The 57,671-nt window shown below is 40.0% G+C and carries 54 protein-coding genes, 1 pseudogene, 1 riboswitch and 1 other annotated feature (1 of these 57 running past the window's edge); of the genes and pseudogenes, 31 read left to right on the forward strand and 24 right to left on the reverse strand.

All coding sequences use genetic code 11. From position 1 onward, the window contains the following. Positions 1–250, reverse strand: a pseudogene (locus Q0V26_RS09795) (hypothetical protein); the annotation flags it as partial. Between the two features lie 126 nt (positions 251–376). On the opposite strand from Q0V26_RS09795, the gene Q0V26_RS09800 reads away from it, so the two are divergent. Continuing rightward, positions 377–580: a DUF2517 family protein gene (locus Q0V26_RS09800; protein WP_297481300.1), complete on the forward strand. Its 204-nt coding sequence runs from the start codon at positions 377–379 to the stop codon at positions 578–580. Positions 581–765: 185 nt separating this feature from the next. After that, on the forward strand, positions 766–1,524 hold the full coding sequence (locus tag Q0V26_RS09805) for a Nif3-like dinuclear metal center hexameric protein (protein ID WP_297481303.1): 759 nt from the start codon (positions 766–768) through the stop codon (positions 1,522–1,524). A gap of 101 nt (positions 1,525–1,625) precedes the next feature. On the opposite strand, the gene Q0V26_RS09810 is transcribed toward Q0V26_RS09805, so the two are convergent. Further along, positions 1,626–2,915, reverse strand: coding sequence for a citrate synthase (locus tag Q0V26_RS09810; RefSeq protein WP_297481306.1), 1,290 nt, complete (start codon positions 2,913–2,915; stop codon positions 1,626–1,628). Between the two features lie 380 nt (positions 2,916–3,295). Here Q0V26_RS09810 and sdhC point away from each other — a divergent pair, with 380 nt between their 5' ends. From sdhC to sucD, 8 genes are all read left to right on the forward strand, one after another. Then, positions 3,296–3,706, forward strand: a complete 411-nt coding sequence (gene sdhC, locus Q0V26_RS09815; RefSeq protein ID WP_297481309.1) for a succinate dehydrogenase cytochrome b556 subunit — start codon at positions 3,296–3,298, stop codon at positions 3,704–3,706. Then, complete coding sequence (sdhD, locus tag Q0V26_RS09820; RefSeq protein WP_297481312.1) at positions 3,700–4,047, forward strand: succinate dehydrogenase, hydrophobic membrane anchor protein; 348 nt, start codon at positions 3,700–3,702, stop codon at positions 4,045–4,047. The genes sdhC and sdhD overlap by 7 nt, the downstream gene beginning before the upstream one ends. Then, positions 4,047–5,813, forward strand: a complete 1,767-nt coding sequence (sdhA, locus tag Q0V26_RS09825) for a succinate dehydrogenase flavoprotein subunit (RefSeq protein WP_297481315.1) — start codon at positions 4,047–4,049, stop codon at positions 5,811–5,813. The genes sdhD and sdhA overlap by 1 nt, the downstream gene beginning before the upstream one ends. Before the next feature lie 15 nt (positions 5,814–5,828). Beyond that, positions 5,829–6,542 carry a succinate dehydrogenase iron-sulfur subunit gene (locus tag Q0V26_RS09830; RefSeq protein WP_297481318.1) on the forward strand — a complete coding sequence of 238 codons (714 nt, stop codon included), beginning with the start codon at positions 5,829–5,831 and terminating at the stop codon, positions 6,540–6,542. Positions 6,543–6,652: 110 nt separating this feature from the next. Next, positions 6,653–9,484 (forward strand): 2-oxoglutarate dehydrogenase E1 component, encoded by a 2,832-nt coding sequence (gene sucA / locus Q0V26_RS09835; RefSeq protein WP_297481321.1) that lies wholly within the window; start codon positions 6,653–6,655, stop codon positions 9,482–9,484. 26 nt (positions 9,485–9,510) lie between these two features. Next, on the forward strand, positions 9,511–10,731 hold the full coding sequence (odhB, locus tag Q0V26_RS09840; protein ID WP_297481324.1) for a 2-oxoglutarate dehydrogenase complex dihydrolipoyllysine-residue succinyltransferase: 1,221 nt from the start codon (positions 9,511–9,513) through the stop codon (positions 10,729–10,731). 153 nt (positions 10,732–10,884) lie between these two features. Beyond that, positions 10,885–12,051, forward strand: coding sequence for an ADP-forming succinate--CoA ligase subunit beta (sucC, locus tag Q0V26_RS09845; RefSeq protein ID WP_297481327.1), 1,167 nt, complete (start codon positions 10,885–10,887; stop codon positions 12,049–12,051). Next, on the forward strand, positions 12,051–12,923 hold the full coding sequence (gene sucD, locus Q0V26_RS09850) for a succinate--CoA ligase subunit alpha (protein ID WP_297481330.1): 873 nt from the start codon (positions 12,051–12,053) through the stop codon (positions 12,921–12,923). The genes sucC and sucD overlap by 1 nt, the downstream gene beginning before the upstream one ends. A 100-nt stretch (positions 12,924–13,023) precedes the next feature. Here sucD and znuB read toward each other — a convergent pair whose 3' ends face one another. Both znuB and znuC read right to left on the reverse strand, forming a co-directional pair. Next, the gene (gene znuB, locus Q0V26_RS09855) at positions 13,024–13,809 is read right to left on the reverse strand and encodes a zinc ABC transporter permease subunit ZnuB (protein WP_297481333.1); all 786 of its coding nucleotides are present in this window, start codon (positions 13,807–13,809) and stop codon (positions 13,024–13,026) included. Next, complete coding sequence (gene znuC, locus Q0V26_RS09860) at positions 13,809–14,573, reverse strand: zinc ABC transporter ATP-binding protein ZnuC (protein ID WP_297481335.1); 765 nt, start codon at positions 14,571–14,573, stop codon at positions 13,809–13,811. Before znuC ends, znuB begins: the two co-directional genes overlap by 1 nt. Before the next feature lie 162 nt (positions 14,574–14,735). Here znuC and znuA point away from each other — a divergent pair, with 162 nt between their 5' ends. From znuA to Q0V26_RS09885, 5 genes are all read left to right on the forward strand, one after another. Beyond that, the gene (znuA, locus tag Q0V26_RS09865) at positions 14,736–15,728 is read left to right on the forward strand and encodes a zinc ABC transporter substrate-binding protein ZnuA (RefSeq protein WP_297481338.1); all 993 of its coding nucleotides are present in this window, start codon (positions 14,736–14,738) and stop codon (positions 15,726–15,728) included. 2 nt (positions 15,729–15,730) lie between these two features. Then, positions 15,731–17,092 carry a murein DD-endopeptidase MepM gene (gene mepM / locus Q0V26_RS09870; protein WP_297481342.1) on the forward strand — a complete coding sequence of 454 codons (1,362 nt, stop codon included), beginning with the start codon at positions 15,731–15,733 and terminating at the stop codon, positions 17,090–17,092. A 253-nt stretch (positions 17,093–17,345) separates the two neighbouring features. Further along, positions 17,346–17,573 (forward strand): FeoA family protein, encoded by a 228-nt coding sequence (locus Q0V26_RS09875; RefSeq protein ID WP_065192682.1) that lies wholly within the window; start codon positions 17,346–17,348, stop codon positions 17,571–17,573. Next, entirely contained in the window at positions 17,573–19,858 is a 2,286-nt protein-coding gene (feoB, locus tag Q0V26_RS09880; protein ID WP_297481355.1) for a Fe(2+) transporter permease subunit FeoB, read from the forward strand. The genes Q0V26_RS09875 and feoB overlap by 1 nt, the downstream gene beginning before the upstream one ends. Then, the gene (locus Q0V26_RS09885) at positions 19,855–20,097 is read left to right on the forward strand and encodes a FeoC-like transcriptional regulator (RefSeq protein ID WP_297481357.1); all 243 of its coding nucleotides are present in this window, start codon (positions 19,855–19,857) and stop codon (positions 20,095–20,097) included. Before feoB ends, Q0V26_RS09885 begins: the two co-directional genes overlap by 4 nt. 100 nt (positions 20,098–20,197) lie before the next feature. Here Q0V26_RS09885 and Q0V26_RS09890 read toward each other — a convergent pair whose 3' ends face one another. After that, entirely contained in the window at positions 20,198–20,632 is a 435-nt protein-coding gene (locus Q0V26_RS09890) for an HIT family protein (RefSeq protein WP_297481358.1), read from the reverse strand. Positions 20,633–20,803: 171 nt separating this feature from the next. On the opposite strand from Q0V26_RS09890, the gene Q0V26_RS09895 reads away from it, so the two are divergent. Beyond that, on the forward strand, positions 20,804–21,409 hold the full coding sequence (locus Q0V26_RS09895) for a DUF924 family protein (protein WP_297481359.1): 606 nt from the start codon (positions 20,804–20,806) through the stop codon (positions 21,407–21,409). A 123-nt stretch (positions 21,410–21,532) separates the two neighbouring features. Here Q0V26_RS09895 and argS read toward each other — a convergent pair whose 3' ends face one another. Next, complete coding sequence (gene argS / locus Q0V26_RS09900; protein WP_297481362.1) at positions 21,533–23,263, reverse strand: arginine--tRNA ligase; 1,731 nt, start codon at positions 23,261–23,263, stop codon at positions 21,533–21,535. 412 nt (positions 23,264–23,675) lie between these two features. Here argS and Q0V26_RS09905 point away from each other — a divergent pair, with 412 nt between their 5' ends. Next, positions 23,676–24,260 (forward strand): VOC family protein, encoded by a 585-nt coding sequence (locus Q0V26_RS09905; RefSeq protein ID WP_297481364.1) that lies wholly within the window; start codon positions 23,676–23,678, stop codon positions 24,258–24,260. An 83-nt stretch (positions 24,261–24,343) separates the two neighbouring features. Here the strand turns inward: Q0V26_RS09905 and purU are convergent, their stop codons facing one another. Beyond that, complete coding sequence (gene purU, locus Q0V26_RS09910) at positions 24,344–25,177, reverse strand: formyltetrahydrofolate deformylase (RefSeq protein ID WP_297481367.1); 834 nt, start codon at positions 25,175–25,177, stop codon at positions 24,344–24,346. A 205-nt stretch (positions 25,178–25,382) separates the two neighbouring features. On the opposite strand from purU, the gene Q0V26_RS09915 reads away from it, so the two are divergent. The 6 genes from Q0V26_RS09915 to rnd all read left to right on the forward strand — a co-directional run bounded on the left by Q0V26_RS09915 (position 25,383) and on the right by rnd (position 32,963). After that, on the forward strand, positions 25,383–27,341 hold the full coding sequence (locus Q0V26_RS09915) for an ATP-dependent DNA helicase (RefSeq protein ID WP_297481369.1): 1,959 nt from the start codon (positions 25,383–25,385) through the stop codon (positions 27,339–27,341). Beyond that, positions 27,342–28,043, forward strand: coding sequence for a tRNA (adenosine(37)-N6)-threonylcarbamoyltransferase complex dimerization subunit type 1 TsaB (gene tsaB, locus Q0V26_RS09920; protein WP_297481372.1), 702 nt, complete (start codon positions 27,342–27,344; stop codon positions 28,041–28,043). It abuts the gene before it with no gap. A gap of 350 nt (positions 28,044–28,393) precedes the next feature. Beyond that, positions 28,394–28,954 (forward strand): Slp family lipoprotein, encoded by a 561-nt coding sequence (locus tag Q0V26_RS09925; RefSeq protein WP_297481374.1) that lies wholly within the window; start codon positions 28,394–28,396, stop codon positions 28,952–28,954. 5 nt (positions 28,955–28,959) lie between these two features. Continuing rightward, on the forward strand, positions 28,960–29,838 hold the full coding sequence (locus Q0V26_RS09930; RefSeq protein WP_297481377.1) for an alpha/beta hydrolase: 879 nt from the start codon (positions 28,960–28,962) through the stop codon (positions 29,836–29,838). Between the two features lie 155 nt (positions 29,839–29,993). Further along, positions 29,994–31,685 carry a long-chain-fatty-acid--CoA ligase FadD gene (gene fadD, locus Q0V26_RS09935; RefSeq protein ID WP_297481379.1) on the forward strand — a complete coding sequence of 564 codons (1,692 nt, stop codon included), beginning with the start codon at positions 29,994–29,996 and terminating at the stop codon, positions 31,683–31,685. A gap of 153 nt (positions 31,686–31,838) precedes the next feature. Beyond that, positions 31,839–32,963, forward strand: coding sequence for a ribonuclease D (gene rnd, locus Q0V26_RS09940; protein WP_297481382.1), 1,125 nt, complete (start codon positions 31,839–31,841; stop codon positions 32,961–32,963). Between the two features lie 56 nt (positions 32,964–33,019). Here the strand turns inward: rnd and minE are convergent, their stop codons facing one another. The 3 genes from minE to minC are packed head-to-tail and all read right to left on the reverse strand — an operon-like array spanning position 33,020 to position 34,828. Further along, complete coding sequence (minE, locus tag Q0V26_RS09945) at positions 33,020–33,283, reverse strand: cell division topological specificity factor MinE (RefSeq protein ID WP_045026762.1); 264 nt, start codon at positions 33,281–33,283, stop codon at positions 33,020–33,022. A 6-nt stretch (positions 33,284–33,289) separates the two neighbouring features. Next, a complete protein-coding gene (minD, locus tag Q0V26_RS09950; RefSeq protein ID WP_060996955.1) occupies positions 33,290–34,102 on the reverse strand; it encodes a septum site-determining protein MinD in 813 nt (270 codons plus the stop codon). 24 nt (positions 34,103–34,126) lie between these two features. Beyond that, on the reverse strand, positions 34,127–34,828 hold the full coding sequence (gene minC / locus Q0V26_RS09955; RefSeq protein WP_297481398.1) for a septum site-determining protein MinC: 702 nt from the start codon (positions 34,826–34,828) through the stop codon (positions 34,127–34,129). A gap of 223 nt (positions 34,829–35,051) precedes the next feature. On the opposite strand from minC, the gene Q0V26_RS09960 reads away from it, so the two are divergent. Both Q0V26_RS09960 and Q0V26_RS09965 read left to right on the forward strand, forming a co-directional pair. Further along, positions 35,052–35,324, forward strand: a complete 273-nt coding sequence (locus tag Q0V26_RS09960) for a YcgL domain-containing protein (RefSeq protein WP_297481400.1) — start codon at positions 35,052–35,054, stop codon at positions 35,322–35,324. Between the two features lie 15 nt (positions 35,325–35,339). Further along, the gene (locus Q0V26_RS09965; protein WP_297481403.1) at positions 35,340–36,311 is read left to right on the forward strand and encodes a lytic murein transglycosylase; all 972 of its coding nucleotides are present in this window, start codon (positions 35,340–35,342) and stop codon (positions 36,309–36,311) included. Positions 36,312–36,518: 207 nt separating this feature from the next. Here the strand turns inward: Q0V26_RS09965 and Q0V26_RS09970 are convergent, their stop codons facing one another. Beyond that, positions 36,519–36,914, reverse strand: a complete 396-nt coding sequence (locus Q0V26_RS09970; protein ID WP_297481405.1) for an H-NS family nucleoid-associated regulatory protein — start codon at positions 36,912–36,914, stop codon at positions 36,519–36,521. Between the two features lie 380 nt (positions 36,915–37,294). Beyond that, positions 37,295–37,476: riboswitch (Lysine riboswitch) on the forward strand. Between the two features lie 108 nt (positions 37,477–37,584). Here Q0V26_RS09970 and Q0V26_RS09975 point away from each other — a divergent pair. Beyond that, positions 37,585–39,177, forward strand: a complete 1,593-nt coding sequence (locus Q0V26_RS09975) for a Na+/H+ antiporter NhaC family protein (protein ID WP_297481407.1) — start codon at positions 37,585–37,587, stop codon at positions 39,175–39,177. Between the two features lie 173 nt (positions 39,178–39,350). Then, positions 39,351–39,929, forward strand: coding sequence for a thymidine kinase (locus tag Q0V26_RS09980; RefSeq protein WP_045037280.1), 579 nt, complete (start codon positions 39,351–39,353; stop codon positions 39,927–39,929). Positions 39,930–40,017: 88 nt separating this feature from the next. Here Q0V26_RS09980 and hisIE read toward each other — a convergent pair whose 3' ends face one another. From hisIE to Q0V26_RS10025, 9 genes are all read right to left on the reverse strand, one after another. Then, entirely contained in the window at positions 40,018–40,638 is a 621-nt protein-coding gene (gene hisIE / locus Q0V26_RS09985) for a bifunctional phosphoribosyl-AMP cyclohydrolase/phosphoribosyl-ATP diphosphatase HisIE (RefSeq protein WP_297481410.1), read from the reverse strand. Further along, positions 40,635–41,408 (reverse strand): imidazole glycerol phosphate synthase subunit HisF, encoded by a 774-nt coding sequence (hisF, locus tag Q0V26_RS09990; protein WP_297481412.1) that lies wholly within the window; start codon positions 41,406–41,408, stop codon positions 40,635–40,637. Before hisF ends, hisIE begins: the two co-directional genes overlap by 4 nt. 9 nt (positions 41,409–41,417) lie before the next feature. Next, on the reverse strand, positions 41,418–42,152 hold the full coding sequence (hisA, locus tag Q0V26_RS09995) for a 1-(5-phosphoribosyl)-5-[(5-phosphoribosylamino)methylideneamino]imidazole-4-carboxamide isomerase (protein WP_297481414.1): 735 nt from the start codon (positions 42,150–42,152) through the stop codon (positions 41,418–41,420). A 32-nt stretch (positions 42,153–42,184) separates the two neighbouring features. Next, on the reverse strand, positions 42,185–42,853 hold the full coding sequence (hisH, locus tag Q0V26_RS10000) for an imidazole glycerol phosphate synthase subunit HisH (RefSeq protein ID WP_297481416.1): 669 nt from the start codon (positions 42,851–42,853) through the stop codon (positions 42,185–42,187). After that, positions 42,853–43,926 carry a bifunctional histidinol-phosphatase/imidazoleglycerol-phosphate dehydratase HisB gene (gene hisB / locus Q0V26_RS10005; RefSeq protein WP_297481448.1) on the reverse strand — a complete coding sequence of 358 codons (1,074 nt, stop codon included), beginning with the start codon at positions 43,924–43,926 and terminating at the stop codon, positions 42,853–42,855. Before hisB ends, hisH begins: the two co-directional genes overlap by 1 nt. A gap of 15 nt (positions 43,927–43,941) precedes the next feature. Then, a complete protein-coding gene (hisC, locus tag Q0V26_RS10010) occupies positions 43,942–44,985 on the reverse strand; it encodes a histidinol-phosphate transaminase (protein ID WP_297481450.1) in 1,044 nt (347 codons plus the stop codon). A gap of 2 nt (positions 44,986–44,987) precedes the next feature. Then, entirely contained in the window at positions 44,988–46,295 is a 1,308-nt protein-coding gene (gene hisD / locus Q0V26_RS10015; RefSeq protein WP_297481418.1) for a histidinol dehydrogenase, read from the reverse strand. A gap of 3 nt (positions 46,296–46,298) precedes the next feature. Beyond that, entirely contained in the window at positions 46,299–47,195 is an 897-nt protein-coding gene (hisG, locus tag Q0V26_RS10020) for an ATP phosphoribosyltransferase (RefSeq protein ID WP_297481420.1), read from the reverse strand. A gap of 59 nt (positions 47,196–47,254) precedes the next feature. Further along, positions 47,255–47,390, reverse strand: a sequence feature (His leader region). A gap of 352 nt (positions 47,391–47,742) precedes the next feature. Further along, positions 47,743–48,267, reverse strand: a complete 525-nt coding sequence (locus Q0V26_RS10025) for a YchJ family metal-binding protein (protein ID WP_297481422.1) — start codon at positions 48,265–48,267, stop codon at positions 47,743–47,745. A 222-nt stretch (positions 48,268–48,489) separates the two neighbouring features. On the opposite strand from Q0V26_RS10025, the gene Q0V26_RS10030 reads away from it, so the two are divergent. Next, positions 48,490–49,386, forward strand: a complete 897-nt coding sequence (locus tag Q0V26_RS10030; RefSeq protein WP_080156814.1) for a sulfite exporter TauE/SafE family protein — start codon at positions 48,490–48,492, stop codon at positions 49,384–49,386. Positions 49,387–49,465: 79 nt separating this feature from the next. Here the strand turns inward: Q0V26_RS10030 and lpxH are convergent, their stop codons facing one another. Both lpxH and Q0V26_RS10040 read right to left on the reverse strand, forming a co-directional pair. After that, positions 49,466–50,206 carry a UDP-2,3-diacylglucosamine diphosphatase gene (lpxH, locus tag Q0V26_RS10035; RefSeq protein WP_297481425.1) on the reverse strand — a complete coding sequence of 247 codons (741 nt, stop codon included), beginning with the start codon at positions 50,204–50,206 and terminating at the stop codon, positions 49,466–49,468. A gap of 44 nt (positions 50,207–50,250) precedes the next feature. Further along, a complete protein-coding gene (locus tag Q0V26_RS10040) occupies positions 50,251–50,745 on the reverse strand; it encodes a peptidylprolyl isomerase (protein ID WP_036795443.1) in 495 nt (164 codons plus the stop codon). Between the two features lie 190 nt (positions 50,746–50,935). Between Q0V26_RS10040 and cysS the strand changes: the two genes are divergently transcribed. Next, on the forward strand, positions 50,936–52,318 hold the full coding sequence (cysS, locus tag Q0V26_RS10045) for a cysteine--tRNA ligase (RefSeq protein WP_297481429.1): 1,383 nt from the start codon (positions 50,936–50,938) through the stop codon (positions 52,316–52,318). A gap of 364 nt (positions 52,319–52,682) precedes the next feature. Then, a complete protein-coding gene (gene glpQ / locus Q0V26_RS10050; RefSeq protein WP_297481431.1) occupies positions 52,683–53,765 on the forward strand; it encodes a glycerophosphodiester phosphodiesterase in 1,083 nt (360 codons plus the stop codon). A gap of 78 nt (positions 53,766–53,843) precedes the next feature. On the opposite strand, the gene Q0V26_RS10055 is transcribed toward glpQ, so the two are convergent. Together Q0V26_RS10055 and Q0V26_RS10060 are read right to left on the reverse strand one after the other, a co-directional pair. Next, on the reverse strand, positions 53,844–54,668 hold the full coding sequence (locus Q0V26_RS10055; protein ID WP_297481434.1) for an ion transporter: 825 nt from the start codon (positions 54,666–54,668) through the stop codon (positions 53,844–53,846). A gap of 181 nt (positions 54,669–54,849) precedes the next feature. Next, complete coding sequence (locus Q0V26_RS10060) at positions 54,850–55,488, reverse strand: YchE family NAAT transporter (RefSeq protein WP_297481435.1); 639 nt, start codon at positions 55,486–55,488, stop codon at positions 54,850–54,852. 736 nt (positions 55,489–56,224) lie between these two features. Between Q0V26_RS10060 and adhE the strand changes: the two genes are divergently transcribed. Further along, positions 56,225–57,671, forward strand: the 5' portion of a protein-coding gene (gene adhE, locus Q0V26_RS10065; RefSeq protein WP_297481438.1) for a bifunctional acetaldehyde-CoA/alcohol dehydrogenase. It continues 1,232 nt past the right edge of the window; only the first 1,447 of its 2,679 coding nucleotides appear in the window; its start codon is at positions 56,225–56,227; its stop codon lies beyond the right edge, outside the window.

A 57,671-nucleotide genomic window follows, 5' to 3' on the forward strand; every position in this document is an offset into this window, starting at 1 on the left:
GAATTTCTTCGCCAATTAGGCTGTAATCGGGATGATGAATGATTAATTGTTGCCATAACCATTGATAATAGAACCCCAAACGGGTGTTGCCATGGTAGCTAACATTGGTTGGAATAATAGCATTTTTTGAAAACTGGTGTAGCCATTGGTTACTCATCGCGTAATCACATGCGGTCACAAGATTAGGCATCGTCAATAACATATAAAAGTCAGCCGTTGTTTGATGATAAAAATCGTGATTCTGTAACATATTGACACATTTCCTAAGATAAACGTTTTCTTTGTTGTTGGTGGCTAATTATTAACCTAATTTCTGTAGTATTCTTTCATTTATTGGATTAAAGTACCAATAGGTTTATAAGATCAGGAGCTAGTAATGTATACCCAGTTTTCAATGACGAATATTATCTCTCGTCGTATTTATACGATTTTATTAGGGTTCGTCTGTTTCCCGGTACTGCTTTTTATTCCTATTAATAAACGTACACGGTTTACCAGTTATATGTACCGCTGCTGGTCACAGACGAGCACGAAACCATTATGGTTGTCACGACTTGAACATGGTACTTCACGTCGTTAGTTGATCTATTTAGTATGACAATTTGTTGTTAAAAAAGCTGCCAACGGCGGCTTTTTTTGTATTTATAATAAGATAAGCATTGTGAGTGATTGATGTTGTTGATTGAGATTGTCACTAAAGGCTGATATTTTTTGAATAAGATGTTGTAGAGTCAATAGCATAACGTTATTAAAAAAGGTTGGGCAATGAATAATCTTAAATTAGAAGCTTTGTTAAATGATTTTTTATCACCACAATTGATGAAAGATTATTGTCCTAATGGATTACAAGTAGAAGGTAAGACTGAAGTCACTAAGGTCATCACAGGTGTTACTGCTTGTCAGGCGTTGATTGATCGTGCCATTGCTGAACATGCCGATGCTATTTTAGTTCATCATGGTTTCTTCTGGAAAGGAGAGGCAGCTGAAATTCGAGGTATGAAGTATCGTCGTATTAAGGCATTGATTGAAAATGGAATTAATCTGTACGCCTATCATCTGCCCCTCGATGTACATCAGCAGGTGGGTAATAACGTTCAATTAGCGCAGCGTCTCGGGTTAGATATTGATGGTGGATTAGAAATTAATAACCCTCGTTCAATTGCTATTTATGGTGAACTTGATACGCCATTAACAGGGGAAGAGTTTGCAGCGCGTATTGCAATGGCACTGCAACGTGAACCACTACATATTGGTGATAATGCACCAGCATTGATTAAAAAAGTCGGTTGGTGTACTGGCGGCGGTCAAGACTATATTGAACTTGCTGTTCAACAAGGTTGTGATGCGTTTATTTCTGGCGAAGTGTCTGAACGAACAACGCATATTGCGCGTGAATTAGGTATTCATTACTTTGCGGCAGGGCATCATGCGACAGAACGTTATGGTGTTAAAGCATTGGGTGAGTGGTTAGCACAACAACATGGTATTGCGGTTGAATTTATTGATATTGATAATCCGGTATAGCAAGCCTTCTCGATTAGAGTCTGTCCTCAAATCTGTGTAATTGCTTATCATAAAAAAGGTTGAGCTTTAGTCTCAACCTTTTTATTTTACTCGAATTTCAATTATTCACGTTCATGGAGTGGTTTAAACTCTCGTTGTGAATAACCCGTATAAAGTTGACGTGGACGACCAATACGATTCGTCGGATCACTGTGCATTTCATTCCAATGCGCAATCCAGCCGATCACACGTGATATTGCAAAAATAACGGTAAACATTGATACTGGAATACCAATCGCTTTGAGAATAATACCTGAATAGAAATCAACATTCGGATATAGCTTCTTACTGATAAAGTATTCATCTGACAATGCTATGCGCTCAAGCTCCATTGCTACATCGAGTAGTGGATCGTCAATCTTCAATTCTTCAAGTACTTCATGACAGGCTTCACGCATGACTGTTGCACGTGGGTCATAGTTTTTATATACCCGATGTCCAAAGCCCATTAAACGGAATGGATCGTCTTTATCTTTGGCGCGCTCAATAAACTCTGGAATATTTTCTACGCTACCAATCTCTTCAAGCATTTTTAGACAAGCTTCATTAGCGCCACCGTGGGCTGGACCCCAAAGAGATGCAATACCCGCGGCAATACAAGCAAATGGATTCGCACCCGAAGAACCGGCTAAACGGACAGTTGATGTTGATGCATTTTGTTCGTGATCAGCATGGAGGGTGAAAATTTTATCCATTGCCCGTGAAACAACAGGGCTAACTTCGTACTCTTCACATGGAGTAGCAAACATCATATGCAGGAAATTTTCTGCATAATTAAGGTCATTGCGCGGATAAATAAATGGCTGACCTGTGGTGTATTTATGACACATTGATGCCAGCGTTGGCATTTTTGATAGTAGTCTAAAAGCTGTTATTTCACGGTGAAGATCATTATTAATATCTAATGAATCATGGTAGAACGCTGATAATGCACCGACAACACCACACATAATTGCCATTGGGTGGGCATCACGGCGGAAACCATGAAAGAAACTTGCAATTTGTTCATGAACCATGGTGTGTCGTGTAACTGTGGTACGGAATTGTTCATATTCAGCACGTGTAGGGACTTCACCATAAAGCAGAACGTAACAAACTTCTAAGTAATCAGCATTATTCGCTAATTGATCGATAGGAAAGCCACGGTGTAACAGAATTCCTTTATCACCATCAATATACGTGATTTGAGATTCACATGAGGCTGTCGCTAGAAAACCCGGATCAAATGTAAAAAAACCGCTTGCGCCTAGTTTTCGCACATCGATTACATCTTGGCCCTCTGAGCCCTCGATAATCGGCAGTTCGATAGGTGCTTTCCCTTCTATATGAAGAGTAGCTTTCTTATCTGCCATAACAATCTCCTTTGTTATTTGTAGAATCCTGAATCCGAAACGGATGTATATTTGTTGTACCGCTCGGTGAGGCAATTGTCAATTTTTGTATTCATCAATGTGCGCTTGTTAATAACTTTTCTATGTTTGTGTTTTTTTTGTGAACCTAGTGTGTAATATCTTGTAACGGAGTTTGTTTTTGAATGTTACGCTAGGTATAGTTACGTTGATCTTTGGTTGTGATGTAGATGAAAAGTTGTTAATAAACTGCGTAAGGAATGCGGTTGAAAGACAAAGCGATTATATTGCTCAACACTTTGCTTTTAATGGTAACGTAGCATTTTTTAACTGTTTCTTGATAGCTCACTATAGAAACAATCAGAAAGTTTAATAAAAATAAAATGCTTTTAATAAAGCTGAGTGAGCAAAATGTGAAAGTAAAAAAGTCTAGACCAGTCAATCTCAACCTACAAACTATACACTTTCCTTTAACGGCGATTGCTTCAATTCTGCACCGAATATCGGGCGTGATTATGTTCGTTGCTGTCGCTATTTTATTATGGCTCTTAAACTTGTCATTGTCTTCTCCCGAAGGATTTACTACCGCTGCCAATATTATTGATAGTTGGTTGGTGACATTTATATTATGGGGAATATTAACGGCATTGTTTTACCATATCGTTCTTGGTATCCGCCATCTGCTGATGGATTTGGGGTATTTTGAAGACATGGAGATGGGGCTTGCTAGTACTAAAGTGAGCTTTGTTATTGTAGCGATATTATCCGTGTTTGCAGGAGTATTAGTATGGTAACCAGTGTCTCTTCTGTTGGGCGTAACGGGGTACATGATTTTATTTTAATTCGTGCAACGGCGCTTATTCTAACGTTGTATACCTTTTATTTAGTCGGTTTTTTTGCATTTGGTCCCGACATAACCTTCGTTTCGTGGCAAGCATTTTTTGGGCAACTGACCACTAAAGTTTTTACTCTGTTAGCTTTGGTCTCCATTTTAATTCATGCGTGGATCGGTTTATGGCAAGTACTGACTGATTATATCAAACCCGCAGTATTAAGAGCTTGTTTTCAGTTCGTTATTGTCGCAATTCTATTTATTTACCTATTTTCAGGTTTCTTTATTGTGTGGGGTGTGTAGTGAGCATTGCTGTTCGTGAGTTTGATGCCGTAGTTATCGGCGCTGGTGGTGCAGGAATGCGTGCTGCACTACAAATATCAGAGCAAGGCTTAAAATGTGCCTTGTTATCAAAAGTGTTCCCAACCCGTTCTCATACGGTGTCTGCACAAGGAGGGATCACGGTTGCCTTAGGAAATTCTCATCCTGATAATTGGCAATGGCATATGTATGATACGGTGAAAGGTTCTGATTATATTGGTGATCAGAATGCGATTGAATATATGTGTGAAAATGGACCTAAGTCAGTTATTGAGTTAGAAAAAATGGGCTTACCTTTTTCTCGATTTGATGATGGTAGTATTTATCAGCGTCCATTTGGTGGTCAGTCAAAAGAATTTGGTGGAGAGCAAGCGGCGCGTACAGCGGCGGCCGCAGACCGTACAGGTCATGCATTGTTACATACGCTTTATCAGCAAAATATTAAGCATAAAACGACCATCTTTTCTGAGTGGTATGCACTTGATTTAGTTAAAAATGAAGATGGCGTTATTCTTGGCTGCACGGCTTTGTGTATGGAAACTGGTGAAGTGTGTTATTTCAAAGCTAAAGCGACGATTTTAGCAACGGGTGGTGCGGGGCGTATTTATGCATCAACCACTAATGCCCACATTAATACGGGTGATGGTGTTGGTATGGCGTTACGCGCAGGTGTACCCATGCAAGATATGGAAATGTGGCAATTCCATCCGACCGGTATTGCTGGTGCTGGGGTATTAGTGACTGAAGGTTGTCGTGGTGAAGGGGGCTATTTACTTAACAAAGACGGCGAGCGCTTTATGGAACGTTATGCTCCAAATGCCAAAGATCTTGCTGGTCGTGATGTTGTGGCTCGTTCGATGATGGTTGAAATTCGTGAAGGACGCGGATGCGATGGTCCGTGGGGTCCTCACTTGAAGCTAAAACTTGATCATTTAGGTAAAGACGTACTTGAATCGCGTTTACCGGGTATTTGTGAGTTATCACGCACGTTTGCCCATATTGATCCGGTTAAAGAGCCGATTCCAGTTATTCCAACCTGCCATTACATGATGGGTGGCGTACCGACACAAGTCTCTGGTCAAGCATTGAAACAAAATGCGAATGGGGCGGATGAAGAAATTCAAGGTTTGTTTGCCTGTGGTGAAATTGCATCAGTATCCGTGCATGGGGCTAACCGTTTAGGTGGCAATTCATTACTTGATTTAGTCGTGTTTGGACGCGCAACTGGATTGCATCTAGGTAATACATTATTAGCTCAAGCCGAAGCTAAACCTGCGACAGAAGCTGATATTGAAGCCTCTCTTGCTCGCCTTAATCGTTGGAATAATACTCAAGAAGGCGAAGATCCTGTTCAAATTCGTAAAGACCTGCAAGCGTGTATGCAAAATAACTTCTCGGTATTTAGAGAGGGTGAGGCTATGGCGACAGGTTTGGAAGAGCTTAAAGCTATTCGTGAGCGCCTACAGCATGCACGATTAGATGACACTTCAACGGAGTTTAATACTCAGCGTATTGAGTGTTTAGAGCTAGATAATCTCATGGAAACCGCAATGGCAACAGCCATTGCCGCTAATTACCGTACTGAAAGTCGTGGTGCTCATGCTCGATTTGATTTTCCTGATCGCGATGATGCAAATTGGTTATGCCATTCTATTTATAATCCAGAAACAGAAGCGATGACGAAACGTGATGTCAATATGGCGCCGATTCATCGTGAAGCGTTTCCGCCCAAAGCGCGTGTTTATTAACGGGAGATCACCTCGATGAAACTGAATTTTTCAATTTACCGTTACAACCCAGATGCTGATGATGTTCCGTATATGCAAGATTATCTGCTTGATGTACCTGACGGCTCAGATATGATGGTATTAGATGCGTTGATTTTACTTAAAGAACAAGATGCTAGCTTGTCTTTTCGTCGTTCTTGCCGTGAAGGAGTGTGTGGCTCTGATGGCATTAACATGAACGGCAAAAATGGATTAGCATGTATTACACCGTTATCAGCGTTAATCAATACCAGTGAGATTGTCATTCGTCCGTTACCAGGGTTACCTGTGATACGTGATTTGATTATTGATATGGAACAGTTCTACAGCAATTATGCAAAAGTAAAACCATTCCTAATTGATGATACCACTCTACCGCCGGCAAGAGAAAATTTGCAAGCACCAGAGGATCGTGAGCAGTTAGATGGCTTATACGAATGTATTATGTGCGCTTGTTGTTCAACCGCATGTCCATCGTTCTGGTGGAACCCAGATAAGTTTATTGGTCCAGCGGGGTTACTAGCAGCTTATCGATGGTTAATTGATAGTCGTGATACCGCGACTGATCAACGATTATCAGAACTTGACGATGCATTTAGTGTTTTTCGTTGTCATGGCATAATGAACTGTGTAAATGTTTGTCCGAAGGGACTAAATCCGACCAAAGCGATTGGACATATAAAATCAATGCTGCTTAAACGAGCAGTCTAAAAAATATCGATATGTTAGTGGTTCAATATTAAGCAAATATTGACCACTAACCGGAATGCTCGGTATTAGACCGATGCCTATGGCGATAAATCAGTAGTTAAGGGAAAATAATGCAGAATAGCGTTATGAAGGCATGGCTTGAGTCTTCACATTTAGCTGGCGCCAACGCAACTTATATAGAAGATCTTTACGAGTTGTATCTTAGCGATCCAGAATCAGTTGATACCCAATGGCAAGAGGTGTTTGTTAATTTGCCTGTTGTTAATGACATGGTTATTGAGCAGCCTCACTCTCGTGTTCGTGATTATTTTCGACGATTAGCAAAAGAAAACCATTTCTTAAGTGCTGTTGTTAATGATCCTGACGTTGATGCAAAACAAGTTAAAGTTTTACAGTTAATCAATGCTTACCGTTTTAGAGGCCACCAAAACGCAAATCTTGATCCATTAGGGTTATGGCAACGTGATCATGTTGCTGATCTCGATCCTGAATTCCACTCGCTAACCGCCGATGATTTCAATGAAACATTCAATGTTGGTTCGTTTGCCGTTGGTCAAGAGACCATGAAACTCAGTGAAATATATGCAGCCCTTAAAAAGACCTATTGTGGGTCAATTGGTGCTGAATATATGCATATTACTGACACCGAAGAAAAACGTTGGATTCAACAACGACTTGAATCGGTGATGGGGACAGGTTCTTTTACTACCGATGAACAATTGTGTTTTCTTGATGAGTTAACCGCAGCCGAAGGTCTTGAGCGCTATTTAGGCGCAAAATTCCCTGGTGCAAAGCGTTTCTCGTTAGAAGGTGGCGACGCCATGATCCCGATGATGAAAGAGTTGATTCGTCATGCGGGTTCACAAGGTGTTCGTGAAGTGGTGGTGGGTATGGCTCACCGTGGTCGCTTGAATATGTTAGTTAACGTATTAGGTAAAAAGCCGCAAGATTTATTTGATGAGTTTGCAGGTAAGCATGGTGAAAGTTGGGGGACGGGTGATGTGAAATATCATCAAGGTTTCTCTGCCGATTTTGCAACCCCTGGTGGTGATGTGCATCTTGCGCTTGCTTTTAACCCATCGCATCTTGAAATTGTAAACCCTGTTGTTGTTGGTTCAGTACGCGCTCGTCAAGATCGTTTAGGTGATGATACTGGTGATAAAGTATTACCTATTACCATTCATGGTGACTCAGCTATTGCGGGTCAAGGTGTTGTTGCTGAAACCTTTAATATGTCACAAGCGCGTGGTTATAGTGTTGGTGGTACAGTACGTATTGTTATCAATAACCAAGTGGGTTTCACGACATCAAATCCTCAAGATACTCGCTCAACAGAATACTGTACTGATATCGCTAAAATGGTACAGGCGCCTATTTTCCACGTAAATGCGGATGATCCTGAAGCGGTTGCTTTTGTTACTCGACTGGCGTTTGATTATCGTCATGAGTTTAAACGTGATGTGGTGATTGATTTAGTATGTTATCGCCGTCATGGTCATAACGAAGCTGATGAACCCAACGCTACGCAGCCGTTGATGTACCAAAAAATCAAAAAACATCCTACGCCACGTAAATTGTATGCCGATTATTTAACTGATATTGGTGTGTTTGGATTAGATATCGCAACAGGTTTAGTGAATGAATATCGTGATGCATTAGATCGCGGTGAGTGTGTGGTCAAAGAATGGCGACCAATGAAACTGCACTCAGTTGATTGGGCACCATACTTAGGTCACGATTGGACAGTTGACTGGAAGAGTAAAATTGATGAGCAGCGTTTACAAGAGCTAGGCAAACGCTTATGTCAGCATCCAACCAGTCACCAATTGCAGAGCCGAGTCCAAAAAATCTATACCGACCGTTTAGCGATGATTGCCGGTGAAAAAGCCATTGATTGGGGTATGGCTGAAAATTTAGCTTATGCAACATTGGTTGATGATGGCCATCGAATCCGTATTACAGGTCAAGATTCTGGTCGTGGTACGTTCTTCCATCGCCACGCTGTGTTACATAATCAAGAAGATGCCAGTACTTATATTCCGCTAACCCATATTCATAATGGTCAAGGGCCATTTGAAGTGATTGATTCAGTGTTATCTGAAGAAGCGGTATTAGCATTTGAATATGGTTATGCAACCGCAGAACCAAGTGGTTTAACCATCTGGGAAGCACAATTTGGTGATTTTGCCAATGGTGCTCAAGTCGTAGTGGACCAATTTATTAGTTCGGGTGAACAAAAATGGGGACGTATGTGTGGTTTAACCATGCTACTGCCACATGGTTATGAAGGCCAAGGTCCAGAGCATTCATCTGCACGTCTTGAACGTTATTTGCAATTATGTGCGGAACAAAATATGCAAGTGGTTGTGCCGTCAACGCCAGCCCAAGTTTATCATATGATTCGACGCCAAGTTGTACGTCCAATGCGCCGCCCATTAATTGTGATGTCACCTAAGTCGTTGTTGCGTCATCCATTGTGTACCTCAACATTAGATGAACTTGCGAATGGTACTTTCTTAGCTGCGATTGGTGAGATTGATGCTTTACCTGCTCAAGATGTACAACGTGTGGTCTTTTGTTCAGGTAAAGTGTATTACGATTTGCTAGAGCAGCGCCGTAAAAAAGAACAAACAAATGTTGCCATTGTGCGGATTGAACAGCTGTATCCTTTCCCGAAAGAAGATGTTGAAGCGGCTATTGCTAATTATCAACACGTAACAGATTTCGTTTGGTGTCAGGAAGAGCCTCAAAACCAAGGGGCATGGTATTCTAGTCAGCATAACTTCTATTCTGCATTACCTGCTGGGTCGCTGTTACGTTATGCAGGGCGTCCTGCATCAGCGTCACCTGCGGTAGGGTATATGTCAGTACATTTGAAACAACAAAAAGCGCTAGTTGAAGACGCATTAACTATTGAATCTCAAGACCATTCTAATAATTAGAACGAGAACAAAAGGACAATACCAATATGACAATCGAAATTCTGGTTCCTGACCTTCCGGAATCTGTTGCTGATGCAACTGTAGCCACATGGCATAAACAACCCGGTGACACTGTTACTCGTGATGAGGTCTTGGTTGATATTGAAACTGATAAAGTTGTACTTGAAGTTCCAGCCCCAGAAGATGGCATATTAGAAGCTATTTTTGAAATTGAAGGCACAACGGTATTAACCAAGCAACTGATTGGTAAAATCAAAGTTAATGCAGTTGCAGGTGAGCCAACATTAGATGTACTTGCTGATGCTGAATCATCACCAAATAAACGTAATACCGCATCATTAAATGAAGAAAATACTGAAGCATTAAGCCCAGCTGTACGTCGTTTATTAAGTGAACATGGTGTGGCTGCTGAAAAAGTAAAAGGCACAGGTGTTGGTGGCCGTATTACTCGTGAAGATGTTGATACTTATTTAAAAAATATTGTAGCTGTTGCAGCGACTCCTAAAACGGTGGAAGCGAAAATTGAGCATGAATTGCCTTTAGCGCACCGCAGTGAAAAGCGTGTACCAATGACGCGATTACGTAAGCGCGTTGCTGAACGTTTGCTGGAAGCGAAAAACAGTACAGCTATGTTAACGACATTTAATGAAGTTAATATGAAGCCAATTATGGATCTGCGTAAACAATATAAAGATGTGTTTGAGCAGCGCCACGATATTCGTCTTGGTTTTATGTCGTTCTATGTTAAAGCGGTTGTTGAAGCATTAAAACGTTACCCTGAAGTAAATGCATCGATTGATGGTGATGACATTGTTTATCATAATTTCTTTGATATTAGCATTGCGGTCTCAACACCACGCGGTTTAGTTACCCCTGTGTTACGAGATTGTGATAAGTTAAGTTTAGCGGAGATTGAAAAAGGGATTCGTGACTTAGCCATTAAAGGCCGTGATGGCAAATTAACGGTTGATGATCTTATTGGCGGTAATTTTACCATTACTAACGGCGGTGTATTTGGTTCGTTAATGTCAACGCCAATTATTAACCCGCCACAAGCTGCAATCTTAGGTATGCATAAAATCCAAGATCGTCCAATGGCGGTTAATGGTCAAGTTGAAATTCTACCTATGATGTACCTTGCGCTTTCTTATGATCATCGTTTAGTTGATGGTCGCGAATCAGTGGGTTATTTAGTGACAATTAAAGAGTTACTTGAAGATCCAACACGTTTATTACTGGACGTATAACTATTATATCGTTAACCGAATAAGTGCTCATTATTTGGTTAACGTTCTTCCTATAATGGGAAACAGTAAAAATAACGCAATGATGAAGAGGTATCAAAGAATACCTCAAATGGATTTAACGAGTCCCAAAGGGATAAAAACGGATAGAACATTATGAATTTGCACGAGTACCAAGCAAAACAACTATTCGCTGAATATGGTTTACCAGTACCCGACGGCTATGCTTGTGATACCCCACAAGAAGCAGCCGCGGCGACAGGTAAAATTGGCGGTGAAAAATGGGTGGTAAAATGTCAAGTCCATGCTGGTGGCCGAGGTAAGGCTGGTGGTGTTGAGCTACATGATAATAAAGAAGGCATTAAGCAATTTGCTCAACATTGGTTAGGCAAAAATTTAGTGACTTACCAAACAGATGCTGCAGGTCAACCTGTCACTAAAGTATTAGTAGAAGCGGCATCTAGCATTGCAACTGAATTATATTTAGGTGCAGTAGTTGACCGTAGTTCACAACGTATTGTTTTCATGGCATCGACAGAAGGTGGTGTGGAGATTGAAAAAGTCGCACAAGAAACGCCACATTTAATCCATAAAGCGGCGATAGATCCTTTAGTTGGACCACAACCTTATCAGGGGCGCGAATTAGCCTTTAAATTAGGCCTGCAAGGTGATCAAGTTAAGCAGTTTACACGTATTTTCTTAGGGCTTGGCACTATGTTTGCTGAGTGTGATTTAGCACTACTTGAAGTGAATCCACTAATTATTACAGATGAAGGCATCTTAGTTTGTCTTGATGGTAAAGTTAATGTGGATGCAAATGCACTATATCGCCAACCTAAATTACGTCAGATGCATGATGCTTCACAAGAAGATGAGCGCGAAGCTCACGCGGCACAATGGGAACTTAATTACGTTGCCCTTGATGGCAGTATTGGCTGCATGGTCAATGGTGCTGGATTAGCAATGGGAACCATGGATATTGTTAATCTTCATGGTGGTCACCCGGCTAATTTTTTAGATGTAGGTGGCGGTGCAACTAAAGAACGTGTTACAGAAGCGTTTAAAATTATTCTTTCAGACAACAATGTTAAAGCTGTCTTAGTAAATATTTTTGGCGGTATTGTACGGTGTGATTTAATTGCTGACGGTGTTATTGGTGCTATTGCAGAAGTAGGTGTAAAAGTACCGGTTGTGGTACGTCTTGAAGGTAATAATGCGGAAGTTGGTACTGCTAAATTAGCTGATAGTGGTCTCAATATTATTGCTGCCACTTCGCTAACAGAAGCCGCTGAAAAAGTTGTTGCTGCTGCGGAGGGTAAATAATGTCGATACTTATTAATAAAAATACCAAGGTTATTTGCCAAGGTTTTACTGGTGGACAAGGGACATTTCATTCAGAACAAGCATTAGCTTACGGCACGCAATTAGTGGGTGGTGTTTCCCCTGGTAAAGGTGGTACTACACATTTAGGCTTGCCGGTGTTTAATACTGTTCGTGATGCAGTGAAAGCAACAGGGGCAACCGCGACCGTTATTTATGTGCCAGCCCCTTTTTGTAAAGATGCGATTTTAGAAGCTATTGATGCAGGTATTGAACTCATCGTTACCATTACCGAAGGCATTCCAACGTTGGATATGTTGGATGTGAAAGTACGTTTAGATGCTAAAGGCGTACGTATGATCGGTCCTAACTGCCCAGGTATTATTACACCTGATGAGTGTAAGATTGGGATCATGCCAGGTCATATTCATAAAGCAGGTAAAGTAGGTATTGTTTCACGTTCAGGTACATTAACTTATGAAGCAGTGAAACAAACAACTGATGAAGGCTTTGGTCAGTCAACGTGTGTTGGTATTGGTGGCGATCCTATTCCTGGATCAAACTTCATTGATATTCTTGATATGTTTGAAAAAGATCCAGCGACAGAAGCCATTGTAATGATTGGAGAGATCGGTGGTACTGCTGAAGAAGAAGCGGCGGCTTATATTAAAACTAATATAACGAAACCAGTAGTGTCATATATCGCCGGTGTTACTGCACCTGCAGGTAAACGTATGGGTCATGCTGGTGCAATTATTTCGGGTGGAAAAGGGACGGCAGAAGAAAAATTTGCTGCCCTTGAAGCCGCAGGTGTGAAAACCGTGCAAAGTTTGGCTGATATCGGTAAGGCATTACGTGAAGTGACAGGTTGGTAAGTTAACGTAGATGCTTAGTTGATTCATATATTGTATAAAAACCCGCTCACAAACAGATGTGCAGCGGGTTTTTTATTTGCAAATTTTGTAATAAATACTGTTAACGTCGAGCGGGCTTAAATTGACTTAGCATAAATAATGCTGCTGCGGATACCACAACTGAAGGACCTGCTGGTGTATCATAATACCATGACATTGCTAACCCTATTACCACGGAAATTGAACCAATAATAGAAGCAATTACCGCCATCGCTTCTGGACTATGTGCAAAACGACGTGCCGTTGCTGCTGGAATAATTAATAGTGAGGTGATAATTAATGCGCCAACAAATTTCATCGCTACCGCAATCACCATACCAACCATTAGCATTAATAATAATCGCATTAGATCAACATTTACGCCTTCAACTTGCGCCATTTCTTCGCTGATGGTCATTGACAATAATGGTCGCCACAGATAAATAAGTAAGGCTAACACGATAGCACCGCCGCCATAAATCCACATTAAATCTGTAGTAGTAACTGCCAATAAATCACCAAATAAATAGGCCATTAAATCAATACGAACATTATCTAAAAAGCTCACCGCAACTAAACCGAGTGATAACGCACTATGGGCGAGTATACCCAGTAACGTGTCGGTTGCGACATAACGTTGTTTTTGTAATGTCACCAAAATAACCGCTAATACCAAACAACAAATAATTAACGCAAGGTTTAAGTTGATATTAAATAAAAAGCCTAAAGCAATTCCCAGTAATGATGCATGTGAAAGCGTATCACCGAAATAAGCCATTTTACGCCATACTACAAAGGAACCTAGCGGGCCGGCTAAAAGGGCAATCCCAATACCTGCAATTAATGCGGGAAGTAGAAACTCAATCATTATTTATTATTATCCTGATGATTATTACAGCATGTTGAGGGTGTTGTTGAATCATCGTGTCGGTGATTATGTTGGTGTTGGTATAACGCTAGTTGATCGCTGGCTTGACGGCCAAATAACGCAATGTATTTAGGATGGTTGGTAACACTAAAGGGACTACCTGAGCAACAGATATGGTGCTGTAAACAGATTACGTTATCAGTTTTTGCCATGACCAGATGAAGATCATGTGAAACCATTAATATTGCACAATTGAGTAAATCACGTAATTGCTGAATTAAGCGATAAAGCTCTAATTGACCTGTTACATCAACCCCTTGAACCGGTTCATCTAAGACCAGTAAATCCGGTTTTTGAAGTAATGCTCGAGCTAATAATACCCGTTGCATTTCACCACCAGATAAACGGTGCATGTCACTTTCCATCAAGTGCATACCATTAACCATGGCCAATGCTTCATGACGTTGTGCCAGTGAATAACGTCCAGCTAGACGCATAAATCGATCGACAGAAAGGGGTAAGGTGTTGTTAAGGTGAATTTTTTGCGGTACATAACCAATCCGTAGTCCTTTCTGACGGATGACTTTCCCCAATGTTGGTTTTTGTAATCCTGTGATCACTTTAACCAAGGTGGATTTGCCTGCACCATTAGGGCCAATAAGGGTTGTGATTTCACCACGCTCTAATTTGAGTGCAACATTATCTAAAACATTACGTCCAGAGAAGGCCACTGTGAGTGATTGTAATTCTACTAATGTTGTCATAAAGCGAGCTTAAAATAAGAGTTTGTCAAAATGTTATGTTATATTATAACATCTCCGTTTTAGATGTGTTACTGTTAATACACGCCGATTATAGCCAATTGAGAAAAATTCTTTGCTGATAATCAATAATTTTTGCTGCTTTATATTTTTATAGGAAAAATCATGCATCGTTTAAGCTCGTTATGTTGTGCTACTGCTACTGCTATTGTTATGTCAGGTTCTGCATTGGCTTCTGATACCTTTAATGTGGTTACTACTGTTAAGCCACTAAATCTGATTGTCAGCGAGTTAACTCAAGGTGTTGCGACTAGCGAATTTGTTATTCCGTTAGGCGCGTCGCCTCATGATTATGCATTACGTCCTTCTGATATTAAAAAGCTTAAACAAGCGGATCTTGTGGTTTGGGTTGGACCTGAATTAGAGTCATTCTTAACCAAAACTATGGCATCAAAGCCTGAAAATATTGCATTAAGCCAGCAAGATGGCATTAACTATCGTTATTATTCTGAAGAAAAACAAGATCATGATGAGCATGAGCATGAGCATGAGCATGAGCATGAGCATGAGCATGAGCATGAGCATGAGCATGAGGGGCATGAACATGAAGGGCATGAACATGAAGGACATCATCATCACCATCATGGTATTGATCCACATTTATGGTTAGGTCCAGATCAAGCTGTGCAGGCAGCAAATGTCATAACTAAGGCATTGATCAAGTATGATCCATTGCATAAAACCACATATACAGCTAATCTTTCTACATTCACAACAGATGTTCAGTTAGCGGTTGCTCAGCTTAATAAACAGTTAAAACCGTTAAGTGATAAAGGTTATTATGTTTTTCATGATGGTTATGGCTATTTTGAACAACAGTTTAAATTAGATAATTTAGGTCATTTTACGGTTGAACCCGATCGTCGCCCAGGCGCTAAGACATTGTTATCTATTCGTGAAGCATTAAAAAATAACCAAGCGTATTGTGTCTTCAGCGAGCCACAATTTTCGCCCGCTGTTGTGGAGTCTGTAACCAAAGGAACGAATGTAAAAATAGGGACTCTTGACCCAATGGCTACCGATATCGTTGAGGGCAAGGGAGGATATGTCCGCTTTCTTAATGAACTTGGACAACGGTTTAGTAAGTGTCTTAATTAATCATGAAATATTATATCGCTGCGGTAGCATCTTTAAAGATGTTGCCGTTGCAGCATAAAATTGCGTTATTTTCAACTACAATTTTGATGGTGGCTGCTATTGCATGGCAGCCATCTAAACATGCAATACATTTCCCCAGCTTAAAAAAAACAGCACCTGTTGCTGTACCTATTAATCTCACTCACTCTGAAGAATTAGAATCGGATAGTGAGCCGATGGGGGCATCCTTAGATCAAAATGATCCTCAATTTCAAGCGCCTAAAGATGAAATTGAACAACAATTAGTTCAAGCTCACGCTGAAATAGAATCTAAACACCGCGTAGCATCAGGGGAAACATTAGGGATTATTTTCTCTCAATACGGTTTACCTATTTCAGAAATGTACCGTTTAATTGATGCGAATAAATCAGTACAACAGTTACGCGTTGGACAAACATTAGAATGGGAAGTTAATACCGATGGTAAATTAACATCGTTAAGTATTATTCGTAGTAAAAAAGTGACCGATACTTATACCCTGACTAAAAAAGGCTATACCTATAAGGAAGTTCAACAAAAAGGTGATATTAAGCCTGTAACATTAACTGGACGAGTCTCTGGTAGTTTTTATAATTCTGCACGTGCTGCAGGGTTAACCCCTACTCAAATTGGTAGTGTAGTAAAAGCATTACAATGGAAAATGAATCTTAGTCGTGATGCACGTAAAGGTGATTCATTTGGGGCGGTATTAGATCGTGAATTTATCGATGGTAAGGCGGTGAGTAAAGGTAAAATCAATGCCTTTTACTATAAAAGTCAGCGCCGAGGGCGTTCTATATTTATTGCTCGTGGTGCAGACGACCAATTTTATGATCAAAATGCACGCAGTTTAAACCGTGGTTTTAAGCGGATCCCATTGTTGCGTTCATATCGCATTAGCTCTTCATTTAACCCAAATCGTTTACACCCTATTACTAAACGTCGTTCCCCACATAACGGTACTGATTTTGCGGTGCCTGTTGGAACCACTATTTTGGCGGCTGGTGATGGCGTAGTGGTGAAGTCTCGTTATCATCCACTTGCAGGCAATTACATTGTTATTAAGCATGGGCGAGAACACATGACCCGTTATTTACATTTGAGTAAACGTCAAGTCAAAGTGGGTGATAAAGTTAAAATGGGACAGCGTATTGCCAAAAGTGGTAATACTGGGCGTTCAACGGGTCCACACCTCCATTTCGAATTAATTAAAAATGGTCGTCCGGTTAATGCAATGAAAGTACCTCTACCACAAGCTGCACCATTAAGAGGTAGCACGCGTACTCAATTTATGCGTAATGTTAAAGCGTATAAAAAACAATTAAGTACAAAAATGTCGAGTTAATAGAGACAGTAATGGTTGTTCTGAAAGCGTATCGAAAGGTGCGTTTTTTTTTGCTTGCTGATTTTTGAATGTATTAGCTGTTATTTGATATTTTAGTGGTTATTTGTATTGTTAAATGTTTATTTGCTAGTTGAAAACCTTTATTTAAAACAGGCATGAAATAATTGATTTAAGACAAGACTAATTTCGTATCAAAGTGTAAAATCCCCTATATCGTAATGAAAATAATTCTTATTAAGGTAGCCGTTTAGCTATGAAACTGTCAGAGATGTCGTGTGGTCACAGCGGTACAGTGATTAATATGTCTGCGTTGCCAGCTGTAACGCGTAAAAAATTAATGGTTATGGGGTTACTACCGCATACAGAAATTACTGTTGTTCGTTTAGCACCATTAGGGGATCCACTTCAGGTTCGAGTGCGTGGTGTTGATATTGCGCTTCGTAAAAAAATTGCTGAAGATATAGAAGTAGAGGTTAAATAATGCAATATGACATTCTTACCGTTGGTAATCCCAATAGCGGTAAAACGACATTGTTTAATGGATTAACAGGTTCAAAACAGCAGGTAGGTAATTGGGCTGGTGTTACTGTTGAAAAGAAGACTGGTCGTTACCAACATAATGGTGATGATTTTTCTCTTACTGATCTTCCAGGCATTTATAACCTTGATAGTGCGAATGATGCCAATAGTATTGATGAAGCAATTGCATCGCGCGCGATTTTGACAACACCTGCAGATATTATTATTAACGTTGTTGATGCATCATCGCTTGAACGTAGTTTATACATGACGTTGCAATTGCGTGAATTAGGTCGGCCAATGGTGGTTGTACTTAATAAGATGGATGTGTTGAAACGTCAACAACAAGTATTAGACCTTAAAGCTTTAGAAAAAGCGCTAGGTTGTCCTGTTATCGCATTATCTGCAAATAACATGGAACGTATTGGCGAATTTAAATCTAAATTGCATAAAATGCTGATTCAAGGCATTGTTGTTTCAGACTTTTCACTTGATTATGGCGATGATTTTGAAGCGACTGTGGATAAATTAAAACCGTTATTTATTCATGATGATACGTTAAATTCTCGCGCGCAATCAATTCGCGTATTAGAAAATGACACGCTAGTTATTCACACATTGTCTGAAGAAAATAAGCAGCAAGCGTGTGCTATTCGTCAACAAATGTTGGATTTAGTTGATCCTGATATTCAAGTTGCAGATGTTAGATACACTTTTTTGCATCAATTATGTCAGAAAGTACGTCGCCAAGAAGGCCGTTTGAGCAATAGCCTCACCGATAAAATTGACCGCGTGTTATTACATCGTGCTATTGGTATCCCATTTTTCTTCTTGGTAATGTATGTGATGTTCATGTTTGCTATTAACGTGGGCAGCGCATTTATTGACTTCTTTGATATTAGCTTTGGTGCTATTTTAGTTGATGGTGGTCACTATCTATTAGATAACCATTTACCTGTATGGTTAGTAACGATTATTGCGAATGGTATTGGCGGTGGTATTCAAACTGTTGCGACATTTATTCCAGTGATTGCCTGTTTATACCTGTTTCTTGCTGTATTGGAAAGCTCAGGTTATATGGCACGTGCGGCTTTTGTACTTGATAAAGTCATGCAAAAAGTCGGTTTACCAGGTAAAGCATTTGTTCCGTTAGTGCTTGGTTTTGGTTGTAACGTTCCGGCTATTATGGCAACACGTACTTTAGAACAAGAACGTGAACGTAAACTAGCTGCAGCAATGGCCCCGTTTATGTCATGTGGCGCTCGCTTACCTGTATATGCTTTATTTGCTGCAGCATTCTTTCCTGATAATGGCCAAAACGTTGTTTTTGCACTGTATATTTTAGGTATTGCAGCTGCTGTTATGACCGGTTTGATTCTACGTAATACGCTTTACCCTGGTGCTAGCGATAGCTTTATCATGGAAATGCCAAACTATGAATTACCAACAATGCGTAACGTTGTCATTAAAACATGGCAGAAGCTGAAGCGTTTTGTATTTGGTGCTGGTAAAACAATTGTGGTTGTAGTAACTATTTTAAGTTTCTTTAACTCACTCGGTACTGATGGTTCATTTGGTAATGAAGATACATCAAAATCTGTGTTATCGCATGCAGCACAAGTTGTCACTCCTGTCTTAGAACCTATTGGTGTTAAAGCCGATAACTGGCCTGCAACAGTGGGTATTATTACCGGTATTTTTGCTAAAGAAGCGGTCGTTGGTACGTTAAATAGTTTGTATGCACCAGCCCTTGATGGTGGTAACGAAGAGTACGATCTTGTTAGTAGCTTAAAAGAAGCCGTTGCCTCTATTGGTGATAATCTAGCAGCATTAAGCTTTAGTGATCCTTTGGGTATTGAGGTGGGTAGTCTTGAGAACCAAACTGCGGTTGCTGAAGAGCAAGGTGTTGATCAATCGGTTTACGGCAATATTCAATCACGCTTTGTGAGTGGTGCTGCAGCCATGTCGTACCTAATCTTCATTCTGCTTTATACACCATGTGCGGCAGCAATGGGTGCATATGTACGTGAGTTTGGTAAGAAATTTGCTGGCTTTATTGCTGGTTGGACAATGTTACTGGCATATACTTTTGCTTCATTGTTCTATCAAATTGCTGATTTTGCCGTGCATCCAGCCAGTAGTTCGTTTTGGATTGCATTCTTTATTGTCATTAATGTCGGAATTTACTTCTTACTTAAGCGACAAGGTAAAAAGCAGTCTCATTTAGAAGGATTATTGTTTGAATGATTTTACAAAAATTAAAACAGTATATTACAGATAATGGGCGAGTAAGCCGTAAACAGCTTTCATTGCATTTTGGTATGTCTGAAGATGGTGTTGATGCCATGCTTGCTGTTTGGATTCGTAAAGGAACTATAGGCAAGGAATTAGTTGGCTGTGATAGCACGCAATGTTGTCAAACAGCGAAAGATGTGTGGTATCGCTGTTTAGCGGTAAATGAATTATCTGTCACAGTGATGCGCTAATAATCGCGAGCGTCCATCAAAAAAGCAGCCTACGAGCTGCTTTTTTTTATATCAAATAACACTTAATGTAAAAGTACAATTAATAGCCGGAGTTAGAATACTAAGCATTAATAACACTAAAGCCTGTAATATTTGTCAACTCTTGACGCAATTCTTCAGCCAATGCTTGCTGTACTTCTTCGCTACGTTTAATACCTTTAGTATTACCCCAAATAGGACCCGGCCATGCAACATCATCACTAAAACGCGCAATATGATGAAGATGAAGCTGAGGCACGAGGTTACCTAACGCACCAATATTAATCTTTTCAGCCTGATAGTCTTGCTCTAATAAGGCAGCAACTGCAGATGATTCACGCATTAGTTGCTGTTGATCTTGTTCGGATAAATAATGAATTTCACGTAGTGATTCATAGCGTGGAACTAAAATTAGCCATGGGCCAAGGGCTTCTTTAGCAAGCAATACTCGTGATAAAGGCAAATCGCCAAGTATGGTTGTATCTGCCATTAATTGCGGATGAAGAGTGAAACTCATGTAATTATTCCTTAACAGTAGATTCTAGCTCACAAGCTTGAGCAATATTTATTATAGTAAGCTTAATTTAGCGTAATTGGTATTATCCTTTGGGTATACGTGATTGTTACTTTATAGATAATGATTATCCAATAAAAACGTTGCTGAAGTGTATATTAATGGGGGGCTTAAATGGTAGCTGAGTATCAATTTATTCTTGATTACTGGTTTGGTGAGCTAGACGGTGAAGTGACCCGTAATAACAAACATGCACTGTGGTTTTTAGGTGGCGCTGAGGTTGATGCTGAGATTATCTCTAAGTTTCAACGCTGGGTAAGTCAGGCGGGCAATGGTGAACTTAATCATTGGAGCGATACCGCGCAGGGTCGGCTTGCCTTAATTATTTTATTAGATCAATTTCCACGTAATATTTACCGCGGATTAAATGCTGCTTTTCGTTATGATTTATTAGCGTTGGCTATTTGTAAGCGGGGCTTAGCCCTTAATCAAGATGCTGAACTTGCAGCAATTGAACGGGTGTTTTTTTATTTACCATTAGAGCATTCAGAAGATTTAGAAGATCAAGAAGAGAGTGTGTTTCGATTTGATTTATTGCGTAAAATTGTTCAGCCAGAGAACGCTGCAGTGTTTGATAGCTTTTATGAATATGCGAATAGTCATTTAGATGTAATTAAAGAGTTTGGACGTTTTCCGCATCGAAATGCAGTGAAAGGGCGGTTATCTACTAAGAAAGAGCTTACATGGTTACATGATGGTGGTTTACGATTTGGACAATAATTTTTAATATAAGTACTTTAATATAAATACCATTAAAAAAGCCTTCACGAATGAAGGCTTTTTGTTATGTCGCTACTACAATAAGTCACTAGTGCAATAAGTAGCTATCACAATAAAGTGTAATTACATACGCTCTAGTGTTTCGATACCAAGAAGATCCAAGCCTTTCTTGATGGTGTTAGCTGTAAGTAGTGCTAACTTCAAGCGGCTTTGCTTAACAGCTTCTTCAGCGTTAAGAATTGGACATGCTTCGTAGAAGCTAGAGAACAGACCTGCAAGTTCAAACAGGTAAGTACACATTAGGTGTGGTTGACCTTCACGAGCTACAGATTGAACGGCTTCTTCAAATTGAAGTAACTTAGATAGTAACACTTGCTCTTTTTCGTCATTGATAACGATAGGGCATGTTAGATCTTTAAGTTCAATGTTTGCACGCTTGAAGATAGACGCAACACGAGTGTATGCATACTGCATGTAAGGTGCTGTATTACCTTCAAATGCTAGCATGTTGTCCCAATCGAAGATGTAATCTGTGGTACGGTGCTTAGAAAGATCAGAGTACTTAACCGCAGCCATTGCAACTGTTGTAGCAATTTTTGCTTTTTCTTCAGCACTTAGCTCAGGGTTCTTTTCTTCGATTAGCTTGTTTGCACGCTCTTCTGCTTCATCAAGAAGATCAGCAAGACGTACAGTACCACCAGCACGAGTCTTAAATGGACGACCGTCTTTACCTAGCATCATACCAAATGCGTGGTGCTCTAAAGAAACTTCTTCAGGCACATAACCTGCTTTACGTACGATAGACCAAGCCATCATTAGGTGTTGGTGCTGACGTGAGTCGATAAAGTAAAGAACACGGTCTGCATGAAGTTGCTCGTAACGGTATTTAGCACAAGCAATATCGGTTGTAGTGTATAGGTAACCACCATCACGCTTTTGAATGATAACGCCCATAGGGTCGCCATCTTTATTCTTGTATTCGTCAAGGAATACAACTGTTGCGCCGTCGCTTTCTACAGCAAGACCTTTTTGTTTAAGATCAGCAACAACAGGTGCAAGCATATCGTTGTACATTGATTCGCCCATTACGTTTGCATCTGTTAGAGATACACTTAGACGATCGTAGTTACGTTGGTTTTGCTTCAGTGTGATAGCAACAAGTTGACGCCATTTCTCAAGGCAGTATTCATCACCGCTTTGCAGACGAACAACGAAGTTACGTGCAGTTACACCAAACTCTTCGTCTTCATCATAAAGTACTTTTGATTCACGGTAGAAGCCTTCAAGATCGCTGATGTTCATTGAAACATCGCTACCTTCTTTCTCTTTTCGCTCCATATTAGCGATTAGCATACCGAATTGGGTACCCCAGTCACCAAGGTGGTTAGCACGAATAACATTGTGACCTAAAAACTCTAGAGTACGTACAACAGCATCACCGATGATAGTTGAACGTAGGTGACCGACGTGCATTTCTTTTGCTACGTTAGGCGCTGAGTAGTCAACAACAATTGTTTGTGCTTCATCAGTGTTAACGGCTAGACGATCACTTGCTAGCGCTTCTTCACCGCGAGCGGCTAACCATGCTTTATCTAGGAAAATGTTAATAAAGCCAGGGCCTGCAATTTCAACTTTTTCAGCAATACCATCTAGTTCTAGGCAGTCGATAACTTTTTGAGCAAATTCACGTGGGTTCATACCCAGTTTTTTAGCAACGCCCATTACACCGTTTGCTTGGTAATCACCAAACTGTGCTTTTGCTGACTGACGAACTGCTGCTGGGCTACCTGCTGGTGCGCCTGCGGCTTCTAATGCTTGTGATACTTTATTATTAATAAGTGCTTGAATATTCACTCGCTGTTCCTTAAATCGTTTGTAACGCCAATCATAAATATGTGGCAAAAACTTCTGCAGATAGCAAGATATGCCGTTAAAAATACTCACGGAGCTAAAGTGTTTTTTGCTGAACTAAAAAGCGACCAAAGCTACGTGAGTATTTTTTGATGGTAGTGTTAATTTAATATAAACACCAATATCTTGAATAAGCAGCATGCGTTACCCTAATAATACCCACATAGTTAGGTACTTTGGCAACTGGAAAAAGAGATTGTAGGCAATTTTTTTTAAAGTTTTTAAAATAGACTAAAATAAAGCCAAAATTCAGCCCTGATAAGGGCTCTCTAATGGTATTTTAGTTCTTGATAATGCGAAAAGTGTGAGTAATTATGCTGTTGTTTATTAAATGTTACGTGGTTGGAGGTGCAAAATGCAAAATCTGAAACAATTAGGATTACACCCAGAGCAAATGTTAGCTGATTTACCCGCTTTTATGAACCGCGTTATTTGTTTAGCTGATGAAATCGGTATATCACTCTCATCGTATGCAGCAGATCATATTGCATTAAGGGTTAATTCTCAGAATATTGCACTAGAGCTTCATCAGGCGTGGTTAGCGTATGGAACTGAATGGTCAAAGGCTATTATTAATGGACGTCCGATTGTGGTGATTGGTTTTGATACTCCACTGCAAGTCGGGGAGTGGACGATTGAAGCGTTAGAGTTACCTTACCCAAGTGATAAAGTCTATCCACAACAAGGCTGGGAGCATGTCGAGTTTGTTATTCCCGGAAACGCGATGTCATTGGAACAATTAGAACAGTCGATTAATTCAATATTTCCAGCGTTACATTGGCAGCTGTTGGCTGACAAGGGAATTAAAGTTAAAGCGAGTTCTCCTGCTGGTGAGCATGAACGCTTACCTAATCCAACCTATGCGTTTAAAAAAGATAATATATGCATAAAATTACATTCACATTCTTTAGCGGCAGTGATTGCGAGCGAAAAAGAGTAGTCATGTATTTTGTTACGCTAAATTAAGCGAAAAAAATGCCACGGCTAAATCAAGCTGTGGCATGTATAAATCAGTTATTATTTTTAAAGAATCACAGTGCGATTGCCGTGAACAAATACGCGGTCATCGACCACTAAACCAAGCGCTTTGCTCAATACTGATTTTTCAACATCACGGCCAGATTTTGCCATCTCTTCGGCACTGAACGAATGATCAACTGGAATTACGTTTTGGGTAATGATTTGGCCTTCATCAAGATCGTTGGTAACAAAGTGAGCTGTCGCACCAATGATTTTTACACCCCGTTCAAAAGCTTGCTGGTAAGGCTTTGCACCGATAAATGCGGGTAGAAAGCTGTGATGAATATTAATAATCTTATGCGGAAATTGTGCGACAAAATTAGGCGTGAGAATACGCATGTATTTTGCTAGTACGACATAGTTAGGTGAATACTGTTGTACTGCTGCAAGTAATTTTGTTTCATGCTGCTCGCGTGTAAGCCCTTCATGGCAAACATGGTGAAATGGCACATCAAATTTTTCGGTTAAATTTTGTAGTTTATCGTAGTTACCTACTACTGCTGCAATATCTATATCTAGCGACCCATCAAAGGTTTTAACCAAAATATCGCCTAAACAATGGGCTTCTTTGGTCACCATGATAACGACTTTCTTACGCTCAGAGCTAATTAATCGACGCTTACTCCCCACAGGTAATGCGCGGTCTAGATCAGCCAGTAACGTCTCATCATTAAAATAGCCTTCTAACTCTGTTCGCATGAAAAAATGGTTTTTAGCGTTATCAACGTACTCTTTATTATTAATAATGTTGAGCTGATGTTTATGACATATATTGGTGATTTTGGAGATAAGCCCCATATTATCAGGGCATTCCGTTAATAATGTTTTCTTTTCCATGTCTATTCCTGATGACGGCAACGCTATGCTCCGTCTAAAATCATAATTTATCACTATGACGCTTATACTGTGTTGGGGTCAAATAGTTTCTTATGGGCACTGTTTTAGTATCGAGAAATAGCATCTTACACCGCTGGTCGTCGCGTAATAAAATAGGCATAATAGAACAATTGATACTGTATAAATAACCAATAGTGCGAAGTGAATGATAGCTAAGTTTTTTGCCGCTGGTGGTGCGTTAGATAAAGCCATTCCCGGATTTCAAGCTCGACAATCTCAAATTGATATGGCAAAAGCGGTAGCTGATGCGATTAAACAACAATCACAATTAGTGGTTGAGGCCGGGACGGGAACAGGTAAAACATTTGCCTATTTGGTGCCAGCATTAGTCAGTAGTAAAAAAGCCATCATCAGTACGGGGTCAAAAAACCTTCAAGAGCAATTATTTCACCGTGACTTACCCTTAATGGCAACTGCACTTGGATTTACAGGAAAAGTGGCTTTATTGAAAGGGCGTTCAAACTATTTATGTGTAGATCGCCTCAGCCGCCAGATCACGGAAAGCCATGGTGAACATTCCGATCCGGTAATGCTGAGTTTATTGATTAAAACCCGCCAGTGGTCATCAGCCTCTAAAACAGGGGATCTGGGGGAATGTGAAGAAATCGCTGAAGATAGCCCTGTGATCCCGATGATCACCTCGACCAACGATAATTGCCTTGGCAGAGAATGTCCGTCTTATGATGATTGCTTTGTAGTGAAAGCGCGTCGTAAAGCGATGGAAGCTGATATCGTGGTCGTTAACCATCATCTCTTCTTAGCGGATCTTGCCATTAAAGAAACCGGTTTTGGAGAGCTAATTCCTGAAGCTGAAGTATTTATTTTTGATGAAGCCCATCAGATCCCTGATATTGCGAGTCAATATTTTGGTCAAAATCTATCGAGCCGACAGTTAATTGAATTAGCAAAAGATATTGAAATTGGCTATCGCACTGAAGCGAAAGATATGCGCCAATTGCAAAAGGCAGCGGCTCGTTTACAACAAGCGGCGTTTGAAATGCGGATTATTTTGGGCGATCCCGGTTTTCGTGGTAATTGGCGTGAAGCTTCAAAAACTCCTGCGGTACAACGTGAATTAGTACGTCTTAATGATGCCCTTGATTTAATCTATGATGTGCTTAAATTAGCCTTAGGGCGTAGTCAATTATTAGATTCGGCCTTTGAACGAGCGACTTTATTAAAAGCTCGCTTAAAACGAGTAATGGATACCGGCATTATGGGGTATTCGTATTGGTATGAGTGTACGCCACGACAATTTAGTTTAAATATTACGCCGTTATCTGTGGCTGATAAGTTCAGTGAGCGTATGACTGAACAGAAAGGGGCGTGGATTTTTACTTCAGCAACCTTAGCTGTTGATGATGATTTTAGCCATTTTAGTCACCGCTTAGGGCTGCAACCGAAACAACAATTTTCATTAGAGAGCCCCTTTGATTATGCAACTCAAGCTTTGTTATGTGTGCCGCGGCATCTACCTGAACCTAATAGTTATGGATTAGCAGATAAGTTAGTTGAGATGTTAACTCCGGTCATTGAAGCTAATGATGGACGTTGTTTCTTCTTGTGTACCTCGCATCAAATGGTACGAGATCTTGCCGAAGGCTTTCGTGCTCGACTAGATTTACCCGTACTAGCACAAGGTGAAACCAGTAAACAAAAGCTGTTAGCGGAATACCTTGAACGAGGTAATGCATTATTAGTTGCGACGGGGGCGTTTTGGGAAGGCATTGATGTTAGAGGCCAAGCCCTTAGCTGTGTTATCATAGACAAATTACCGTTTACAGCACCCGATGATCCATTATTAAAAGCACGTATTGAAGATTGTCGCCTTCGTGGAGGAGATCCCTTTGCTGAGGTACAAGTACCTGATGCTGTGATCACCTTAAAGCAAGGTGTCGGCCGTTTAATTCGTGATACTCAAGATAAAGGGGTATTAGTGATTTGCGATAATCGTTTAGTCACTCGTGCTTATGGCGCTGTATTTTTGAGAAGTTTACCGCCAATTCCACGCACGCGAAGTGTCGAAGGGGTTAGCGAATTTTTGTCGAGTTTAACGGATATGAATCTATCTGTTACTGACGAGACCCAACATTCAGAGGCTTGAATGAGCACCAAAATTCTGGCAGTAGATACTGCAACTGAAAACTGTTCTGTCGCGCTAATGATCGACGATGACGTTATTTCTCGCTGTGAATATGCTCCTCGTGAGCACACGACGAAAATTTTACCTATGATTGATGCAGTCCTTGCTGACGCTGGCGTAAAGCTAAAGCAGCTTGATGCATTAGCATATGGATGTGGTCCTGGTAGCTTTACCGGTGTTCGTATTGGTATCGGTATTGCACAAGGGTTAGCCTTTGGTGCTAACTTACCTATGATAGGGGTATCTACTTTAGCGGCTATGGCGCAAGGTACGTTTCGTTTGCATCAAGCTGATCATGTATTGACGGCGATTGATGCGCGCATGGGGGAGCTTTACTGGGGGCAATACCAGCGTAAAGCTGATGGCGATTGGCTATTATTGGGCAATGAGCAAGTAATTGCACCTGATGTTTTATTAGCGAACGTACAAGCTGATACCAATGCATGGTTAACAGCGGGTACAGGCTGGGAAGCGTACCCTGAACTATTAAATCAATTACCATTGCAAGCGCAATTAGGTAGTGTGCTTTATCCTGATTCACAAGATATGGTGCATTTAGCTAAATACGCTTTTGCTCGCGGTGAAATCGTTGTAGCAGAGGCTGCAAGTCCAGTTTATTTACGTGATACTGTGACATGGAAGAAATTGCCTGGCCGTGAGTAGTATTAATCGGCATCTGCATTGTCTGTAATGACTGATGTCATCGTGTAAATAAAAGGCGAAGAGTGATAGTTTTACTGATCACTCTTCGTCTTTTATATACCATTATTCTATCAAGCATAACTTTCTTTTCTACTATGGCATCTACAATTCTATATACCGAATAGCAATTATTTGTGTTTCTATACCATTGTCAGTGCTAGCTATTGCCGCATTCGTTTTCTCTTTCGTTATTTTAATGCTTGTATTATTGATGACATAAGATCACGTACTATCCCTGTTAGAGGTAGGAATTAAGTAGTGAGATATGTTATTTTTTGTCGAGTTATTAAACAAATGTGTGGAGGTTTTAGATGTTTGGTAAGCTATTTCTTGGGGGAATATTAGTGTTTATGGTAGGCTGCGCGAACCTGCCAGCAACATTAATAACGAAATCGAAAGATCCTATTACTGATTTAATGGTTATTCTTCAACACCCTCAGGCGAGTCAAGGTAAAGATGTTCGTCTTGGTGGTGTTATTGCTTCGATTCGTAATGAGCAGCAGCAAACACGTATTGAAATAGTTGCGATGCCATTAACAACTGATGGTCGCCCAATACTGCATACACAACCTCAAGGACGTTTTATTGCCTATGTTGATGGTTTTTTAGAGCCAATTGAATATGCAAAAGGTCGTCTATTAACTATTGCGGGACAATTTTCTGGCGATGAGCTGGGAAAGATAGGGCAACACCCATATATCTTTCCTGTGGTGCAAGTATCGGGGAAGCAATTATGGAAAGTACAGCAGCAGGTACTACTAAATGGAAGGCGTCAACCTTGTCACTCACGTAATTGTAGACGATGGGATAATGGTTTAAGGATGTCTAATTTTGGAATTAACGGCCGAATTGTTGAGCGGGTAGTGCTATAACCGTCATGAAAGAGATAACGCTAACGTTAGCAGAATATAACCTTGCTGCTTATAGCAGTATTGATATAACTTCGGCAATGAGCACCTCAAGACCTTTATTAGTGTTATTACATGGTTGGCAAGATAATGCCGCTACATTTGCATCACTGTGGTCGTTATTAATAGCTGATTATGACGTTATTGCATTTGATTGGCCTGGACATGGTAAATCCGATTATAAAAGTGCCGATAATTATTACTATTTTATTGATTATATTGATGATTTACATCAAGTGATTACGCAAATTAAACCTGAAAAAGTACATATTATCGGTCATTCTCTCGGGGCTATCATTGCGGGATGTTATGCCGCGATATTTCCTGAATATGTCGATAGGCTTGTATTAATTGAAGGATTGTCACCGTTAACTGAACCTCCGCATATGGCAGCAGAGCGGTTACGAATGGGCATAATCAGTCGACAGCGTTATCGTCGACAACAACAACGTTTACAGCAGCGTTCAATGGCGACATTTGAAGAAGCTGTGACGCTTCGTGCGAACGTAAATCGATTGCCTGCCTCGTTACTTGATAGCGTCGTCAAGAGAGCGACAATTGAACGTGATGGACGCTGGTATTGGCGTCATGACCCTCGTCTTCGTTGTGATTCTTTATACCGAATGGCACAACAACATGCACAGGCTTTGTTAAGTAGTATTCAAGCACCTGTATTATCGATTATCGGTGAGGACGGCTACGCGACATTACGCCAATGTGATGCTAATGGATGGGGTATTAACGATTTTACACAAGTGATGGTGTTTGGGGGACATCACTGTCATTTACAAAGTTCGAATGATGTTTATCGTCATATTCGAGCCTTTCTCCCCACTCAGTTAGATTAATTATTGGTTTATCTTTGGCATCAACAGTTATGGCCATTGTTCAATTTTTAATCCAAAATTAAATATGCGGTAGTGTTGTTGTAATTATTTATAGCATTACCGTTTTGTGAAATTGATAGGCGCGCACCGCAGTCTAATTATAAAGGAGAGTGCACGTGGATAAGGTTTGGCTTAGCCGCTATCCGGAAGATGTACCGGCAGAAATTAACCCAGATGAATATTCATCTTTGGTCGACATGTTTGAACAATCCGTACGTAAATACGCAGATCAAACGGCATTTATCAACATGGGGCAGGTCATGACCTTCCGTAAGTTGGAAGAGCGTAGCCGTGCATTTGCTGCATACTTACAAAATGAGCTTAAACTGCAAAAAGGTGATCGTGTTGCTGTCATGATGCCAAACTTATTGCAATATCCAATTGCATTGTTTGGTATTTTGCGTGCAGGTTGCGTTGTAGTAAATGTTAATCCACTTTATACGCCGCGAGAATTAGAGCACCAACTTAATGATTCTGGTGCAAAAGCGATTGTTATCGTGTCTAACTTCGCACATACGCTAGAAGCCGTGGCTAAAAAAACCTGTGTTAAGCATGTTATTTTAACCAGCCTTGGTGATCAATTATCTCGTCCAAAGGGAACATTAGTTAACTTCGTGGTGAAATACATTAAAAAAATGGTACCGTCATACCATTTGCCCCATGCAACCTCGATGCGTATTGCGTTGCGAAAAGGGCGTAGAATGCAATATGTTAAGCCATTTATTACTGGCGATGACATGGCGTTTTTGCAATACACGGGTGGTACAACAGGCGTTGCTAAAGGTGCGATTCTGACTCACCATAATATGGTGTCTAACGTTATGCAGGCGAAAGGGGCTTATGGTCCTGTGCTAACGGAAGGGCGTGAGTTAATTGTGACCGCACTGCCGCTGTATCATGTGTTCGCACTAACCGTTAACTGTCTATTATTGTTGGAAATGGGGGGGCAAAATCTATTGATTACTAACCCGCGCGATATTCCAACATTTATTAAAGAATTACAACGCTATCCATTTTCAGCTATTACGGGTGTAAATACATTATTTAATGCGTTAGTAAATAATAAAGACTTCCATAAATTAGATTTTAGTAATTTACACCTTTCTGTTGGTGGTGGCATGGCTGTTCAACGTGCGGTTGCTGAAAAGTGGCAAAATATTACAGGTAACTATTTACTTGAAGGTTATGGCTTAACTGAGTGTTCTCCACTCGTTGCGGCTTACCCATATAATCTAACTTACTATAATGGATCTATTGGCTTACCTGTGCCATCAACTGAAGTGCGTATGGTTGATGATGAAGGCAAAGTAGTTGGTATTGATCAAGTGGGTGAATTACAAGTACGTGGTCCTCAGGTTATGAAAGGCTACTGGCAACACCCTGAAGCGACCAAAGAAGTGTTAACCGATGATGGTTGGCTTTCAACGGGTGATATCGTCAAATTTGATGATGAAGGCTTCTTGCATATTGTTGATCGTAAAAAAGACATGATTCTTGTGTCTGGGTTTAACGTTTATCCAAATGAAATTGAAGATGTAGTAGCATTGCACGATAAAGTGTTAGAAGTTGCTGCGATTGGTCAAGCACATGATGTGTCAGGCGAAGTGGTTAAACTTTGTGTGGTTAAGCGTGATGATAGTTTAACGCGTGAAGAATTAATTACCCATTGTCGGCAGCATTTAACAGGCTATAAAATTCCTAAAATTGTTGAATTTATGGATGAATTACCAAAGACTAACGTAGGTAAAATTTTACGTCGTGTCTTACGTGAAGAGTCAGATAAAAAAGCGCAGCAAACCACTAAGTAGTATTTTTATTGACATAAAATAAATGTTGGTTTGATAAAATAATAGCAACTGATTGTGCTAGCACGTATCTAATGCCGGCTTTAATGCCGGCATTTTACTATAAAATATTTAATTGGCTCTAACACGGGGTCGTTCTGTCATAAAAGGTACATTGTGAATTTCGAGATTGTTACAACAACTGAGCAGCTTCGCCTACGGTGTGAGTCAGCACGTCAGCATACGGCTGTTATGCTTGATACTGAATTTGTACGTACGCGAACGCTTTACCCTCGTTTAGGTCTGATTCAACTGTTTGATGGCGAATATTTATCACTGATTGATCCGCTTAATGTCGAAGACATGGAGCCGTTATGGGCATTATTACGTGATCAGTCTGTGATTAAAGTGCTTCATGCTTGTGGTGAAGATCTTGAAGTATTCCAGTACCATGCGGGTTGTTTGCCTGTACCTATGCTTGATACTCAAATTATGGCGGCTTTTTTAGGCCATGGTATTTCAACAGGGTTTGGTGCTTTAGTTAAAGAGTATGTTGGTGTTGAGCTTGATAAAGGTGAGGCTCGTACTAATTGGCTCGCCCGGCCATTGACTGACAAACAGTTAGATTATGCCGCTGCAGATGTGCATTACCTTAAACCATTATATGAAACGCTATTGGCAAAGGTTGAAGCTGCCGGGTATATGGAAGCTTTACAACAAGAATGTAATGCGATCATGCTACGTAGAACAAAAGTGCTGGATCCAAATAAAGCCTATCTTGATATTAAAAATGCTTGGCAGTTAACACCCAAACAGTTAGCGATATTACAACTGGCAGCAGCTTGGCGTGTTCGGGAAGCAAGAAAGCGAGATATTGCACTTAACTTTATCGTTAAAGAATTACATTTGTGGAAATTGGCTCGTTTAGAAATAACTTCGCGTTCAGTGCTTGAAAAAGAAGGCTTTGAACCGATGGAAATTCAGCGTCATGGTAACCGTTTATTGAAAATGGTACATGATTGTGATGCGGTTGACTCTAAAGATTATCCGCAAAAAATCGAACGTTTGGTCGATTTTCCAGGCTATAAGCAGATGGTTAAGCGCTTAAAAGATGTGGTGACAGATGTTGAGTTAAAAACGGGATTAGCGCCTGAATTTTTAGCGTCTAAAAAACAGATCCATCAATTATTATCATGGGCATGGAAACATCAACGATCAGATGAAAAACGTCCTGAAATGCTTAAAAACTGGCGAAAGCCTTTATTTGAAGCGCGAGCATTAGCCATACTTGATGACAAATAAGCGCGTATTATATAGAGAATAAAAAGCCCCGTTAAGCAAGACTTAACGGGGCTTTTTTATTTTTCTTCGTCAGGTAAAGTGACGTTAAGTTCTAGTACCGATAACTCATCACCGTTATGGTCTAGATTTACTGAAACATGCTCTGGATTGATTTGAACATATTTACTGATAACAGCTAAAATATCGCGCTTTAGCTGTGGAAGGTAGGCTGGGGATTTTTGTCCAGCACTACGTCTTTCGGCAACAATAATTTGTAGCCGTTCTTTTGCTACATTTGCGGTTTTCGCTCTTTTAGGACGAAAAAACTCGAGCAGGGCCATGGTTAATTAGCCTCCAAATAGACGTTTTAGGAAGCCTTTCTTTTCTTCTTCTAAGAAACGGAAAGGACGTTCTTCACCAAGTAGACGAGCAACTGTGTCTTCATAGGCTAGTCCTGCATCGGAACCTTTATCAAAGATAACAGGTTCACCTTTATTGGATGCATTTAATACTGCTTGGCTTTCTGGAATAACACCAAGTAGTGGAATGTGAAGAATTTCTTCAACATCTTGTACACTTAGCATTTCACCTTGATTAACGCGTGTAGGATTGTAACGTGTTAGTAGTAGATGCTGCTTAACTGGCTCACGACCTTTTTCTGCACGGCGAGACTTTGAATCTAGAATACCGAGAATACGGTCGGAGTCACGAACTGAAGAAACTTCTGGGTTCGTGGTTACAATCGCTTCATCTGCAAAATACAGCGCCATTAGGGCACCAGTTTCAATACCAGCAGGTGAATCACAGATAATGAAATCGAATCCCATTTTTGCTAGTTCTTTAAATACTTTCTCAACACCATTACGAGACAATGCATCTTTGTCGCGTGTTTGTGATGCTGGCAATACAAACAAATTATCAACACGCTTATCTTTAATTAGCGCCTGACTTAGATTTGCTTCGCCATTAATAACATTAACGAAATCATAAACGACACGGCGTTCACAACCCATAATGAGATCGAGGTTACGCAGGCCGATATCAAAATCGATAACTGCAGTTTTTTTACCGCTCAGTGCTAGACCTGATGCAAGAGCAGCACTTGATGTTGTTTTACCAACGCCGCCTTTACCTGAGGTAACAACGATAATTCGTGCCATTTACACAATTCCTTCTTAAAACTTTTATAAAGCTAGGCGTTCTATACTAAGATTATTGTCTTCAAGATATATGACAACACCTTTGCCCCAAAACTCTTCCTGAATGTTATCACTCAGCCAGTAGTTTCCCGCAACAGAAATTAATTCAGATTGTAAGTTTTGACAGAAAATTGTCGCACTTTTTTCACCACTTGCACCCGCAATAGCACGACCTCGCAGTGTGCCATAAATATGGATACAACCATCGGAAAGAATCTCCGCACCAGCACTGACATTACTGAGAATAACGAGATCACGATTACGAGCATAAATTTGTTGTCCGGAACGAACCGGAGTACGAATAATTAATGTTGGTTCTTTATCTGTACTTACAGGGGTATCTAGTGTTTCAGCTAAAAATTCTGATGGTTCGTCTTTAATTGGCCTTGCCGCATTCATAATAGCAAAACCAGCTGCTTTTGCTTGTGTTTGCTGTGTTTTATTTTTACAACCGCCAATACCGACAGGGATCATTCCCGCATCGATTACTCCAGCTTTTAGCTGTTCAAAATTAATATCAGTATTAACTTGTGATATATCAATAACAACAGGTGCAGAAGCAAAAAAATTGGGTGCGAGTTCAACTTTGTCTTTTAGCTGATTAGTTACTTTACTAATGTCATTATCAACTAAATGAAGAGCAGAGAGCGTGAACGAGCTCCCTTTTAGTTCAGCTATCTTGGTCATAGGTATATTATGGCTAAGATTTTAAATTAACCATTTAGTTCATTATCACAAAGGTACTAGCATGGTATATTTACTCGCGGTTAGGGGCAAGCTATCCTTGCGCTAGCGTTGGTTTTTCAGACAAACTTCTCACACAATTTACTTAAAACTGAGTTAATAGTGAATGATTGCTTGCAATTTTGCTCTGAAATGTATGGCGTATAAAATGAAATAGGCTAACTATATGTTGTGTTCAATCTACAAAAGTTTAAAAAAAGATAATACGTATCTCTACATTAATAAAAAAGATGATTTTGCGGACGTGCCCGCACAATTAATGTCAACCTTTGGTAAACCTCATTTTGTTATGGTAATCAAGCTAGAAGGTAGAACTTTAGCACTGGCTGATGTTGAGAAAGTAAAAGATGCATTACGTACTGTGGGCTTTTATTTGCAAGTACCGCCACCAGTGACTAATTTGTTAGAACAATACAAGGCTGATAAAGCCGCTAAATAATTAAATAAGGCTATTATGTATAAGTGTTTGATATCGATTTTTGTTGCCATCGGGGTTGGAATGTCCTCTTCTGCATTTGCCAGTAAAGAAGGGTTTGATGCCTATGTGGATAAGTTAAAAGTAGAAGCACGTGAAAAGGGTATTTCTGAACCGATAATCGGTGCCGCATTTAAAGGTATTAAATATACAGCGCACGCTGTTAAAGCTGATAATAATCAACCTGAAAAAAAACTCTCATTAGAGCAATATATTATTCGCGCCGTACCTGATTGGAAAGTAAAGCAAGCGAATCGTCTCTATCAGCAAAATAAAGCAGCACTAGAACGTATTGGTAAACAATATGGTGTTCAACCGCAGTTTATTGTTGCCTTGTGGGGCGTAGAAAGTAATTTTGGCAAGATTCAAGGTAATTACAACGTTGTCGAAGCATTAGCGACATTGGCTTATGATGGCCGTCGTGAAGCATTGTTTCGTAAACAAGTTATGGCGGCATTAGCAATATTACAAGATGGCCATATTACTATTGATGATATGAAAGGTTCTTGGGCTGGAGCGATGGGCCAATGCCAATTTATGCCAACCTCTTATCTTACTTATGCTGTTGATGGTAACGGCGATGGTAAAGCCGATATTTGGAATACCAAAGCGGATGTTTTTGCTTCTACCGCTAATTATTTAAAACTCTCTGGCTGGAATAGTGAATATACGTGGGGACGTCCCGTTAAGTTGTCGAAAATATTAGCTGATAGTTATGAAGGCACGGAAAAAGAAAAAGGGAAAACTCTTGCAGAATGGCAACAATTAGGTGTGATGAGTAATAGTCGCGGTACATTACCTGCTGCTGATATTCAAGCATGGTTAATTCAGCCTGATGGCGGGAATGGTAAATCATATCTGGTATATGAAAACTATCGAACATTACTTAAGTGGAATCGATCGCATTATTTTGCTCTGGCTGTGAGTGCATTAGCGGATCGTATTCAATAACGTAATTATTATTAGATCTATATACAAGCTTATGTGAAAGCAAAAAAAAGTCAGACATTAGTGTCTGGCTTTTTTGTTATTTATAATTATTACTAATATAAATATTGTTTTATTCTTAATGAGGATATCTATGAGCAAAATAGTAATATTGATAGCAGATATAAAAAAAGCCTAAACAAGTTAGGCTTCTTTATTTAAACGTTTATATTAGATCTCAAATTCTTCAAGAGCTTGACCATCATCTAATGCTTTTTTTAGCGCGCTAGGCGTACGGCCTTGGCCTGTCCATGTTTTTTCATCGCCATTTTCATCGATGAATTTATATTTAGCAGGACGAGTTGCACGTTTAGTTTTTGGTGTTTTGGCTAAACTTGCTAGTAATTCTTCTGGATCAATACCGTCAGCTAATAGCATTTCACGATATTGAGCTAGTTTTTCATTACGCTCAGTTTCTTTTGCTTGCTCTTCAGCTTCAGCTTCTGAACGTTCAGTAACAACTGTTGTTAGTTTATCTAACGCTTCTTCAAGTTGCTCTAGTGTATATTCACGCGAAAGTGCGCGTAGGCTTCGAAGGTTTAAAAGCGCTTTCATTGCATCAGACATTTTATATTTCCTGTTATTTTTAATTAACTGTAAATAATAATAGCAGCATTAAAACATTTTTTGCAATAGTAATACTTTTATACATTACGTGTAAAACATTTTAATCATTTCTTTATTTAAAAATAGTTATGTTCGGTATATGACACTATTTATAAAATGTTTCTTCATTAGATGTATAAATACGAGCCAAATATTTTTAGTTATTGTTGTTACTATTTATATGTTAAATGATAATAAAATTTAAAATGTTATATCGCGTCGTTATTGCTGGACGTTTATCGTTGTTACTAATCCATTTACGACACTTATTGTTAATAATTATGACTTATAGTGTTGCAAAGTTGAATTGTTTACGTAGAATGTTTCATTAGATCTTTAATGATAAGGGTAGAGGTGCATTGTTTATTAGTAACTAATATGAGGGTGATACTTATGATTATTAGTGAAAAGGGTCAATGCCGAAGTAAGAAACTTATATCAAATACTCTTACTAGGATTACATCTAATAAGTGTAATACTACCATAGTAGATAAAGATATAACGATGGAGCGCTGCTGTAGAGGCTGGGAAGGCTAACCTTCTTTCTATATACTCAATTGAATATGCCATCATGGTTATATCTAACAGTAGATCTTCTAACCAGAATTGGTTGTCGTAGAGATTATAAACTTTGATAGATTATTCCCACTCCTTAACATCCATTATTCCGCCACTAGTCGCGCTTGGCTTGGCGATTCTAACACGTAGAGTTTTATTGTCTTTAGGTACAGGTGTTGTGCTTGGAGCATTATTTCTTAATGATTTTTCTTTCGCTAATACAGCGTCCTATCTTGTTACGTCAATCAAAGGGTTATTCATTGCAGAGGATGGCATTAATACTTGGAACATGAGTATTGTGCTGTTTTTAATTTTGCTGGGAATGACCACTGCGTTATTAACGTTGTCTGGGGGTACTCGTGCTTTTGCTGAGTGGGCACAGACAAAAATAAAGACCAAACGTGGGGCAAAACTTTTAGCCGCTTTTTTAGGGGTATTCATTTTTGTCGATGACTATTTTAATAGCCTTGCAGTTGGTTCTATTGCTCGACCAGTGACTGATCGTTTTCATGTGTCACGTTCAAAGCTTGCTTATATTCTTGATTCAACGGCAGCACCAATGTGTGTATTAATGCCAGCATCAAGTTGGGGCGCTTATATTATTACCCTGATTGGCGGAATATTAGTGACTCACGGCGTTACTGAATATACGCCATTAAGTGCCTTTATGACGTTAGCACCAATGAATTTTTATGCTATTTTTGCATTAGTAATGGTGTTTGTGGTGTCATGGTTCCAATGGGATATTGGACCAATGAGAAAACATGAAATAGCGGCTTCTCATGGTCGTGGTATGGATGTGGGTGGTGATGTTGATGATCAGGCAAAAGATTTAACAGAAGAGCTTGATATAAAAGAGAGCTTGCAAGGACGAGTTGGTGATTTAGTGTGGCCAATTATTATTCTTATTATTGCTACGTTCTTTTTTATGGTCTTTACTGGCTATCAAGTTCTTATCGCGGAAGGTAAGCCATTTTCATTATTAGGCGCTTTTGAAAATACCAATGTTGGCCAGGCATTATGTCTTGGTGGTAGTTTTGGTTTAATTGCCGCGATTATTCCTGTGTTTCGTCAGCGTATTGCAGTAAAAGAGGTCAGTAACACGCTTTGGGTTGGCGCAAAATCAATGTTTGGTGCGATTTTAATTTTATTATTTGCATGGAGTATCGGTGGCGTTATTGGTGATATGAAAACGGGGCAATATTTATCTACCCTTGTTCAAGGTAATATTAATCCTGCATTACTACCAATGATCCTATTTTTATTATCAGGCATCATGGCATTCTCAACCGGCACCTCATGGGGAACATTTGGCATAATGTTACCTATTGCAGGTGATCTCGCGGGGGCGACTGAAATTAGTTTAATGTTACCTATGCTTGCGAGTGTGCTTGCAGGTTCTGTGTTTGGTGATCACTGTTCTCCAATATCCGATACGACGATATTGTCATCGACAGGTGCTCGTTGTCATCATATTGATCATGTAGCGACCCAATTACCTTATGCATTATCTGTGGCCGTTATTGCTGCGATTGGATTCTTAACCTTAGGGATTACAGATTCATTAGCATTAGCATTTTTAGTGGCAACCGTTGCATTTATATTAATGTGTTTCTTTTTATCATGGTTGTCGAGTCGACCATTAAAAGGGGCGGCATTGCGTTAATAGTAAACGTTATTAAAATAACCCAATGGGTGTAAATTGAACCAGTTGATGATGATCAACTGGTTTTTTTATAGTAACAATAACAGTTGTTGGCCTAGGTACTTTCCATTACCTGTAATTTTATGTAGCATCTGCGCGATTTTTAAATGTAATTCGTATGACTAGGAAAGCTAATGGCCCAAATGTATTTCTATTACTCAGCAATGAACGCTGGGAAATCGACCACATTATTACAATCATCATTTAACTACCGTGAGCGCGGCATGACGCCAATTATTTTTACGGCGGCGATTGATGATCGTTTTGGTAAAGGTAAAGTTAGCTCTCGTATTGGTTTACAAGAAGATGCTGAATTATTTAATTCAAAAGATGATTTGTACCAGATATTAATCAACTTTTCGAATGCAGGAAAAATTGATTGTGTGCTAATTGATGAATGCCAATTTTTAACCAAAGAGCAAGTTTATCAATTAACTGAAGTTGTCGATAAATTAGATATTCCAGTGTTATGTTATGGATTACGAACTGATTTTCTTGGCGAGTTATTTGAAGGTAGCCGTTATTTATTATCTTGGGCTGATAAATTAGTTGAGCTAAAAACAATTTGTCACTGTGGCCGTAAAGCGAATATGGTGATTCGTCAAGATGCTGCGGGTAATGCGATTGCTGGTGGTAATCAAGTTGAAATCGGTGGTAATGACCTTTATGTTTCAATGTGCCGTGCACATTATAAAGAAGCATTAGGGCTTTAATGCGCATTTAAATGAATAAAAAAGGAAGCATGGCTTCCTTTTTTATGAGTGACGAAAAATCATGCCGTATATTAATAGCGATTGATCATTATTGTTGGTGGCGTTGTTTAAGTTTATTAATAACATCTTTAAGGGCGAGATTCTGATCTTGCAATAGAACTAATAAGTGATAAATAAGATCGGCTGATTCACAAACTAATTCTGCTTTATCACCCGACGTTGCCGCAAGCGCGACTTCAACCCCTTCTTCGCCCACTTTCTGCGATATACGTTTGGTACCACGGTTATAGAGGCTCGCGGTGTAAGATGAGTCGGGATCAGCACCTTTACGATCTGCCAAGATTTGCTCAAGTTGATGAAGGAACACTAAAGTAGGTTGTTCGTTAGTGTCATCACCGCTATCAAAACAACTAGTGGTGTTTAAATGACAGGTTGGGCCAATAGGGTTGACTTGAATTAATAATGTATCCTGATCGCAATCAAGTTTAATACTTTTAAGTTGCAATACATTGCCGGATGTTTCGCCTTTGGTCCATAAGCGATTTTTAGTACGAGACCAAAAAGTCACTTGCTTGGTGTCCAGCGTTTTAGCTAACGCTTCATCATTCATGTAGCCCAGCATTAATACTTGGCCACTGTTATTATCTTGAATAATAGCAGGGATCAATCCGGCTACTTTTTCCCAATCAATAGATGTTGTTAAACTCATAGTCGAATCTCCAACTGTTGTTGTTTTAGATAGTGCTTTAACTCACCAATATTAATAATTTGTTTATGAAATACTGATGCCGCCAGTGCGCCATCAACATTGATGAGTTGAAAGGCATCATGAAAGTGTGACATTTCACCCGCGCCACCAGAAGCAATTAAAGGTACGTTACAGACACTGCGTACCATATTGAGCTGCTTCAAATCGTAGCCATTACGCACCCCATCTTGGTTCATCATATTTAATACGATTTCACCTGCGCCACGGCGCTGAACTTCTTCAACCCAATCGCACGTTTGCCATTGAGTGGCTTTAGTGCGGCTTTCATCCCCCGTAAATTGATACACCTGATATTGGCCTGTTTCAGCATCAAAATAGGAATCAATACCGACAACAATACATTGCACACCGAACTTATTCGCTAGTGTGGTGATTAATGACGGATCAGCCAATGCTGGCGAATTAATAGAAACTTTATCGGCACCAAATTGAAGAATACGGCTTGCGTCTTCAGCTGATTTGATGCCACCTGCGACACAGAATGGAATATCAATCACTTCTGCAACGCGAGATACCCAGCTTTTATCAACGACTCGGCCATCGCTTGAGGCGGTAATATCATAGAAAACCAGCTCATCTGCACCTTCTTCAGCGTAACGTTTTGCCAGCGGTACGATGTCGCCAATGATTTCGTGATTACGAAATTGGACGCCTTTTACAACCTGACCATCACGGACATCTAAACAAGGAATAATACGTTTAGCTAACATGGGTTCTCCTTAGCTATTCCAGCAATTAAACGCTTGTTCAGCGCTAAATTTACCGTCAAGCAGAGCTCGACCCACAATGACGCCAGCCACGCCTGAACCTTTTAATGCTGTAATATCATCAAGTGAGCCAATGCCGCCCGATGATTGAAATTGGATTTGTGGATATTGGCGGCATAAATCAACATACAATTCGACGTTTGAACCTGTGAGTGTGCCATCGCGTGAAATATCAGTACACAAGACGTGTTTTAATCCTACTTTTAGAAAGTCTTCAAGTAGCGTTTCAATGGTGACACCTGAGTCTTCTTGCCAGCCTGATACCGCTACAATACGGTTGCCGTTGTTATCAATATTAATATCAAGGGCTAATACAATATGCTCTGCACCGTATTTTTCGATCCAGCCTTTAACCCTTTCTGGTTGTTTAACGGCAGTTGAGCCAATAACTACCCGTTGTGCACCTGCATGGAGTAAATCACTGACATCTTGTTCGCAGCGTACTCCACCACCAATTTGAATATTAGCTGGCGTACTTGTCAGTAATTGACGAATAAGCGTCAGTTGGCGTGCTTGAGTATTTTTAGCACCAGTTAAATCAACCAAGTGCAGCCAGTTAGCCCCCGCTTGGTGATAAACGGCAAATTGTTCTGTTGGGTTCACATTATATTCAGTCACTTGTCCGTAATCGCCTTGAAATAGACGCACAACTTGTCCATCGATTAAGTCTAATGCGGGAATAATCATCACATGTCCTTTGTATGGTTATTGCTGATTTTTTATAGTTCTAAGAAGTTCTTTATCAGTTGCGCGCCAGCTTTACTTGAGCGTTCTGGGTGAAACTGCACCCCATAGTAATTACCGCTTTGCACTGCAGCTGTAAAGCTTTGGCCATATTGCGCACTGGCGATGGTTTTGCCACCTTGCTGTGCGGTATTGTCAAACACTGGCATGGCATAGCTATGAACGAAATAAAAATAGCTTCCCGCTGGAATATCTTTAAATAGCGGGTGATTATCTTGTGGTGTAATGGTATTCCAACCCATATGCGGAAGTGGTAACCCCTCTGCTTGGATTTTCTCAACTGACGCATCACACAAAGCTAAACAGGGAATAATGTCGTTGCCATTTTGACCGTGTTCTTGTGATTCTTTGCCAAGTAGCTGCATTCCTAAACAGATACCTAATAACGGTTTGGTTACTTGTTTTACCAAGTTGACTAAATCACGTTGTTGTAGGTTATGCATCGCTTCACTGGCGGTGCCGACACCCGGAAGAAAGAGTTTGTCAGCAGTAAGCACAATCTCAGGATCTTTACTGACGTCCACTTGATAACCTAGACGTTCGATAGCAAAGCGCACTGAGGATACATTGGCACAGCCTGTATCAATAATCACCACCCGTTGCTTGGTGTTAGTGATGGTGTTGTCGATGGATGGTGCTGTCATTACAACACTCCTTTGCTGCTCGGAAGCTCATTACCTTCCACTTTGATCGCTTGGCGCAGCGTTCGTCCAAAGGCTTTAAATAAACTTTCTACAATGTGATGATCATTATTACCTGTTGATGATAAGTGCAGCGTACAGGCAAGAGTATCGGTCAATGAACGAAAGAAGTGAGGCACCATTTCCGTAGAAAGATCACCCACACGATCACGACTAAATATGGCATCAAATTTAAGATAAGGACGACCAGACAAATCTAACGCACATTGTGCCAAACATTCGTCCATCGGTAAGCTAAATCCAAAGCGGCCAATACCTCGCTTATCTCCAAGCGCTTGACGTAGTGCTTCACCTAAGGCGAGGGCAGCATCTTCAACACTGTGATGATCATCAATGTGTAAGTCACCATCAACCGTTAACGTCATTTGAAAACCACCGTGAGTGGCGATTTGATCAAGCATGTGATCAAAGAATCCTAATCCGGTTGAAATCGTATTACCGCCCGTTTGATCTAAATTCACTTTGACACGAATATTTGTTTCTTTAGTGGTACGTACCACTTCTGCGATCCGTGGTTGGGTGGTGAGATCGGTGACGATCTGTTGCCAGTTCATGGTTTGCGGGTGGTATTGAATGCCTCGGATCGCCATATTTTCTGCTAATTGAAGATCTGTTTGACGATCACCAATCACTGCTGAAGTAGCAAAATCAACACGACCTTGCTGTAAGTAATCTTTGACTAACCCCAACTTTGGCTTACGACAACTGCATTGCTGGTGGTCAAAGTGGGGGCAGATCAATACGTCACTAAAGTGAATTCCTTGTGAGCTAAAAATATCCATCATCATCGTATGAGGGGCATCAAAATCAGCTTGGGGATAACTGTGAGTACCGAGGCCGTCTTGGTTGGTGATCATCACTAAGGTATAACCGGCATTTTGAAGTGCAAGTAATGCCGGAATAACATTGGTTTCAAATTGTAGCTTGTCTAATCGATCAACTTGAAAGTCGACCGGCGGCTCAACAATTAAGGTGCCATCACGGTCGATAAATAGAATTTTCTCTTGGCTCACAATCAATGTCCTTATTAATTATTGTTGTAATTGGCCGCGAATAAACGCGAGAGTTTTTTCACATTCGTCACGGTTACCGACACTGATACGAATGCAGTTTTCAATCGGTGAACGGCGTAAAATAATGCCGTTATCCCATAGTGCATTAAATAATCTATCGGCATCAGCAAATTTTACTAGCAAGTAGTTACCATACCCATCAAAGACAGTAACGCCGGCTAACATGCTAAGACCTGCTTGTAGATAAGCGCGGTTAGCACATAAGTCTAATACTTGAAATTTGGTGCGCGCGCGGCCTGCTGCGGATAAGGCTTGTATTGCAATTTCAGTAACAGGTACAGGCACGGGGTAAGGAGCTATGATTTTAAGTAGAATTTCAATGATTTCTTTATTGGCTAAAGTAAAGCCACAACGTAGTCCTGCTAGTGCAAACGCTTTAGATAATGTTCGTAAAATAACCAGATGTGGGTAGGTCACTAATAAATCTTTGACACTATCTTGCAGGCTAAAATCAATATAGGCCTCATCAATTACAACTAAGGCTTTATCTGTCGTCATCTCTAATAAGCTAATAATGTCTTTACGAGCAAGTAAATTGCCAGTGGGATTATTAGGGCTACAAGCAAACACGATTTTGACGTTATCAAGTTGCTCGGCAATGACAGTAAGGTCTAATTGCCACTCTGGTGTTAGTGGTACTACGTTAGCATTTACCCCGTTAGTTTCTGCACTGATGGCATACATTCCATAAGTGGGTGGACAATATAAAATGCTATCGCAATTGGGTTCACAGAAAGCTTTAATGATCAGCTCAATGCCTTCATCTGCACCGCGAGAAGTTAGAACCTGTTGTGGGCCAACGCCAGCATAGTCAGCATAAGCCTTGATCAGCTCTGGTGGTTGGCACTCGCTATAACGGTTTAATCCAGCAAGATTAATACTGTATTCATTGGCAAATGGTGATTCATTAGCATTAAGCCAAATGTCACCTTTACCGCCTAAACGACGGGCTGATTGATAAGGGGTTAATTCTCGCACGGTTTTACGGGCTAGTTGAGCGATGGTCATAATGTGTTCTCTTGTTGTGCAATTAATTTATTAACCCGAATAGTGACAGCGTGTTTGTGGGCGTCAAGACCTTCTGCCTCTGCAATTGTGGTCACTGTTTTTGCAATACCGAGTAAACCGTCGGCGGATAATTCTTGTACTGTCATTCGTTTGCTGAAATCGGCTAAACCAAGGCTTGAATAAGTGCGGGTATAGCCATAGGTCGGTAACACGTGGTTAGTGCCTGAGGCATAATCGCCCACCGATTCTGGTGACCATTTACCTAAGAAAATTGAACCTGCATTATCAAGCAGTGGCACTAATTCTCTTGGCTCACAGGTTTGAACAATTAAGTGCTCAGGACCATATTGATTAGAAATCGCCACACACTGAAGTAAGGTTTCGGTTACGATCAAAAGGCTAGATGCTAAAGCTTGTTGAGCAATGTCAGCCCGTGTTAGTTGGCGTAATTGGCGCTCAATTGCAGTCGCAGTTTGATCGGCAATAGTTTGGCTTGATGTGACTAAGATAACTTGTGAATCAGGCCCGTGTTCGGCTTGGCTTAATAAATCTGCGGCAATAAATTCAGGGTCGGCACTGTCATCGGCAATGACTAATACTTCAGAGGGTCCGGCTGGCATATCAATTGCTGCACCGTTGAAGTCATTACTGACTTGTCGTTTTGCTTCGGTAACAAAGGCATTACCTGGGCCAAAAATCTTATCAACACTGGCGATAGTGTCAGTGCCATAAGCCATTGCTGCTATGGCTTGTGATCCCCCAACGTTGTAAATAGCATTAATGCCACATAGTTTGGCGACATACAAAATTTCATCAGCAATCGGTGGTGGTGAACATAAGGCAATATGACGACAACCAGCAATTTGTGCAGGAACGCCTAACATCAGTACGGTTGAAGGCAATGGCGCACTACCGCCAGGAATATATAATCCTACCGAATTAACAGGGCGGGTGACTTGTTCACAAATCACACCTGTTTGGGTTTCCACTCGCAAGGTAGGTTGCTGCTGTGCAAGGTGGAAAGTGGTGATATTGCGGTGCGCCTGCTCTAAGGCTGCTTTTATGTCATCACTTAACCGCGCACAAGCCGTATCAACTTCATTTGCAGAGACGTTAAGTGTTGCCGGACGGATACCATCAAATTTTTCGGTAAGCGTAAATAGTGTACCATCGCCTTGTTGACGGACTTGTTCAATAATGTCACTGACAATAGCCGTGATATTCGCGCTGTTATTTACAGCAGGGCGCGCCAACAGTTGTTGTTGCTGGTCTTTTGTGAGTGATTGCCATACTACGGTTTTCATGACTTACTCCATCATTTTTTCAATGGGCAAGACTAAAATAGAGCTCGCACCTAATTCTTTAAGTTGCTCCATGGTTTCCCAGAATAGATTTTCAGAGCTAACAAGGTGGATCGCCACGCGACTTTTGTCACCAGCAAGAGGCAATACGGTTGGATCTTCAGCGCCTGGTAATAATTGTTTAATTTGATCAAGACGGTCAGTGGGCGCGTGTAGCATGATGTATTTAGATTCTTTAGCTTGAATAACACCTTGAATACGAATAAGTAATCGTTCAATTAGGGCTTGTTTTTCAGCGCTGATCACTGCCATTGATTGAATTAATACTGCTTTTGAACGCAAAATCACTTCGGCTTCTTTTAAGCCATTAGCTTCAAGGGTGGCACCTGTCGAGACCAAGTCACAAATGGCATCCGCCAAACCTGCTCGTGGTGCAACTTCGACAGAACCATTGAGCATACAGGTTGTAAATTGAACCCCAATATTGTCCATGTAGCGTTTGACTAATTGTGGGTAAGTGGTCGCAATACGTTTACCATTCAGATCTTGAGGACCGTTGTAGTCGGTATCTTTGTCTATTGCGATAGAAAGACGGCAACCACCAAAGTCCAATCGACGCAGTTTGAGGTAATCACTGGCTTCATTACGTGCAGCACGCTCAAGGCTAACTTCTTCGAGCTCATTTTCACCAATAACACCTAAATCAACCACACCATCCATGATCAAACCAGGAATGTCATCATCTCGAACCAGTAATAAATCAATTGGCATATTTTCAGCGTGAACGACTAAGCGTTCACCGACCATATTAAATTTAACCCCGCAGCGTTTAAGTAGATCTTGGCACTCTTTGCTAAGACGGCCTTTTTTCTGAATCGCAATACGTAATCGTTGTGTTTGCATAGGTATATTCCTTGTCTAAATTCATTCAAATAATAAAAATTTCAGATTGAAAATTAGGTATTAAAAAACCCTCGAAAGAAGTTTCTTCCGAGGGTCTGAATGAGATATTCCGTTATGACCACTGGAAGAAAAAAGGCGTCTTCCAGGGTGAGGCGTATCCTCCCGAAAGACTAGTCAGGATGATGATGATGTTGAGATAGAATCATTTGGATACGCATAAATAGTTACTCAATAAGGTCGAACATTATTTGTTGTTGCCATTCACACTAACGAAGGTTGTTGTTTTTTGCAACAGTAATTTAAGCGAAAAGTTAAAATAAATGTTAATTGTTTGTATTGATGCGCTGGGAGAATGGAATGTGATTTTTTTATGTGTAAGGTAATGAACTTTAATGGATTGTTTGTTTTTTTTGAAATTAAAGAAGGGGGCTATAATTCTTTTAATGTTAATTGTTTAAGGGTGTTTTTAATGGTGCAATAAATACCACATTAATAAAACTGATCTTTTGTACTCAGTTTTATTAATGGGTGATGCTAATGTGTTAGCTTAGCCACAGCATTTTTTATATTTTTTACCGCTACCACATAGGCAAGGATCATTACGACCAGCAGTTTTTGTGGCGGTTATTGGTTTTTGCGCCGAAGGTTGTTCGCTTGGTGGCGGTTGAGGGTATTCACCATCAATATAAAACCAATAGCGTTGACCATTAATCGATTCTTGCACAAATCGAGACCGTTCTTGCAATATATATTCTTCACCTGCTTCTTTATAACCTGCTTTAAATTCAACAAAACCCTGACCATCAGCCGCAATTTCACTGCTAATAACTTCTAGACCAAGCCATTTAAGGTTAATCGACTCGGCAATGGCTTCACGGTGATGTTCTGCTTCACAGCTGGCATGATATGTTTGTACTACAAAATCAACCAAGCCCAATACATGAGCACTGTAGCGCGCACGCATAAGTTGTTCAGGATGGGTTGCTAAGGCATGATTAAGATGAATGGGTTTACAGCATTCAGCAAGCGGTTTGTGGCTGCCGCAAGGACATTCATTATGGTGTTTTGACATCTTTTTTAAGCCGATTTTAATAAAGAAATTAGGGGTAGTTTACGTTTTCATTATCTCAATTAGCAATCAGTGTTTATATTTACCGCAATATATTGATGGAATGACTAAAAAAATGGTAACTCATAGCGTATAAGTACATAATATTTGCGGCTGGAATAATTGCCATTTGCAATGCACCTTTTGTGCTCCTCAAATAACCCTCTTTTTTGTTTAATAGTAGTTATGTCCATATTTACCTTGATACAAGCGGGATTGCTTGTTGGTGGTGGTATCTTTTGTGTGATGTTGTTGGCAGCATGGCGAAGAAATCACAAGCAGGAAGCTGATACACGTATTATCCCGATTGCGATTATCGGTGGCTTTGCGCACTTTTGTGACACTTTAGGTATTGGCAGTTTTGCCATTATGACCTCAGGTTATAAACAGTTTAAGCTTATTGATGATCAACAATTACCAGGAACACTGAATAGCCAATCAGTACTCCCCACTGTGTTTCAGTCATTTATTTTTATGACTGCTGTCGCTGTTGATTCAGTGACATTATTAAGCTTGGTGGCGGCAGCCTGCGTTGGTGCCACAATGGGGGCACGGTTAGTTTCTAGTTGGGATCGGCAACATATTCGCATCGTAATGAGTGTTGCTTTGTTAATTGTGGCAGGCTTAATGCTTGCTGGTCAATTAAAGCTCTTCCCATTAGGTGGCAGTAGTCTGGGTTTAAGCGGCTGGAAATTGGTTATTGGAATTATTGGTAACTTTATTTTTGGTGCGTTAATGACGGTGGGTATTGGCTTGTATGCACCTTGTATGGTAATGATTTACCTTCTGGGGATGAATCCGTTGGCGGCCTTTCCGGTCATGATGTGTTCATGTGCATTTTTAAGCTTTTTCTCATCAGCTAGCTTTATTCGCCATAATCGTTTTAATAGTCGCGCAACGGTAACCGTTGCCGTTGTTGGACCAATAATGGTGATCATTGCTGCATATTTAGTGAAGTCATTAAATATGCATGTATTATCGTGGCTAGTGTGTATCGTAGTGTTTTATACCTCGTTCACTATGTATCGCTCATGGCTTGCTGATAGAAAAGTGATGCCTAATGCAGTGGTAAAAGCACAATAAGTATTACGCTAATAAATGATCAGTATGAGATTTTATAGCAATAAAAAAGGTACGCATGTCGTACCTTTTTTTATACTTATTATTTCGAGTTAGAAGCACTGAAATCGCGTGTTTCTAATTGATATCCATCGGGGTGATATACCAGCACTGAGCCATGATCATACCAATCACCTAGAACAATGCGTTGTGCAGGAATGCCATCAATATCAAGGTCATGAATATCAGGTCGGTGTGTGTGGCCATGAATCATTTGAGTGACATGTGCATCGCGCATTACCCGTACCACTTCTGCTTGAGTAACATCCATAATCGATTGGCTTTTAGTTTGATTATTCTTACCACTGTTACTGCGGAATTTATCCCCGACTTTAACTCGGTATGATAATGGTAATCGGGCAAACAACCATTGGATAACAGGATTGTGAACTTTTTTACGGTAACGTTGGTAGGCTTGATCTTCAATACATAGCGTATCACCGTGTAAAATTAAGGTTGGTGTACCATATAGATCAACCACCGTATGCTGAGGCAATAAGGTTATTCCCGTTTGACGGCTAAATTGTTTACCAATTAAAAAGTCACGGTTGCCATGAATAAAGTAACACGGTGTACCAGCATCAGTCAGCGCTTTGAAGGCATGCTTGACTTGCTGTAAGAAAGGGGAGTCTTCATCATCGCCTATCCACATTTCAAATAAATCCCCTAATACATACAAGGCATCGATATGGTGGGTTTCGTCGGCCATAAAGCGTAAGAAACAAGCGGTAATGTCAGGACGTTCAGCACTTAAGTGCAAATCTGAGATAAATAATGTGGTCATAAGAGATTAATAAAGGGCGGTAATTGACCGCCCTTTGCGAAGTATTAGTCTTCGATTGTTACGTTTTCGATGATAACGTCTTCAACAGGCACGTCGTCGTGGTAACCGTTACGGCCTGTTTTTACTGCTTTGATTTTGTTTACTACATCCATGCCTTCAACAACAGCAGCAAATACACAGTAGCCCCAGCCACTCATGTTTTCGCCAGTGAAGTCTAGGAAGTTGTTATCTTTTACGTTAATGAAGAACTGTGAGCTAGCAGAGTGTGGTGCGTTAGTACGCGCCATTGCTAATGTGCCTGTTTTGTTGCTTAGGCCATTGTTTGCTTCATTGTTGATTGTTGCGCGAGTTTCTTTCTCTTCCATACCAGGAAGCATGCCGCCGCCTTGAACCATGAAACCATCAATAACGCGGTGGAAAATAGTGCCATTATAGAAACCGTCACGGCAGTATTGTAGGAAGTTAGCACATGTTACCGGTGCTTTATCTTCAAAAAGATTAATTTTGATGTCACCGAAATTTGTGTGAAGAGTGATCATGATTTTTTCCTTTAATGGAGTATTTTCTTTAAGCGTGGATATTAACTTACCTTAGCCGTGTCAGACAAACATTACCCGCTTAATCTGCACTAATTGCTAAAATAGCATCCATCCTTGAATTTTCCTTGCGATCAAATGCTATAAAAGGTGTAATTACGACAAATTTGAAATTAATGAGTAATGCTGAGACATGTTAAAGATCTATAATTCGCTCACACGACAAAAAGAAGTATTTACACCCATCCATCCTGGCAAAGTCGGTATGTACGTTTGTGGCGTTACGATCTACGATTTATGTCATATCGGACATGGTCGTACATTTGTCTCTTTTGATGTTGTGTCGCGTTATTTGCGTTACTCAGGCTACGATCTTACTTTTGTTCGTAACATTACTGATATCGATGACAAAATCATTAAGCGTGCTGCTGAAAATGGTGAAAGCTGTGAATCATTAACAGAACGCCTAATTAGTGAAATGCATGCTGACTTTGATGCTTTAGGCATGAAACGTCCGAATGTTGAACCACGTGCGACGCAATTTATTGCTGAAATTATTGCGCTTTGTGAGCGTTTAATTGATCGTGGCTTTGCTTATGTTGCATCAAATGGCGATGTAATGTTTGAAGTGAGCAAGTATGACGATTATGGTCGTCTTTCTAAGCAAGATCTTGATCAACTTCAAGCGGGTGCACGCGTTGATATCGATATGGCAAAACGCAGTCCATTAGACTTTGTTTTGTGGAAAATGTCGAAGCCTGGTGAACCAACATGGGAATCACCATGGGGCCCTGGTCGCCCTGGTTGGCATATTGAATGTTCAGCGATGAACTCATCTATTCTTGGCGATCACTTTGATATTCATGGTGGTGGTTCAGATTTACAATTCCCTCACCACGAAAATGAAATTGCGCAATCATGCTGTGCTCACGATGGTCAATATGTGAATACATGGATGCACAGCGGCATGGTGATGGTTGATCGTGAAAAGATGTCTAAATCACTAGGTAATTTCTTCACTATTCGCGATGTGTTAAACCATTACGATCCTGAAACTGTACGTTACTTCTTAATGTCTGGTCATTACCGTAGCCAGCTTAATTACAGTGAAGATAATCTTAAACAAGCGCGTTCAGCACTTGAGCGTTTATATACGTCACTACGTGGCTTAGATACATCAGTAGAAGCTGCTGGTGGTGAAGAGTTCGTTGCTCGTTTTAAAGAAGCGATGGATGATGATTTCAATACGCCTGAGGCATATTCTACATTGTTTGATATGGCGCGCGAGATCAACCGTCTTAAAACGGATGATATTACAGCTGCATCTTTGTTAGGTGCGCGTATGCGAGAATTGGCTGACATTTTAGGTTTATTATCTCAAGATCCTGAAACTTTTTTACAAGGTGGTACAGGTGAAGAAGATAACGTGGCTGAAATTGAAGGGTTAATTCAACAGCGTTTAGATGCTCGTGCTGCGAAAGATTGGGCTGCTGCTGATGATGCGCGTGATAAGTTACTTGCGATGGGTATTATTTTAGAAGATGGTGCACAAGGTACAACTTGGCGTCGTAAATAATTAAATCTGTCGTTTATCAAACCGAGGTATTCTGCCTCGGTTTTTTTATATTTTTATTTTATGTTATCGGCTTAATGCCAGCTTGTTTATCTGATTTTTACTGTTATTACAGTTTGATTTTTATCACGTTATAGATGTGGTACAAGCAAAGTATGAAACAAATAAGTCGATACAATGAATATTTAATCGCTTTATTCCACTTTGGAATTAAAGTCACCATTTGAGAATTAAAGTTATTATTTAAGCTGAAAAAAGCATTATATACGCATCCGATCGCAAAACTGTCATTTATTATCCGTATTATCTGTTTCGAATGAGCATTTACATGTTCGATATTAATCAATGTGTGATTGAAGGAATAATAATGAAAAAAATGATTCTAGCAACAATGATTGGCTGTGCTGTCTTGTCCACGTATGTTATTGCTCAACCTAATACAGATAAAGTCGTTATTGCCCACCGTGGTGCATCAGGTTATTTACCTGAACATACCTTACCAGCAAAAGCACTTGCTTATGCGATGAAGCCAGATTATATCGAACAAGATGTAGTAATGACGAAAGATGATAAGTTGGTGGTGTTACATGACCATTATCTGGATCGGGTGACCAATGTTGCTGCTGTTTTTCCAAATCGAGCCCGTAAAGATGGTCGTTTTTATGCGATTGATTTTACCTTGGCAGAGATTAAACAGTTAAGTGTGACAGAAGGCTTTGATATTAAGGAAGGCAAGCAAGTACAAGGTTTCTCTGAACGGTTCCCTATTTGGAAGTCTCATTTTACCGTTCCAACGTTCCAAGAAGAAATTGAAATGATTCAAGGATTAAATAAAACCTTGGGTTATGACATTGGCTTGTATCCAGAAATTAAAGCGCCATGGTTTCATCGCCATGAAGGCAAAGACATCAGTAAAGCGGTATTAACAGTACTAAAGCAATATGGTTATATTGATAAAAACAGTAATGTTTATTTACAAACGTTTGATTTCAATGAGCTTAAACGTATTAATGATCAATTAATGCCAGCCATGGGTATGGATTTGAATTTAGTACAGTTGATGGCGGAAACCGATTGGAATGAGACCATGGAGTATGACAAAGCAGGTAAAGCACATCCTTATAGTTATGATTGGATGTTTGAGCCAAATGGCATGAAAGTCTTGTCTCAATACGCTGATGGTATTGGTCCATGGAAACCAATGATAGTGAAAGACAGTTCAACTTTAGGACACATTAAACTTACCGATATGGTGAAGAATGCCCATGCGAACGGTATGGTCGTGCATCCTTATACTTTTAGAGCGGATAAAGATCGCATTCCAGCCTATGTTAAAGATTACGATGGCATGTTAGAGGTGTTTTATAATCAAGCGGGTGTTGATGGTGTTTTTACCGATTTTCCAGATAAAGCGGTTAACTTCTTACAACAGCACTCTCAACAGCATTAATTTACACGCGATGACTTAAACGTCATTTTTGATGGTAAACAGCCCGTACTCAGTGTTAGTACGGGCTTTTTATTGGCGTTATAACGTTTCAGGTAATTTCGTACCACATTTATTACAGTATTCAGCATCCATTTCATGACCACTTGTCGCACAATTAGGGCAACGAATAAGATCACGGTGGGTCTTTATCTCTTGATTTAATTCTGCGGTAATAATACCCGTAGGTACCGCAAGAATTGAGTAACCCAACAACATGGTTAATGACGCTAATGCCTTACCCATGACGGTGTGCGGCACAATATCGCCATAACCAACCGTAGTGATTGTGACAATTGCCCAATAAATACTTTTGGGAATACTGGTAAAGCCATTTTCTGGGCCTTCAATAATGAACATTAACGAGCCAAATACCGTTACCAGAATTAAAACCGAGCTAAAAAAGACAAATATTTTACGTTGGGCGTGACGAAGTGAGCGTAATAATATATTGGAATCACGAAGAAACCTTGCCAGTTTGAGTATCCGAAAAATACGTAACACACGAATAAGGCGAATGATGAGTAAGTAGTTCGACCCCGGAATTAAAAAGGCAATATAAGCGGGTAAAATCGCCATTAAGTCAATCACACCATAGAAGCTACGCATATAAGCAAGGGGACGCGGAGAGCAATATAAGCGCAAAATGTATTCAATAGTGAATAGAATCGTAAATGACCATTCAGCAATAACCAGTAAATAGGAGTACTGCGATTCAATACTTGCAACTGATGAGATAATTAAAATTATTTCAGAACTTACAATGGCAATAATTAAAGCAATATCAAACCATTGACCTAAGCGGGTAGAAGTGCCGAAAATAATTTGATAGAGACGTTGTCTTGGAGTTAGTGTTAGTTTTGTCATAATTTAATTGTATTTATTAACAGATAAGACGCCAACATAATATTTTAATGTTTATGGTGTGTTATTAATTGGCTTGAATAATATCTAGTATATCAAAACCTAGCAGTGATTAAGTATTTATCAGAGGTAAAAAAGCCCCAGCAAGTGAATAGGCTGAGGCTTAGGTCATTGATAGTAATAGTTAGCTTAACCCTGGCAACATCACACGTAGTCCATTGATTATAAATTCAATCCCCAATGCGGCAAGAATCAAACCCATGATTCGCGTAATAACGTTGATGCCGGTTTGGCCTAAGAAGCGCACGATATAAGGGGCTGAACGAAATAATAACCAACAACAAAAGGCAAAGATGGTAATAGTGATTGCAATGCCCACGGTGGACGTCAAACCTGGGTAGCGAGCACCATATACAATTGTTGAACTAATAGCACCCGGTCCGGCCATTAATGGCATTGCTAATGGGACGACACCCACTTGTTCCCGACTGATAGATTCTGATTTCTCTTCTTTATTTTGTTTAACTTCGCCGATTTTACCGCTCATCATTGAAAATGCGATGCTGAGTAGCAGTAAACCGCCTGCAACACGAAATGACTCAATGGAAATACTGAACAGATCCAGCAAATGTTGCCCTGCTATTAATGCGACAACTAAAATAATAATAACGGCAACGTTAGTTGTTAATGCGGTTTTATTTCGCTCTTCTGGGTTCATAGCTCCAGTAAGTGATACAAAAACAGGCATGATACCGACAGGGTTGACAGTCGCAATAAGCCCAACGAAAAAGTGTAAAAATATTGCTATATCAAAAGCCTGCATTGCTAATACCTATTAAGTTACCTTCATTTATTATGGCGTGAGATAAGAAAGATAATGTGTGTTCTCATTGTCATAATGGTTATAAAGATCAAACGATAGCTAGATTATGTGATCTTTATAACCATTATTTCTGCCAGTGTTTTATAAGGGCGCATGATTGAAAAATACTATTGCGACCATATTTTAATCTAAGCTAAGTATTTCATCTACTGATAAAAGCCAATTAATGCGACTTCAGACGTAGATAATTTTATGTGAGATAAATTATGTAAAGTGAATTTTGGTGTATTAGGATTTGTGAAATGATGATTCATCATATTTATATGCAACAAATATTGAGCTGTTAACGTAATAAATCGTGATTCCTGTCACAATTGGATGTGACAGGGGCTAGTAAATGTCTTTTTATTACGTAATATTTCGTCTTGTGAAATAAGTGATTTTAATGGGTTTTAGTTGAATCAACCATTAGATTTATGAAATCGTACGTAAAAGCATCATAAAAACACTATATTTCGTGTTTTAATTATTATTTTACCATTTTGATGGTGTGGTGATCTAAATCAATTTCTTTTGCAGTGTGAAAAATTATAATCAGTTTTGAAAGCAATTTACTAAGTATGTGTATTGTTGAAAGTGTTAATGAATTTTAACACTCTTATGTGAAAAAATTTAAACATGTTCTTACTAAATGATTTTTAATGAATTTTATAGTTTTTATTTTTGGAGAAAGAATATGCCTGTAACTAATTTAGCTGAACTTGATGCTTTAGTCGCACGTGTTAAAGCGGCTCAAAAAGAATTTGCAAGCTTTTCACAAGAACAAGTTGATACAATCTTTCGTGCTGCGTCTCTAGCTGCTTCAACTGCTCGTATCGAGCTTGCAAAAATGGCTGCAGAAGAGTCTGGCATGGGTATCATGGAAGACAAGGTTATTAAAAACCATTTTGCTTCTGAGTTCATTTACAATAAATACAAAGATGAATTGACGTGTGGCGTTATCGATCGTAACGATGAAGGCGGCACGATCACTATCGCAGAACCTGTAGGTATTGTTTGTGCAATCGTTCCAACGACAAACCCTACTTCAACAGCAATCTTTAAATCGCTAATCTGTCTTAAAACACGTAATGGTTGTATTTTCTCACCACACCCACGCGCTAAAAATGCAACTAACTACGCAGCGAAAGTTGTATTAGATGCAGCAATTAAAGCGGGCGCACCAAAAGATATCATTGGTTGGATTGACCAACCTTCTGTTGAACTATCAAATGCACTAATGAAACATGAACACATCAACATGATCCTTGCTACTGGTGGTCCAGGCATGGTGAAAGCAGCTTACTCTTCAGGTAAACCTGCAATTGGTGTTGGTGCTGGTAATACGCCTGTAGTTATCGACGAAACTGCTGATATCAAACGTGCTGTTTCTTCTATCTTAATGTCTAAAACATTCGATAATGGTGTTATCTGTGCTTCTGAGCAAGCGGCAATCGTTGTTGAGTCTATCTACGACGAAGTTAAAGCTCGTTTCGCTAAGTATGGCGCGGCTGTTCTAAGTAAAGAAGACGCAGATAAAGTACGTAAAGTCCTACTTATCAATGGCGCACTTAACGCTAATATCGTTGGTCAACCAGCATACAAAATTGCTGAGCTAGCAAATGTTAAAGTACCAGTGTCAACTAAAATTCTTATCGGTGAAGGCCTAGAAGCTTCATGGGATGATGAATTTGCTCATGAAAAACTATCTCCAACGCTAGGTCTATTTAAAGCGAAAGACTTTGAAGATGCTGTGCGTCAAGCTGGTATCGTATTAGACATAGGTGGCGTTGGTCATACGTCAGTACTTTATACAGACCAAGATAATAACGAAGACCGCATTGCGTACTTCGGCGACAAAATGAAAACTGCTCGTATTCTTGTGAATACACCTGCATCTCAAGGTGGTATTGGTGACCTTTACAACTTTGAATTAGCACCTTCACTAACGTTAGGTTGTGGTTCTTGGGGTGGTAACGCTATCTCTGAGAACGTAGGTCCTAAGCACCTTATCAACAAGAAAATTGTAGCTAAGCGAGCAGAAAATATGTTGTGGCATAAACTACCAAAATCTATCTACTTCCGTCGCGGCTGTTTACCAATCGCAATGACTGATCTTGAAGGTAAAAAACGTGCACTAATCG

Source organism: uncultured Photobacterium sp., from assembly GCF_947039875.1.
Taxonomy (GTDB): Bacteria; Pseudomonadota; Gammaproteobacteria; order Enterobacterales; family Vibrionaceae; genus Photobacterium.

What these genes read in the sequence shown, in the direction of transcription:
- Q0V26_RS09895 (WP_297481359.1), top strand. Translation starts at nt 20,804, where the DNA reads ATGGTAGCTGAGTATCAATTTATTCTTGATTACTGGTTTGGTGAGCTA.
- hisA (WP_297481414.1), bottom strand. Translation starts at nt 42,152, where the DNA reads ATGATTATTCCCGCATTAGACTTAATCGATGGACAAGTTGTGCGTCTA.
- Q0V26_RS09915 (WP_297481369.1), top strand. Translation starts at nt 25,383, where the DNA reads ATGATAGCTAAGTTTTTTGCCGCTGGTGGTGCGTTAGATAAAGCCATT.
- sdhC (WP_297481309.1), top strand. Translation starts at nt 3,296, where the DNA reads ATGCTTTTAATAAAGCTGAGTGAGCAAAATGTGAAAGTAAAAAAGTCT.
- hisD (WP_297481418.1), bottom strand. Translation starts at nt 46,295, where the DNA reads ATGAAAACCGTAGTATGGCAATCACTCACAAAAGACCAGCAACAACAA.
- Q0V26_RS09980 (WP_045037280.1), top strand. Translation starts at nt 39,351, where the DNA reads ATGGCCCAAATGTATTTCTATTACTCAGCAATGAACGCTGGGAAATCG.
- Q0V26_RS09875 (WP_065192682.1), top strand. Translation starts at nt 17,346, where the DNA reads ATGAAACTGTCAGAGATGTCGTGTGGTCACAGCGGTACAGTGATTAAT.
- tsaB (WP_297481372.1), top strand. Translation starts at nt 27,342, where the DNA reads ATGAGCACCAAAATTCTGGCAGTAGATACTGCAACTGAAAACTGTTCT.
- Q0V26_RS10055 (WP_297481434.1), bottom strand. Translation starts at nt 54,668, where the DNA reads ATGACAAAACTAACACTAACTCCAAGACAACGTCTCTATCAAATTATT.
- sdhD (WP_297481312.1), top strand. Translation starts at nt 3,700, where the DNA reads ATGGTAACCAGTGTCTCTTCTGTTGGGCGTAACGGGGTACATGATTTT.
- mepM (WP_297481342.1), top strand. Translation starts at nt 15,731, where the DNA reads ATGAAATATTATATCGCTGCGGTAGCATCTTTAAAGATGTTGCCGTTG.
- glpQ (WP_297481431.1), top strand. Translation starts at nt 52,683, where the DNA reads ATGAAAAAAATGATTCTAGCAACAATGATTGGCTGTGCTGTCTTGTCC.
- Q0V26_RS09970 (WP_297481405.1), bottom strand. Translation starts at nt 36,914, where the DNA reads ATGTCTGATGCAATGAAAGCGCTTTTAAACCTTCGAAGCCTACGCGCA.
- Q0V26_RS09805 (WP_297481303.1), top strand. Translation starts at nt 766, where the DNA reads ATGAATAATCTTAAATTAGAAGCTTTGTTAAATGATTTTTTATCACCA.
- hisG (WP_297481420.1), bottom strand. Translation starts at nt 47,195, where the DNA reads ATGCAAACACAACGATTACGTATTGCGATTCAGAAAAAAGGCCGTCTT.
- odhB (WP_297481324.1), top strand. Translation starts at nt 9,511, where the DNA reads ATGACAATCGAAATTCTGGTTCCTGACCTTCCGGAATCTGTTGCTGAT.
- znuB (WP_297481333.1), bottom strand. Translation starts at nt 13,809, where the DNA reads ATGATTGAGTTTCTACTTCCCGCATTAATTGCAGGTATTGGGATTGCC.
- Q0V26_RS10025 (WP_297481422.1), bottom strand. Translation starts at nt 48,267, where the DNA reads ATGTCAAAACACCATAATGAATGTCCTTGCGGCAGCCACAAACCGCTT.
- hisF (WP_297481412.1), bottom strand. Translation starts at nt 41,408, where the DNA reads ATGTTAGCTAAACGTATTATTCCTTGTTTAGATGTCCGTGATGGTCAG.
- Q0V26_RS09810 (WP_297481306.1), bottom strand. Translation starts at nt 2,915, where the DNA reads ATGGCAGATAAGAAAGCTACTCTTCATATAGAAGGGAAAGCACCTATC.
- minC (WP_297481398.1), bottom strand. Translation starts at nt 34,828, where the DNA reads ATGACCAAGATAGCTGAACTAAAAGGGAGCTCGTTCACGCTCTCTGCT.
- hisIE (WP_297481410.1), bottom strand. Translation starts at nt 40,638, where the DNA reads ATGAGTTTAACAACATCTATTGATTGGGAAAAAGTAGCCGGATTGATC.
- Q0V26_RS09930 (WP_297481377.1), top strand. Translation starts at nt 28,960, where the DNA reads ATGAAAGAGATAACGCTAACGTTAGCAGAATATAACCTTGCTGCTTAT.
- Q0V26_RS10060 (WP_297481435.1), bottom strand. Translation starts at nt 55,488, where the DNA reads ATGCAGGCTTTTGATATAGCAATATTTTTACACTTTTTCGTTGGGCTT.
- Q0V26_RS09890 (WP_297481358.1), bottom strand. Translation starts at nt 20,632, where the DNA reads ATGAGTTTCACTCTTCATCCGCAATTAATGGCAGATACAACCATACTT.
- Q0V26_RS10040 (WP_036795443.1), bottom strand. Translation starts at nt 50,745, where the DNA reads ATGATCACTCTTCACACAAATTTCGGTGACATCAAAATTAATCTTTTT.
- purU (WP_297481367.1), bottom strand. Translation starts at nt 25,177, where the DNA reads ATGGAAAAGAAAACATTATTAACGGAATGCCCTGATAATATGGGGCTT.
- Q0V26_RS09905 (WP_297481364.1), top strand. Translation starts at nt 23,676, where the DNA reads ATGCAAAATCTGAAACAATTAGGATTACACCCAGAGCAAATGTTAGCT.
- sucA (WP_297481321.1), top strand. Translation starts at nt 6,653, where the DNA reads ATGCAGAATAGCGTTATGAAGGCATGGCTTGAGTCTTCACATTTAGCT.
- znuA (WP_297481338.1), top strand. Translation starts at nt 14,736, where the DNA reads ATGCATCGTTTAAGCTCGTTATGTTGTGCTACTGCTACTGCTATTGTT.
- minD (WP_060996955.1), bottom strand. Translation starts at nt 34,102, where the DNA reads ATGGCACGAATTATCGTTGTTACCTCAGGTAAAGGCGGCGTTGGTAAA.
- cysS (WP_297481429.1), top strand. Translation starts at nt 50,936, where the DNA reads ATGTTAAAGATCTATAATTCGCTCACACGACAAAAAGAAGTATTTACA.
- Q0V26_RS09830 (WP_297481318.1), top strand. Translation starts at nt 5,829, where the DNA reads ATGAAACTGAATTTTTCAATTTACCGTTACAACCCAGATGCTGATGAT.
- Q0V26_RS09885 (WP_297481357.1), top strand. Translation starts at nt 19,855, where the DNA reads ATGATTTTACAAAAATTAAAACAGTATATTACAGATAATGGGCGAGTA.
- Q0V26_RS10030 (WP_080156814.1), top strand. Translation starts at nt 48,490, where the DNA reads ATGTCCATATTTACCTTGATACAAGCGGGATTGCTTGTTGGTGGTGGT.
- znuC (WP_297481335.1), bottom strand. Translation starts at nt 14,573, where the DNA reads ATGACAACATTAGTAGAATTACAATCACTCACAGTGGCCTTCTCTGGA.
- lpxH (WP_297481425.1), bottom strand. Translation starts at nt 50,206, where the DNA reads ATGACCACATTATTTATCTCAGATTTGCACTTAAGTGCTGAACGTCCT.
- Q0V26_RS09925 (WP_297481374.1), top strand. Translation starts at nt 28,394, where the DNA reads ATGTTTGGTAAGCTATTTCTTGGGGGAATATTAGTGTTTATGGTAGGC.
- hisH (WP_297481416.1), bottom strand. Translation starts at nt 42,853, where the DNA reads ATGACAGCACCATCCATCGACAACACCATCACTAACACCAAGCAACGG.
- minE (WP_045026762.1), bottom strand. Translation starts at nt 33,283, where the DNA reads ATGGCCCTGCTCGAGTTTTTTCGTCCTAAAAGAGCGAAAACCGCAAAT.
- sucC (WP_297481327.1), top strand. Translation starts at nt 10,885, where the DNA reads ATGAATTTGCACGAGTACCAAGCAAAACAACTATTCGCTGAATATGGT.
- sucD (WP_297481330.1), top strand. Translation starts at nt 12,051, where the DNA reads ATGTCGATACTTATTAATAAAAATACCAAGGTTATTTGCCAAGGTTTT.
- Q0V26_RS09965 (WP_297481403.1), top strand. Translation starts at nt 35,340, where the DNA reads ATGTATAAGTGTTTGATATCGATTTTTGTTGCCATCGGGGTTGGAATG.
- feoB (WP_297481355.1), top strand. Translation starts at nt 17,573, where the DNA reads ATGCAATATGACATTCTTACCGTTGGTAATCCCAATAGCGGTAAAACG.
- Q0V26_RS09800 (WP_297481300.1), top strand. Translation starts at nt 377, where the DNA reads ATGTATACCCAGTTTTCAATGACGAATATTATCTCTCGTCGTATTTAT.
- Q0V26_RS09960 (WP_297481400.1), top strand. Translation starts at nt 35,052, where the DNA reads ATGTTGTGTTCAATCTACAAAAGTTTAAAAAAAGATAATACGTATCTC.